39 protein-coding genes (2 of these 39 only partly in view) are annotated in these 57,671 nt (G+C 53.9%); 22 read left to right on the forward strand and 17 right to left on the reverse strand.

The window, feature by feature from the left end:
- From Pla22_RS06485 to Pla22_RS06495, 3 genes are all read left to right on the forward strand, one after another.
- Positions 1-62, forward strand: the 3' portion of a protein-coding gene (locus tag Pla22_RS06485; RefSeq protein ID WP_146513889.1) for a methyltransferase domain-containing protein. It extends 856 nt beyond the left edge of the window; only the last 62 of its 918 coding nucleotides appear in the window; the start codon falls outside the window, past its left edge; it ends in the stop codon at positions 60-62.
- Positions 59-622 carry a UDP-4-amino-4,6-dideoxy-N-acetyl-beta-L-altrosamine N-acetyltransferase gene (pseH, locus tag Pla22_RS06490; protein WP_146513890.1) on the forward strand — a complete coding sequence of 188 codons (564 nt, stop codon included), beginning with the start codon at positions 59-61 and terminating at the stop codon, positions 620-622. The genes Pla22_RS06485 and pseH overlap by 4 nt, the downstream gene beginning before the upstream one ends.
- Positions 623-726: 104 nt before the next feature.
- A complete protein-coding gene (locus tag Pla22_RS06495; protein WP_146513891.1) occupies positions 727-1,353 on the forward strand; it encodes a pseudaminic acid biosynthesis-associated methylase in 627 nt (208 codons plus the stop codon).
- 2 nt (positions 1,354-1,355) lie between these two features.
- Here the strand turns inward: Pla22_RS06495 and Pla22_RS06500 are convergent, their stop codons facing one another.
- The 3 genes from Pla22_RS06500 to Pla22_RS06510 all read right to left on the reverse strand — a co-directional run bounded on the left by Pla22_RS06500 (position 1,356) and on the right by Pla22_RS06510 (position 7,267).
- The gene (locus Pla22_RS06500) at positions 1,356-5,069 is read right to left on the reverse strand and encodes a DUF4347 domain-containing protein (protein ID WP_165440543.1); all 3,714 of its coding nucleotides are present in this window, start codon (positions 5,067-5,069) and stop codon (positions 1,356-1,358) included.
- A 237-nt stretch (positions 5,070-5,306) separates the two neighbouring features.
- Complete coding sequence (locus tag Pla22_RS06505) at positions 5,307-6,299, reverse strand: hypothetical protein (RefSeq protein ID WP_146513893.1); 993 nt, start codon at positions 6,297-6,299, stop codon at positions 5,307-5,309.
- 17 nt (positions 6,300-6,316) lie between these two features.
- Positions 6,317-7,267, reverse strand: a complete 951-nt coding sequence (locus Pla22_RS06510; protein ID WP_146513894.1) for a sulfotransferase domain-containing protein — start codon at positions 7,265-7,267, stop codon at positions 6,317-6,319.
- Between the two features lie 266 nt (positions 7,268-7,533).
- On the opposite strand from Pla22_RS06510, the gene Pla22_RS06515 reads away from it, so the two are divergent.
- Together Pla22_RS06515 and Pla22_RS06520 are read left to right on the forward strand one after the other, a co-directional pair.
- Complete coding sequence (locus Pla22_RS06515; protein WP_146513895.1) at positions 7,534-8,262, forward strand: TylF/MycF/NovP-related O-methyltransferase; 729 nt, start codon at positions 7,534-7,536, stop codon at positions 8,260-8,262.
- Positions 8,249-9,130: a class I SAM-dependent methyltransferase gene (locus Pla22_RS06520; RefSeq protein ID WP_165440544.1), complete on the forward strand. Its 882-nt coding sequence runs from the start codon at positions 8,249-8,251 to the stop codon at positions 9,128-9,130. The genes Pla22_RS06515 and Pla22_RS06520 overlap by 14 nt, the downstream gene beginning before the upstream one ends.
- Here Pla22_RS06520 and Pla22_RS06525 read toward each other — a convergent pair.
- Genes Pla22_RS06525 through Pla22_RS06535 form a run of 3 tightly spaced genes read right to left on the reverse strand, consistent with a single transcriptional unit; the run spans position 9,079 to position 12,237 of the window.
- On the reverse strand, positions 9,079-10,404 hold the full coding sequence (locus tag Pla22_RS06525) for a glycosyltransferase (protein ID WP_165440545.1): 1,326 nt from the start codon (positions 10,402-10,404) through the stop codon (positions 9,079-9,081). The two genes, Pla22_RS06520 and Pla22_RS06525, sit on opposite strands and share 52 nt — an antisense overlap.
- Before the next feature lie 40 nt (positions 10,405-10,444).
- A complete protein-coding gene (locus Pla22_RS06530; RefSeq protein WP_146513898.1) occupies positions 10,445-11,491 on the reverse strand; it encodes an alpha-1,2-fucosyltransferase in 1,047 nt (348 codons plus the stop codon).
- Positions 11,488-12,237 (reverse strand): FkbM family methyltransferase, encoded by a 750-nt coding sequence (locus tag Pla22_RS06535; protein ID WP_146513899.1) that lies wholly within the window; start codon positions 12,235-12,237, stop codon positions 11,488-11,490. The genes Pla22_RS06530 and Pla22_RS06535 overlap by 4 nt, the downstream gene beginning before the upstream one ends.
- Before the next feature lie 346 nt (positions 12,238-12,583).
- On the opposite strand from Pla22_RS06535, the gene Pla22_RS06540 reads away from it, so the two are divergent.
- Both Pla22_RS06540 and Pla22_RS25635 read left to right on the forward strand, forming a co-directional pair.
- Positions 12,584-13,165: a hypothetical protein gene (locus Pla22_RS06540; protein WP_165440546.1), complete on the forward strand. Its 582-nt coding sequence runs from the start codon at positions 12,584-12,586 to the stop codon at positions 13,163-13,165.
- Between the two features lie 488 nt (positions 13,166-13,653).
- On the forward strand, positions 13,654-14,379 hold the full coding sequence (locus Pla22_RS25635) for a hypothetical protein (RefSeq protein ID WP_242631837.1): 726 nt from the start codon (positions 13,654-13,656) through the stop codon (positions 14,377-14,379).
- A 177-nt stretch (positions 14,380-14,556) separates the two neighbouring features.
- Here Pla22_RS25635 and Pla22_RS06550 read toward each other — a convergent pair whose 3' ends face one another.
- Positions 14,557-15,771, reverse strand: a complete 1,215-nt coding sequence (locus tag Pla22_RS06550; RefSeq protein WP_146513901.1) for a hypothetical protein — start codon at positions 15,769-15,771, stop codon at positions 14,557-14,559.
- 198 nt (positions 15,772-15,969) lie between these two features.
- Between Pla22_RS06550 and Pla22_RS06555 the strand changes: the two genes are divergently transcribed.
- Positions 15,970-16,890: a WecB/TagA/CpsF family glycosyltransferase gene (locus tag Pla22_RS06555; RefSeq protein WP_207310308.1), complete on the forward strand. Its 921-nt coding sequence runs from the start codon at positions 15,970-15,972 to the stop codon at positions 16,888-16,890.
- A gap of 131 nt (positions 16,891-17,021) precedes the next feature.
- On the opposite strand, the gene lpdA is transcribed toward Pla22_RS06555, so the two are convergent.
- The 3 genes from lpdA to Pla22_RS06570 form a co-directional block, all read right to left on the reverse strand.
- Entirely contained in the window at positions 17,022-18,461 is a 1,440-nt protein-coding gene (gene lpdA, locus Pla22_RS06560) for a dihydrolipoyl dehydrogenase (protein WP_146513902.1), read from the reverse strand.
- A 177-nt stretch (positions 18,462-18,638) separates the two neighbouring features.
- Positions 18,639-19,247: a 30S ribosomal protein S4 gene (gene rpsD, locus Pla22_RS06565; RefSeq protein WP_146513903.1), complete on the reverse strand. Its 609-nt coding sequence runs from the start codon at positions 19,245-19,247 to the stop codon at positions 18,639-18,641.
- Between the two features lie 830 nt (positions 19,248-20,077).
- Positions 20,078-21,223 (reverse strand): fatty acid desaturase family protein, encoded by a 1,146-nt coding sequence (locus Pla22_RS06570; RefSeq protein WP_146513904.1) that lies wholly within the window; start codon positions 21,221-21,223, stop codon positions 20,078-20,080.
- Between the two features lie 161 nt (positions 21,224-21,384).
- Here Pla22_RS06570 and Pla22_RS06575 point away from each other — a divergent pair, with 161 nt between their 5' ends.
- From Pla22_RS06575 to Pla22_RS06610, 8 genes are all read left to right on the forward strand, one after another.
- Positions 21,385-22,686 carry a BaiN/RdsA family NAD(P)/FAD-dependent oxidoreductase gene (locus Pla22_RS06575; protein ID WP_146513905.1) on the forward strand — a complete coding sequence of 434 codons (1,302 nt, stop codon included), beginning with the start codon at positions 21,385-21,387 and terminating at the stop codon, positions 22,684-22,686.
- Positions 22,687-22,754: 68 nt separating this feature from the next.
- Complete coding sequence (locus Pla22_RS06580) at positions 22,755-24,542, forward strand: adenylate/guanylate cyclase domain-containing protein (RefSeq protein ID WP_146513906.1); 1,788 nt, start codon at positions 22,755-22,757, stop codon at positions 24,540-24,542.
- A gap of 35 nt (positions 24,543-24,577) precedes the next feature.
- A complete protein-coding gene (locus Pla22_RS06585; protein ID WP_146513907.1) occupies positions 24,578-25,219 on the forward strand; it encodes a hypothetical protein in 642 nt (213 codons plus the stop codon).
- Between the two features lie 288 nt (positions 25,220-25,507).
- The gene (locus tag Pla22_RS06590) at positions 25,508-27,571 is read left to right on the forward strand and encodes a hypothetical protein (RefSeq protein ID WP_146513908.1); all 2,064 of its coding nucleotides are present in this window, start codon (positions 25,508-25,510) and stop codon (positions 27,569-27,571) included.
- Positions 27,572-27,864: 293 nt separating this feature from the next.
- Complete coding sequence (locus tag Pla22_RS06595) at positions 27,865-28,968, forward strand: hypothetical protein (protein ID WP_146513909.1); 1,104 nt, start codon at positions 27,865-27,867, stop codon at positions 28,966-28,968.
- 57 nt (positions 28,969-29,025) lie between these two features.
- Positions 29,026-30,066 carry a cytochrome c family protein gene (locus tag Pla22_RS06600; protein WP_146513910.1) on the forward strand — a complete coding sequence of 347 codons (1,041 nt, stop codon included), beginning with the start codon at positions 29,026-29,028 and terminating at the stop codon, positions 30,064-30,066.
- A 116-nt stretch (positions 30,067-30,182) separates the two neighbouring features.
- Complete coding sequence (locus Pla22_RS06605) at positions 30,183-33,188, forward strand: secretin N-terminal domain-containing protein (RefSeq protein WP_242631838.1); 3,006 nt, start codon at positions 30,183-30,185, stop codon at positions 33,186-33,188.
- A 166-nt stretch (positions 33,189-33,354) separates the two neighbouring features.
- Positions 33,355-36,147: an MMPL family transporter gene (locus tag Pla22_RS06610; protein ID WP_146513911.1), complete on the forward strand. Its 2,793-nt coding sequence runs from the start codon at positions 33,355-33,357 to the stop codon at positions 36,145-36,147.
- Positions 36,148-36,173: 26 nt separating this feature from the next.
- Here Pla22_RS06610 and Pla22_RS06615 read toward each other — a convergent pair whose 3' ends face one another.
- Both Pla22_RS06615 and epmA read right to left on the reverse strand, forming a co-directional pair.
- Positions 36,174-36,665: a hemerythrin domain-containing protein gene (locus Pla22_RS06615; RefSeq protein WP_146513912.1), complete on the reverse strand. Its 492-nt coding sequence runs from the start codon at positions 36,663-36,665 to the stop codon at positions 36,174-36,176.
- 113 nt (positions 36,666-36,778) lie between these two features.
- Positions 36,779-37,786 carry an EF-P lysine aminoacylase EpmA gene (epmA, locus tag Pla22_RS06620; protein ID WP_146513913.1) on the reverse strand — a complete coding sequence of 336 codons (1,008 nt, stop codon included), beginning with the start codon at positions 37,784-37,786 and terminating at the stop codon, positions 36,779-36,781.
- Positions 37,787-37,846: 60 nt separating this feature from the next.
- Between epmA and Pla22_RS06625 the strand changes: the two genes are divergently transcribed.
- Together Pla22_RS06625 and Pla22_RS06630 are read left to right on the forward strand one after the other, a co-directional pair.
- A complete protein-coding gene (locus Pla22_RS06625) occupies positions 37,847-38,914 on the forward strand; it encodes a ThiF family adenylyltransferase (RefSeq protein ID WP_146513914.1) in 1,068 nt (355 codons plus the stop codon).
- 130 nt (positions 38,915-39,044) lie between these two features.
- The gene (locus tag Pla22_RS06630) at positions 39,045-40,301 is read left to right on the forward strand and encodes a LamG domain-containing protein (protein ID WP_242631839.1); all 1,257 of its coding nucleotides are present in this window, start codon (positions 39,045-39,047) and stop codon (positions 40,299-40,301) included.
- 172 nt (positions 40,302-40,473) lie between these two features.
- On the opposite strand, the gene Pla22_RS06635 is transcribed toward Pla22_RS06630, so the two are convergent.
- Genes Pla22_RS06635 through Pla22_RS06645 form a run of 3 tightly spaced genes read right to left on the reverse strand, consistent with a single transcriptional unit; the run spans position 40,474 to position 45,271 of the window.
- Positions 40,474-42,387, reverse strand: coding sequence for an IRE (iron responsive element) (locus tag Pla22_RS06635; protein WP_242631840.1), 1,914 nt, complete (start codon positions 42,385-42,387; stop codon positions 40,474-40,476).
- The gene (locus Pla22_RS06640; RefSeq protein WP_146513915.1) at positions 42,384-44,279 is read right to left on the reverse strand and encodes an ABC transporter permease; all 1,896 of its coding nucleotides are present in this window, start codon (positions 44,277-44,279) and stop codon (positions 42,384-42,386) included. The genes Pla22_RS06635 and Pla22_RS06640 overlap by 4 nt, the downstream gene beginning before the upstream one ends.
- Complete coding sequence (locus Pla22_RS06645; RefSeq protein WP_146515274.1) at positions 44,276-45,271, reverse strand: ABC transporter ATP-binding protein; 996 nt, start codon at positions 45,269-45,271, stop codon at positions 44,276-44,278. Before Pla22_RS06645 ends, Pla22_RS06640 begins: the two co-directional genes overlap by 4 nt.
- A gap of 394 nt (positions 45,272-45,665) precedes the next feature.
- Between Pla22_RS06645 and Pla22_RS06650 the strand changes: the two genes are divergently transcribed.
- Positions 45,666-47,153 (forward strand): bifunctional folylpolyglutamate synthase/dihydrofolate synthase, encoded by a 1,488-nt coding sequence (locus Pla22_RS06650; RefSeq protein WP_165440547.1) that lies wholly within the window; start codon positions 45,666-45,668, stop codon positions 47,151-47,153.
- Positions 47,154-47,166: 13 nt separating this feature from the next.
- Here Pla22_RS06650 and Pla22_RS25490 read toward each other — a convergent pair whose 3' ends face one another.
- Positions 47,167-47,661 (reverse strand): hypothetical protein, encoded by a 495-nt coding sequence (locus tag Pla22_RS25490; RefSeq protein ID WP_207310309.1) that lies wholly within the window; start codon positions 47,659-47,661, stop codon positions 47,167-47,169.
- A 184-nt stretch (positions 47,662-47,845) separates the two neighbouring features.
- On the opposite strand from Pla22_RS25490, the gene Pla22_RS06660 reads away from it, so the two are divergent.
- Positions 47,846-48,682, forward strand: coding sequence for a 4'-phosphopantetheinyl transferase family protein (locus tag Pla22_RS06660; RefSeq protein ID WP_242631841.1), 837 nt, complete (start codon positions 47,846-47,848; stop codon positions 48,680-48,682).
- Here Pla22_RS06660 and Pla22_RS06665 read toward each other — a convergent pair.
- Positions 48,679-50,838 (reverse strand): hypothetical protein, encoded by a 2,160-nt coding sequence (locus Pla22_RS06665; protein ID WP_146513917.1) that lies wholly within the window; start codon positions 50,836-50,838, stop codon positions 48,679-48,681. The genes Pla22_RS06660 and Pla22_RS06665 overlap by 4 nt on opposite strands.
- Before the next feature lie 355 nt (positions 50,839-51,193).
- Here Pla22_RS06665 and Pla22_RS06670 point away from each other — a divergent pair, with 355 nt between their 5' ends.
- Together Pla22_RS06670 and Pla22_RS06675 are read left to right on the forward strand one after the other, a co-directional pair.
- Positions 51,194-52,834, forward strand: a complete 1,641-nt coding sequence (locus Pla22_RS06670) for a BBP7 family outer membrane beta-barrel protein (RefSeq protein ID WP_165440548.1) — start codon at positions 51,194-51,196, stop codon at positions 52,832-52,834.
- A gap of 507 nt (positions 52,835-53,341) precedes the next feature.
- Positions 53,342-57,671 carry the 5' portion of an Ig-like domain-containing protein gene (locus Pla22_RS06675; RefSeq protein ID WP_146513919.1) on the forward strand. Its footprint extends 734 nt past the window's final position, so only the first 4,330 of its 5,064 coding nucleotides appear in the window; the start codon lies at positions 53,342-53,344; the stop codon falls past the right edge of the window.

Raw genomic sequence — 57,671 nt, forward strand, 5'->3', positions numbered from 1 at the left:
TCCCGTGTTTGCGATCCGAAAACGGCATCTTAGCTAGTCGCTATGAAGAGGTCGCGAAGTGAGTGGGCAACCTCGAGTAACAATCGTTCCGATCAACGAAGAAGAACACGCAAAGGTGTTGTTCGAGTGGCGCAAGTCCCCCGAGATTTCACGCTTCATGTACACTCGCGATCCGATCGTTTGGGATTCACACATCGCTTGGATACGGTCGTTGCCGCAAAACCAATCTCGCAAAGATTGCGTGATTCTGCTTGATGGGGTTCCCGCTGGAACGGTCAATCTAACCGAAATCGACAACACGCATCGACGTTGCAGCTTTGGAATGTATGTTGCTTTGCCGCTCGCACGGGTGCAAGGAGTCGGTGCCGCCGCGGAAGTGTTGGTGCTTGAGCTTGCGTTTGATGACTTAAAGATGCACAAAGTTTCCTGCGAAGTTTTTGCCAGCAACCCGGCCCCGGTCGCTATGCACCAACGCATGGGATTCAAGATTGAAGGTACCTTTCGCGACCACGTATTCGATGATGGTGACTGGATTGATGTTGTGCGAATGTCCGTACTTGAAAACGAATGGGCATCGAAAGCTGCCATGATGCGGGGCCTGCTTTCGCGATTGATTGGTTAGGTTCAGTGTCCTGTGGGAGGCGGTCTTTGTTCATGAGGTTGTCTCGTCAAAAGCTGCCGCGTTACACTTTCTTTATATTCTCTACTTCCCTTTGAGCGAACTCGATGAGCGAACACAAGACGGAACAAGAAGCCTTTTGGGCGGGCGATTTTGGCAATCAATACATCAGTCGGAACGAATCCGCCCAGTTTATCGCCAACAATACAGCCGTTTTTCGCGACATCATCTCACGCACTCATGGGGTGAAGTCGGTGATTGAGTTGGGGCCTAACGTGGGAATGAATTTGCATGCCTTAAGGCATTTGATTCCGGATGTCGATCTATCGGCGGTTGAGATCAATTCAAAGGCAGCCGAGCAATTGCGACAAACCGAGTCTTTGGATGTCACTGTCCATGAGACTTCGATTCTAGAATTTGAACCCACTCGTACTTACGATTTGACGTTCACCAAAGGTGTGTTGATTCACATCAACCCCGACGAAGTCAATCGGGTTTACGACCTGCTCTACCAAGCATCCCATCGGTATGTGCTTGTCGCAGAGTACTACAACCCAACACCGGTAGCGATTCCCTATCGAGGGCATGACGATCGATTGTTTAAGCGTGACTTCGCTGGCGACATGCTTGATCGTTTCAGCGATTTACAATTGATCGACTATAAGTTTGTGTACCGTCGCGATCCCAACTTTCCCCACGATGACGTTACGTGGTTCTTGATGGAAAAGCGTTAGGATTAGACAAACTGCCATTTGCCGACGGCGCCGGTGACAAGGTTGGCGTAGTAGACCGATCCATCGGGGCCTTGTTGGATATCAACGATCCACTGGGCACCGGTGGTGAACAATTGCTGGTCAGTCAGATTTCCTTGGTCATCAATGCGGAACAAGCGAACGGTCCCTTCGTACGCGTTGTTGTAAAAGAATGAGTCGTCGAAGTAATCACCCAGGTCACTGTCGTTGATGTATCCGCCCAATACGATTGCGTCACCGGCAGCACCGTGAGTGATCGCGACTACCGGAGGCGTGGCGTCAGCGGTGGCGTAGAAAGCTGCAGCTCCCGAGAGACCGCTGTACTGTGGCGTCGGAGTGTTCACGCCCTGACGACCTTCAAAATAGGGCCAGCCAAAGTTGGCTGCCGCACCGCCGGTGTTGATCTCTTCATAGCTGGTCCAGCCTGTGTCGCCGATCAATAGTTGACCAGAAGTCGGGTCAACGGTGATACGCCAAGGGTTTCTTGCACCAAGCTGATAGACTTTCGAAGCGTTGGCATTGGGGTCACCCGTGTAGAACGGATTGTCCCATAGGCCCTGCCCGGTGATGGGGTCAATCCGTAGGATCTTACCTGACAAACTGTTGACGTCTTGAACGCGAAGAGCGCGGCCGTCGACGCGAGTGTATCCCGCACCATCACCGATAGAAACGAATAGGTTTCCATCAAGTCCGAAGGCCAACGAGCCTACGGTGTGACTTTGTGAATCACTGTTGATGAAGTCTCGGATGTAGTTGCCGCTGGAATCTACGCCGCCCTGAGGCACGCTGTAGTTGACCGAGCTGTCAACAAAACCGTTGAAGTTGTTCCAGGTGCTGTTGGTGCCCAGCAGAATGGTTTCGCTACCTTGGACAATCGACGTGTAACCTGTCGACGCATCCAGAGTGACTCGCATCAAACGCCCAGCTCGATTGCCCGCACCGTCAGGCCCGGCGAGTCCGCTATAGTTGTAGACTTCGGGCGGATCGTAGGTGTAAAGCAAGTACAGGTATGGATTGTTTTCAAGGTCAGGGTGAATCTTGAAGTCGATCAATCCGCGGTCGTTGTAGTCGTTGACTTGTCCGGAGATGTCAATGACGGTCTGGACGGAACCGCCGTCGCGTTGAACCTTTACGACGCCAACCTTTTCAGCAATGTAGAAGTTTCGTCCATCGGGTGACCAATCCAACGCCAGCGGTTGATTAAGTCCGGTGATCACGTCTTGTTTGACAAGGGAACCATCTGGAAACTGAGGTCGAACAGGCGGATCGAAAGCAGGCGGATCGAGGCTGAATTGGAAGTTGCGAATGATGTGTTGGTTGGTGTCTCGGAAATTCGCGCCGGTAAATCCAACGTATGCCTGAGACCCAACAAAGTTGTCGAGTTCGATTGTTGTCACCAAGCTCGCATAGGTTGGCTTCGCTGGGCTATCGGAGATGAACACCGCAAGTTTGTCACTGTCGCCGTTGTAGTCCACCCATGCATAGTATTCACGAGAGTCATTGAGCGTGTACGGAGACGTGACGGTTGCGACGGGGTTCTGAACGGATCCGTTGGTCAACACCGAAATCTCGCGTGCAGCGGTGTCCCACGAATTGCGTTTGGTATCGAACTCAATCGCAATGCTGTTCTCGATCAACTCATATCCCAACCAATACGCATCGGGACCGATCGCATCCGAGCCTGCCGCTGAGTTCTGCAGTGTGAACGTTAGACCGGATGAACCGTTCACCCCAGCACCACCGCCGATGAAGAACTGAAACGAGGCTTGGAAGGACGTGTTATCGCCAATTGAAATGGGTGTCTCGTAGAAGACTGAACTCACTTGGCGTTGTCCAACACCAGTAAGGTTGAGGTTGCCGTTGGATGCCCATGCGACGCCGTTGAGGTTCAATCCGTCCGTGTTGGAAAAGTTCGCATAGTTTGGCAGTGGCGTATCGTCATCGATGATGGTGACGGTAGAAGTACGCGGAGCCAACAACGTCGTGCCAATAGGATTGTCAAGAATCACACTAAAGGTTTCGGTGCCTTCGCCAAAGGAATCATTGATCAGATTGATGGTGATCGTTCGGCTTTGTTGTCCATCGGCAAAGTTGAGGGTGCCGCTTTGTGCTACGTAATCTTGACCAGCGATGGCGGATTCATCGGATGTGTAGTACTGAACTGAAACGGCACCGTCACTGCCACCGATTCGATCGACTTGAATCGTGATCGAGTTAACGCTTTCGCTTGGATTCGATGGGCTCGGTTGAATGGAGAAGCGACCTGGGTTGTTGCCGGTGTTCCCGCCGTCATCAGCAAGGAATTGGAAGTAACCGTTGCTATGCAAGGTTTCGCTTTGACGGAAACCCGGCTGGACGCCATCGGAAGCTAGCCAAGTACCCGTCGAATAGGTCGTCGATGCTTCCGTTTGGTAGGTCTGGCCGTCAACGCGAATGTAGTCGACGTTCAGATTTCGGTCGAAACCACCGGGCGTGTAACTGTCGTTAATAAAGGCAACCCGCACGCGGTCGGCAGTGACATCACCACTAAACTGATAGGAGAATACCTGGCCACTTGTCGAAATGTTATTGAAAGTCTGAACCACGTTTTCATCGATCAACAACTGAGCCGATTCGCTGCCTGTTGTGCCAGAGAGGGCGATGTCAATCGTCGATCCATTGTTTCCGCCACCGGACGCGCCGGCTGAGGAGAATTGAAAGTAACCATTCGCGTTAAGGTATTCCGTTTGTAAGTTACCAGAGGTGATTCCTTGGCCTTCAATCCAAGATCCCTCTGAGAACACGGCTGGATTCTCGGCTTCGTAGGTCACTCCGTCGATCTCAATACGGTCGACTCGCAAGTTGCGGTCGATGCCGCTTGCGGGATCATACAGATCATTGACGAAGTTGATGCGAACGTCATCGGCTGATACGCCATCGATGTTTACGATGTAAGGATAGAACCGATCATTCTCGGCGTCGGTGCCTTGAACGAACCAAGTGTCAACGATTTGACCATTGACTTCTAATTCCATCAGTTCATCGGCGGTCGAACCTGCGGCGTAGATGGCGATGGGAAGATGACCTTGAAACCGATCAAGGGCGACCGAAGACAAGGTTCCTAGCGATTCAATTTGGCCGATGCGGTATTCCAGGTCCCAGTCGTTGCGATGGGTTTGATCTTCAGAAGCGGCAACATCAACGCCGGCGATCGCTGCAATCCGATTGACGAAGGATTGCCCCTTGGAAGTCGCTGCGACATCGCAACCGTAAATCAGCAAGTCGCCTCCCTCGGCGATGGCTCGTCCCCACAAAGCGAGTTGGCTTCGACGTGTTTCGATGTTGGCATCATCGAGTTGACTGTTGCCAAGCTGGATCGCGCCATCGCTTCCATGACTGATCAAATGAACTGATGCGAGGTTGCTTCGGGTGGATAGAACTGCGGTAATCTGCTCGACACCATCCTGCTTAGCGTCCAGAACGATCATCTCAGCATTGGCGGGGATGGCATCCGCAAAGGTCGCGAGATCGTCGACACCGCTATCGATGATGACCAGGGCCGACTTCGGCGCCGAAGCTTCATGATGATTCGACACGTCGCATGCGATGGAATTGTCTAACGCCGGTCCGGATGCGATAGCAACGCCAGCATCGGCAGCGAGCATTAACCGAGGTTCAAGTTCGGCGAGAAGCCATTGACGGCGGGAGCGGGAGGACAAGGAGCGACGGGGACGTGAGAACATCAATGCACCATGCGGAAAATCGGTGGAAAACGAACTCCGCAGTGTAATTCGTACACGTCAATGTGCAAATTTAACGTATCCGTTTCAACCGTTTTCGTCGGCTAGAAAAACCGGTTGTACGGCCTGTGCCAGTTGTGCTTGCGTTGCCCCGGAAACTTTCGTGAGCCGAAAGTGCTGGCCTGCCGAGGCGAATCGAATTCTCGCGATTACCGCTTAAGCGGCTCGGCGTGGAAGATTCTTGCGAATCACTTCAACGGATCGTGCCCGGAATCGATCCCAACGACCCCAGACCAGCAAGTTGGCTAGGTCTCTTGGATCTCGCTTGCACGCTAAGCCAATCACTTCGTTGGCCCAGTCTTGGCACGGTTGAGCATTCTGAGGCGTATGGTCGAGTTGAGGGTAGTGCTCGAGCAGCGACCGTTGGCGATAACGCTCGATGGCCATATCCACTAGATCGGGATGCTGCTGATAAAACGGTTCACCGGCTAAATCGCTTCGCTTCGCTAGGTGCTCGGGACCCGACAAACTTAAGCGGCATCCGCAGAAACCCGCGTACAGAAAGTGCGATCCAGGTGCGTTGGATGTCATGACTTCGAACTGAGACAGTAAACGACGCATCCGAGTTAACGCGTTTCGGTCATCGACGCCCGCACCAACGATGGTTTCGAACCCACGGCTGGCGAATGACTTTACCCAGAAGCCTCGGTCGGCACACTGTTGTGAGACGCAGATCAAAACATGGTCAAAGTGCTTCGCTTGTTGGGTGACGAAGTCTACATAATCCGCTTCGTTGACCGAATGTTCAGAGTGCTTGGTCACGTGCGCGGGCATTACCAACAAGCTTCCGGGAATCTTCGCGGTGATTTCCGGATCACTGTAGATCAAAGGTAACCCGACCGGGATCGCGTTGATCCCATGCCCATTGAGGTAGTACGCAATCACTTCGTTAGCGACCAAGATGGTTTGGTCGTGGGGGTGATTGCCAATGACCTGACGAATGTCCGTTACCGGGTCAATTACCCAGCCATGCTGCCACGCGGCGCGACTGCGGGGTGGTGTTCGAAGGCCAATTTTTTCGGCGATCAAATGGCTGAGCCCGTAGAAGTCCGCTTCGCTGCGAATGCGTATCGGTTCTCTTCGAGGTAGCGACGATTCGACCCGTTGCAACAGGCTCGCACTTTCCTCAACAACGTTTTTCGATTGCACTTCGGATTCCTTATTGATCAAGCTGCTTGGGAATCGCACGAGGTCTGCGTTGGCAGTTGGATCGACTTTTGAGATTGCGCCAAAGCTCGGTCAAAAAGTTCGTCAGTTCTTTTCTGGATCAAGCGAAGAGTGCTCGCGTTGAGTTCTTCCTCCCCGGCGCCACTGCTTCCACGTCGAAAGAACAGTTTCGATGTTGCGTCTTCCGATCCGCGTTCTTTGGCTTGCAGTTGTGAGAAAGAACGATGGTCGACGGCGGCATCTATGATTGACCTTGATACGGGATGGCCAAGCCATTGGAAGCACTCGCTGACGATTGGTGCTGCTTGTTCGAGCATTTGTTCGTAGTTCACCAAACGAACTTGTTCAGGATCGGTTCCGGCGACATCAACGTAGTCGGCAAGGAAATCAATCCAGCGATCTAAGTGGTCTAGGCAGAACGCATCGACGCCTCGGCGTGTTTTCTTTGCGTTGCTGGGATAGCGACAGTTGAAGTGATAGTACGAAACCAATGAATCTTGGGGACGTCGGAACAAGCAGAGATGCCGTGTCTTGTTGGTCGTTGGGTTGCTGTGGAACCAGCGACGGACTGCACGCAATGGTTCATGCGTTTTGATCAACACTCCGCATTGCTGGACGACGGGGCTGGTGTCCGAAACGAAACCGGCTCGTTCAACCACTTCGTGGCAATAGATGTCTGGGATAATCTGATCCGCGTTCACCTCGGACAAATCCAATTGGGATAGGTCAAGTGGCGACTCACTACGGTTAGTGAACGATTGAGCGGCCAACACGTCAGCCATGACTAATCGCATCCAGGTATTTCCCGAGCGAGGGAAAGAACTGACGAAGGTGATAGGGGTGCCGCCGGATTGAAGTCGATTCAATTCGCTCAGGTTCGAGGGGCGTATTTTGGTGCTTCGCCAGTTGTTCCGCCAGCGGTGAATTTCGCGTGTGATCTGGTCAAGCATGCGGTGGTCTACCTCAAGGATTCGCCCGCGATCATGTCCGTTTGTCGCGGCGAATCGACGATAGTTCAATTGACCTCGACAGATCAAGACGAAAGCAAAGTGTTGACACCGGTGAAGCACTTTCGATACATCTCCAGTCGTTGATACAACGTCATTGAAAATCGGAGTGAAACGCCGTGCTGCCTAGTTTGAAGAAATGGAAACGACAAAGACGCGCAGAACGTGCTAAGCGGAAAGCGGCCGATCCAAATTCTTATCCGCCCGACATGAACCGCGACTCGGTCGAAACGATCGTGTCGGTTCATCAATACACAATGACTTCCACCGAGCGACTAAACGGTCTTTGCGAAGCCGTGCGATACATCGGCGATTGTGGAGTTGAAGGCGACATCGTTGAGTGTGGTGTTTGGCGTGGTGGCAGCATGATGGCAATTGCTCAGATGTTGCAGAAGACTGGCGACACGAGTCGTAATTTGCACCTCTTTGACACGTTTGAAGGAATGAGCGAGCCCACTGATGCGGACGTGTCGATCGACGGTGAAACCGCTGTGAAACAGTTGGCTAACGAAGACAAGGACGATGGTACGTCGGTTTGGTGTGTGGCGTCTCTGGGGGATGTGCAGTCACACATGCAACAAGTGGCTTACCCACAAAACCAAATTCATTACCACGTTGGAAAAGTCGAAGAAACAATTCCGGAAGCAGCGCCAGCGAAGATAGCTTTGCTTCGTTTAGACACCGATTGGTATGAGTCGACCGCACACGAGATGGAACATTTGTTTCCGCGGTTGGTCGACGGAGGAGTATTGATTGTCGATGACTACGGCCATTGGCAGGGAGCTCGGCGAGCGATTGATGAGTACTTCATCAAGCACAATATTGGCATGATGTTGCACCGCTTAGATTACACCGGACGAATTGGCATTCATCACATGGGGGTCGCCCGTCATCGAATGACTCAAGCCCAAGGAGCGGCTCATCGTGACGCAGCCTAGCAGCGTAAACTTGCTGAACGTCGGTTGCGGCCGATGCTATCATCCCGCATGGACTAATATCGATCTGGTCGCAGCTACCCCCGAGGTTCGCGCTTACGATCTGCGACGTGGGTTGCCTTATGACGACAATTCGTTCGACGGTGTCTATCACTCGCACGTGCTTGAGCATCTGACGCCTGAATCGGCTGCTGGAATGCTGCGAGAATGTGGACGTGTGCTTCGGCCTGGTGGCGTGCTGCGAATCGTTGTGCCGGATTTAGAGGGCATTGCTCGAGAATACTTGCGAACGCTCGAAGACGCAGCCTTGGATTCCAATCCCATCAATCTAGCTAAGCATCGTTGGATGACATTGGAATTGATCGATCAAATGACTCGCCAACGCAGCGGTGGTTTGATGGGGCAAACGATCACTTCGCCTGAATCAACACCTCCGGACTTCATTCGTTCTCGTTTGGGGCACCAGGTAGACGGCAATACCAAGGTCAAGAATCGCAAAACACTTCGCATGCGAATTTCGCGGTTGTTGGGTGATGCTCGAAAGCAACTTGCTATGGCAGCGGTGACCTTGATCGAAGGATCCTTGGGCCGTGCCGCCTACCGAGAAGGCCGATTTCGCCAATCGGGCGAACTGCATCGTTGGATGTACGACCGTGTTTCGCTTTCTCACTTGCTCGAAGAACTAGGCTTTGAATCGCCGGTCGTTTGTCGGGCCGACGAAAGTCGAATGGCTGATTTTGACGCCTATCAGCTTGATCGAGATGGCGATTGCATTCGAAAGCCTGATTCTATGTTTGTCGAAGCCGTAAAGCCCGTTGCTCAAGCGGCCGCTCGGCCCAGTGGCTTCGCCGCACCCAGCAAGGTTGCATAGAGGTCAGCGTAGGCTTCGGCCTCACGAAGGTGCGAGTACTCAACTTGGATCATTTTGCGAGCCCTGTGGCCAAGACGTTCGCAGGCGGACGGATCCGACAATGAACGTCGCAACACCTCTCCAAGCTCGACAGCATCGCCCGTTTTCGCCAGCCATCCTGAGACGTTGGGTCGAACGTAGTCGGGAATCCCGCCAGCATCAAAACCGACAATCGGAGTTCCGCAAGCCATTGATTCGAGACCCGTCAGTGGCAAATTGTCTTCAAGTGACGGCAGCACAAAGATATCAGCAGCACTGAAGACCGTCCGTTGTTCCAAAGCCCCCGCGACGGGACCAACTGAATGAATCGGAGGCAGTGGCAGATCGGATTCGGGTAGCGTTCCCGAACCAAAGACCATTCCCACGACGTTGGGGATGTCAGCGATCATCGACAATGCCTGCAGCATTTCTTTGCCGCCTTTGCGGATGCTCTTGATGTCCATTGCGCCAAAGCAGACAACGGTTGCGTCCGACGCGATTCCCAAGCGTGCGCGGGCTTCGGATCGGTCCATGGGATAAAAAACTTTAGAATCAATTCCGTATGGAATATGCCGGAACGATCGAGCGTTCGCAAACATCGGGCTCGAACGAGCGGTTTCGATAAGCCACCGACTCGGCGCAACGATATTTAGATTGACGTTCGCAAGAGCGGCTAACTTCTCAGCGAATAGAACGCGGGACATGTCGTGACTGTTACGTTGGCTGAGTTGGTGGCAGTGACCACAACCCGATAGAAAGTGATCGCAGCCGGCCGAGAAATGGCAACCGCCGGTGAACGCATTCATATCGTGAAGCGTCCAGATCACTGGTTGATCAGCGTCAAGGGATCCGAAAAAACTGCGATAATCAATGAACTTCGCAATCCAGTGCAAATGCACGACGTCCTCGAAAACGCCTTGCTTTGCCGACGCAGGGTGATTGCTAGGTGGCCACGGAGTGAACGGCTTTCCTTTGGGCGATGTGAAGATCTCGTGCCCTGCCGAACGATCACGAACGGCTCGTTTGAACTTTTGGCGGTGGCGACGGAACCTAAATCTTGCGTTCAAGGTTTGGAGCAGTCCGCCTTTGCGCCAGCTTGTGGGGTGGTAGCTTGCTCCGTACTGCTCGGGATCCACTTGTTCGGGCGAGCAGAAGAAATGGCTGTTCACCCCGCTCTGAATCAAAGATTCGTGAAGTCGACGTGCTGCGGTTGCTGCGCCGCCACTTAAGTAGCTGTTGAGGTGGGTAACACGCATAGGATTGGACCTTAAGAACGGCTTGGATCGTTCGCCCGATTCAGGCGGCTTCAAGGGTTTGTTCATGAGTAAGACGAGGCCGATGAAGCAACTGATCGAACGACTCCTGCGCGGTGTGCATTCGGTGAAGCGGAACATCACCATAAAACGAAGCCCAGCCCGTGAACGAACTCGGTGGCCCAATCAATTGGTCACACTTGGCGAACGCATACATGTCTTCGACCATGTGGCCGGTGCCGAAGTGGACGTCTAAACCGCTAAAGTCATTGCGATGCAAATCAGAGTTTCCACACACCAAGAATGACACCGCTTGACCGCGAAGTTCGTTTTGAACCCGTCGCATAGCGGCTACATAATCCGCGACGCTGTAGTAGTACATGCCATCGCGAAACGTGGCGTAGTCACCTTGTCGAATGTGGATCCCGATGACGGTTTGGCTGTTACGTCGAATACCGGCCATCAAACTTTCGACATTAGATTCATGGGGCGGCGTGATGCGGAAGTGTTTGCGAATGATGTCAGCGTGCTTGGTCAACCATGGTCCAGCTAGAAAACGCCATCCGGCCACCAGGGTTGGGCGTTTGGATTGTGCCATTGCCGCGAAGCTGTCGCTGGTGAGGTCACATTCATCTTCGTCGACCAGCCGCACCACATGAAATGGAAACCGAGTCATGCGAAGGTGTGAGAGCGAACGCCCCGTCAAATACACCGCGCGGTACAACAACTCGCGAGACAGTGCGCTAGGCTCTGTGGTCGACGCATTGCCTTCTTTTCTAAACGTTGCTTCGTCGGACGCTCTTGAGGCCCGATAGTCGGCGATAGGGTACGTCATGCGAAAGCTGAGTACTTCGTAGTCATTCGCCGTGGGCAATGGAGGAATCGGTAAGCCTGACACCAATGATTGCGGATTCGGTTTAGGATCAAACCGGCACCAAAGATCATGTTCCGTCGAACAGAAGTACTTCGCGTACTTAGTGAACGACGGATTCACCAACGAAATGTTGTATTCCTGCGCAGCGGCGATCAGGTTGGCTGCCAGGACGAGCCGGTTGCCCAACTGACCGTAGTTGCGTGCGATAACAATCATGAAGCTTTTGCCAGGGCTAGGTCATTGGCAACCGATTGTCGAACGAATGTGCAATCCGCTTGCAGCATGACACCGGTAACGCGGTCCGAAAAGCCTGACTGAATTGAGGTGGGAACAAAGTCAAGTGACTCGGCCAACTGCAAGGACTCATCCCACAGCGGTGCGTTTTCATAAAGTGGTTGAGTTGAAAGTTCCATCTGCATGCCGATGATTTGATCCATGCAACGTTGAGCACCCGCAATGACTTGGTGTTCGAGTCCTTGAACATCAAGCTTCAAGAACAACCGTTCGTCTTCTTCGCAATAGCTGCTAACGATCTCATCAAGGCGTTTGACGTTGATCGTGATTGTGTCGACATAGCAAACATCCCCGGTTGAGCTTTCGAGTCGATCCGTCATCGGAAGCAGTGAACTACTCTGAGTATCGGTCGCGACGTTGAATTTCGCTGTCGTGGTTTCGGCTCCTAACGCGTACGAGGCAACTTGCCATCGGTCAAACCCAGAACTGTTGAGCCGGAGTTTTTCTAGGGCTGCTGGTAGCGGTTCGAAAGAGATGATGCGTCCTCTGAATCCACCGCGAAGCAACCTGCGAGCGTATTGTCCGTTGTTAGCGCCAACATCCAGAACCGTGTCTACTCCGTAGCGATGCAGCATGCTGACATGACTGCTGGGCTTACCGAAGCGGTTTGCCAACTGGAGGTAGGCGGTGCGAAACGGGATTTTCGCGGCGTATAGTGAGCGAGACATGGTCTGCCTGGATTTCAAAACCGTTGATGGGCCGTTGCGAAATGAACGCGTTGGGCATTTGCCAGCCTCGCTTTCATTTCAGAAAGTCCATAAGTACCCGCTAAGCGCCCGAAGCGACAATATCACTATCTCATTCGCAATAACGCGAGCGAAATCGGATGTTCAATCAGCTCGGGAAAGTCAGTCTTGACGCCCAAGAACTGGTTCTTCTAAACCATCCTTTGAGGTCGGGTGAGTGTTTCACTGGACACCATTTTAAAGCTCTAAACCCTCTGATTTTGCGATGAACTGTCGTTTAGGTTTACCCCAGCTTCCTGCTCTTCACCGTCACGTTGTTTCCGTATCGGTGAGCTGTTTCACCATGATCGCATTGGTCGGCTGCGGAGGTTCCGCATCGGATGTCCAGGTCGCTAGTTCCACCAACGGCACTGCTCCTGCTGCTGCGGCGGTTGCTAGCACACCTGTCGTACCGGCAACGGACGTCGTCAGCCAATTTCTCGATCTCGTTCGTCGTGGAGGTACAGATTCCGGTGCTTCGACTTTGTTGACCTCGAAAGCTCAGTCAGAGTTGCAACGGATCGGTCGAACGGTCCAGCCAATTGGATCGCCCGACGCTCGCTTCACGGTCACTCGCAGCGAAATGGTTCCGTCTGATCCAAACGCTGCGTTGGTACATAGCGTGTGGGCCGAACCAGGGCCCGAAGGCACGACAATTGAATCCCAGGTCGTTTGGGCTGTTCAAAAAGAAGCCAACCAATGGCGGATCTCTGGGCTGGCGATGGAATTTGAGGGTGAGCCGCAACCGATGATCGTCAACTTCGAAGATGGAAACCGCATGGCAGCTCTGCTGGCGGATGTAGAGGGCCCCAGTGAATCCTCGGCTGAACTGTCGCAGGCCGCCAGCAATCCAGAGCAAATTGATCGCTAGTCGATGTCTGGATTCTGCCACGCATCTTGGCGTGGCAGCCCTCATTCTGGAATTGCCTGAAACCGCTCTAGGGTAAATAAACTTCCGTAAACGGAAGGCGAATTGTTCAGGTAGCGTGGAATATCACTTCGCTGTGACCCTAACAATCACGACGGCGGCGATGCACCGGATATCGCGGCGACTAGGACGTCGCGCTTGCTCCACGCTGGAGCGGCAAAACTCGCATCCCGATGCTCGCAATTATGCGTAAACGACGTCTTGCTTGCATTGACATGTATTGCCTACGGGTTACTGTAACGTCGAAACCTCGCAAGCGTTATAAATTGCCTGGATTGCCTGTTTTGGCACGCCTGTAGCAGTGACGTTTGGGATTGCCCGGGTGGCGGCCAACGTGTTGTTGGCGGCTCGGCGAAAAGCCATGGATCAAGGCTTCAAGAACCAATGTGCGAATCGGATCGCACTTACACTCCGGATTTTGGGAGATATCTATGAATCGGACTGTGGTGAGCAGCATCGCGGCATTCGCACTGGTAGTGAGTGCATCGTTGGCGATGTCAAATACAGCAGAAGCAGGCGGCGGACTACTTTGCAAGATTCACGCCAAGAAGGTTTGCATGCTTAAGAACATTCACGCCAAAAAAGTGAGCTTCTTCAGCAACCTTGGCTGCAAGAGCAAGGGATCAGATTGCTGTGCACCGGAGCCATGTTGTGCTCCTGCACCAGAGCCATGTTGCGCACCGGCTCCTGAACCATGCTGTGCACCAGCACCCGAGCCATGTTGCGAAGTCGCTCCAGAACCTTGCTGCGAAGCACCCGTCGTTGAAGCTGCTCCTTGCTGTGGCGCTCCTGCCATCGAAGAAGCACCTTGCTGCGGTGGCGAAGTCAGCATGGACTATGCCGTTGAAGGCGTTGTCGAAGGTGGCGAAGTCGTAACCGAAGCAGCTTCGAGCGAAGGCTTCAACCTTGCTCCAGGCGAAGTGCTTGTTCCAGGCAGCCTGCAAACGGTTGGCGCAAGTGAAGCAGCACCTGCTGCTGAAGCGGCTGAAATTGCTGCACCTGCAGCCGAGCCTGTTGCACCTGTTGCCGCTCCTGAAGCTGATGCCGCTGCAGATGCTCCTGAAAGCAGCAGCGATGCAGCACCTGCACCTGCTGCAGAAGCAGTAGAAGAAGCCGCTCCTCCAGCACCAACTCCAGACGCATCGACCGATGCCTAGTCTGTAAAGACAACCCGTCTCTACGCTTCACAGCGTTTCGACAGATACAAGAACCACGCACGTCGTTTGATGTGCGTGGTTTTTTTGTGCGTCTAGTTTGATTGAAGCGTTTCGGTCGAAAACGGCGAGCTTTGATTGACTTCTGCGAATCCGGGAATCGTTATCAAGCGAAGATCCTCACGACTCGTCGATTGGCAATGGAGATTCCTTTAGCTCGTCGATAACGCTTGGACGCAGTCGAGCGACATCGTTAAAGTCTTCAACGTCATCGGGCTTCAAGTACAGGTGTTCGCTCCCGTCATTGTCCTCAACGAATAGCCATTCGTCCGCGGTGATAGCGTGATTGGCTCGGTCCGACGATGTGCGAACGACCTTGTCTTTGGTGCTTTGAGTCCACGCTTGGGCACCGCACCAAGATGCATCGTTGTTGCCTAAGCTGCGAAGGATGTTAGGCAAGGATCGGTCCGAGGTGACATGAGGCATCCGCACCGGCCCCACATCGCTGACCACCATTGGCAATCTCAAGTCATGGCTTCGCAGCGGTCCGACACGGTGGCCGATGTGTTGGTTTTGGCCAAGGCCGAACCCGCTGGTTCCGATCAGTAACACTCGAGGATCATCGCAAAGTAATGATTGAAGCATGACTTCGATCATCAAGTCGACTAGACGTACTTGGCATGCGTAGGTTCGCATCCACATCGTGATGGCGTCGGGGTGATAAGCGTCGCCCAGCCATCCGATACTTTGCGAATCAGAGGGAGCTTTTGTTAGATCTATCTTGGGAACCAAAGCACTTTCATTGATCAAAGGAAGTGAACCGAAATCCGGAGTATCCGCTAAGTCTTCCTCCTCCCAAGGTTCTAGAGCCGATTGCAATTCAACCTCGTCGATAGGATACAGCGATCGTGGTGCGTCCCAGCATCGGGTAAGAAAATCAGAGTGCAGCCACATCAGACTCCAATCGCCATCGGTTTCGATGTCCCGTTCGATGGCTGCAGCCATCAAGGAAGCCAGGTGAGTTTGTTCGATCTCCGTGGCCGCCATGCCGTTCTCTGACGCCTGCATTTGCACGACTGAGTCGAAACATGACGCGGCCGATGCCACAGCTTCGACATCCGTGATCAGCTCTGTTTCCCCAGCCAGTTTCCAGGGTTCCATCCACTGGCTAGCTATATCGCCAGATTGTCCATCAACTTGATCGTCACCAACGGTGAACAATCGTCGAAGCAACGAGTGCGGTTGATCATCGGAAGAGGTCCAGCGATCCCATACGCATCCGGTGGACGCGATTTGGTCGATCGAGGGAGTTTGATTCCACGAGGACCCGTAGCAACCCAACGAGGATGTGGTCAGAGCATCGAACGATAGGACGATCAGCGGTCGAGTTCGCAAGGATTCGTAAGTGGTAAGAGGCTCGAGGTCAGCAGGTTTTTGTCTGCGGCAGGCGGCAGAACCCGCGCAATCAGTGTCATCGATCGCGACCGGTGAGCAAGCGGACAGGCATGGGAAGCTCAACAGCCCAGTCCAGTTTATCCGTGTTCTAGGGTTAAGCGCAGTGGGTCCGTCTTCTCGTTTTTCGTTTCCAAGTTCATGTCGATCACGCCGTCCAACCCCAACCATGATTTTCCGGCCTTGGTTACGCCACCCGTGGTGGTTCCGCCCACGGTCGTCCTGCCCGTGTCAGCCGATACGAAAAACACGACGACTGCGGGCGCGCCGGCAACGAGGAAGCCATGGCAAGCTCCCTCGCGGACAATGGTTTGGGACGTGCCTTTCGATAACGTCACGCTTGAAGAAGCGGTTGAAAAAATTGGTGAATTGATTGAGCGAGACGCACCTAGCTACGTAATCACCGCAAATCTGAATTACGTGATGTTGCATCATCGCGATGCCGCGATGCCGGAGGTTACACGCGATGCCGATTTGATTCTCGCTGATGGTCAGCCAATCGTCTGGCGAAGTCGCATCGGTGAACATCCACTGCCCGAGCGAGTCGCTGGTAGCGAAATGATCTACACGCTTGCTGAGATGGCAGCCAAAAAGGGTTGGGGCATTTACTTCCTAGGTGGAATGCCCGGTGTGGGAGCAACGGCGGCAGAGAAATTGACCAAGCAGTTCCCGGGGCTCAAGGTCGCCGGCGTGGAATCACCTCCCTACCGTGAACTCAGCGAGTTAGAACGCGCAAGCCAAGCCGCTCGCATTCGTGAATCCGGCGCGAAACTTCTATTGGTTGCCTTTGGTCAACCCAAGGGCGAAAAGTGGATCCATGAAAACTACGCGAAGCTAGGCGTGCCCGTGAGCATTCAACTGGGGGCATCGTTCGACTTCATTGCCGGTACCGCAACACGAGCACCCCGGTGGTGTCAGAAGACTGGCATGGAATGGGGGTATCGCATGATGACGGACCCCAAGCGATTGATTCCTCGCTATTGGTCCAATGCCACGTTTCTACTGACGGCACTCATCGAAGATTGGAAACGTGCCGTGATCAAATGGGGCATGTGGGAATAGACGATTTCCAGCAGCAAGGCGTTGGGCAAACTCGCTTCAGTTTGCCAAAACGCTCACCAGACAGGATCCCAAATGGTGTCGACTGTCTGTTCGTTATTAGCGGCTTGCTAAAGTTTATGGCTGGGAAGTTCCTATACGGCCGCTGGTTTCTTCTTCGGCTTGTAGATCTCAGTAGCCGTACCAAAGTGGACTTCGCCCGCGTTCATCAACGTCTCGCTAAGCGTTGGGTGTGGGTGAATGCTGTCGGTGATGTCGTGTACTTCGCAGCCCATCTCGATCGCCAGCACCGCTTCAGCAATCAATTCGCCAGCCCCACTGCCGACAATACCGCAGCCTAAAACACGTTGGGTGTTGGGATCAACAAGCCACTTGGTAAGGCCATTTGTGATTCCCAAAGCTTGAGCCCGACCGCTGGCCGCCCATGGATAAACATTGACTTCAACTTCAATGCCATCGCGTTTGGCTTCTTCCTCGGTGAGTCCCGCCCAAGCGATTTCGGGATCGGTAAACACGACTGCGGGAATTGCAACTTTGTCAAAGGCGACGGCTTTTCCAGCAATCACTTCAGCAGCGATGCGTCCTTCATGGGTCGCTTTGTGAGCGAGCATAGGATCGCCCGCAACATCGCCAATGGCAAAGATGTGTGGGTCGGCAGTTCGTTGTTGATTGTCACATTCGACGAAGCCTCGTTCGTTGACAACGACGGACGTGTTTTCAAGACCTAGGCCACGCGTTACAGGGCGTCGACCAATGCTAACCAAGACGCGATCGAATTGTTCGTGACCGAATTTACCGGGGCCTTCAAAGGTCACTTCGATCTTGTCGCCTGTTTCGGACAACGAACCAACCTTCGTGTTCAGGAACACACGACCTTCGCACATCTGGTCGATCTTCTTCGCTAGCGGCTTGACCAGATCTCGATCCGCACCCGGAAGCAATCCTTCGGTCATTTCAACGACCGACACTTTGGAACCAAGATGGGCATAGACGCTTCCCATTTCCAAGCCAATGTAGCCACCACCAATGACCAGCAACGTTTCGGGAATGTCGACAAGCTTCAAAGCACCGGTGCTGTCCATGACGCGGTCGCTGCCGATGTCAAAGACAGGCGGCATCGCTGGGACGCTGCCGGTCGCCAGAATGCAGTGATCGAAAGTAAGTTGACCACCTTCGGGAATTGACTCGTGATCGCCTTCGAGTTTCAGTGTTGTCGAATTCACGAACGTTCCGCGAGCTTGAATCACGGTAACGTTTCGTCGCTTGGCAAGATTGCCTAGTCCGCCGGTCAAGTTGGAAATGACCTTGTCCTTGCGGGCTCGAACCTTATCGACATCAATTGCGGGCTTGCCCTCGTACACCACACCCCAGTCGGCTCGTAGTTCATCAACTTCGGCGATGACCTTCGCGACATGCAGCAGTGCTTTGGAAGGGATACATCCACGAAGCAAGCAGGTGCCACCGAGAGTAGGTGAGGCTTCAACAATGGTGACTTCAAGGCCTTCGTCAGCCGCCAAGAAGGCAGCCGCATAACCACCGGGACCACCACCGAGAACAACAACAGGAGCATGCATGATTTATGACTTCGACCAAACTAGGAAGATGATGACAGGGGGCTGCGAATGAGTCACAGGCCTACAAAAAATCCGCACGGACGAAAGCGTCCATGCGGATTGTTGAGCTTTCGCAGTCTCATTGTAGGCGGCAGGCATTTTTTTGAATTGCCCGAGCCCGGAATGGATGGAAAGAAATTAGCGTGACAGGAATTCGACGACGCTGTTGGCGTCCACGGGCAGACTGATGTCGCTTGCGCCCGGAAGTCCCAGAACAGTTGCCTTCAAGTTTTCGCTATCGAAAGTCACCCAATCGAGTGCGTCGGGCGAAGCATTGGCGATCACGCCGCGGTACAGATTCTTAAGATTTTCGCGACCACGAACTTCGATAATATCGCCAGGACGAAGGATGTAGCTGGGCTTGGTAACCTTCGCGCCGTTGACGTGAAAGTGACCGTGGACAATGCCCTGACGTGCTTGGGGACGAGTCTTGGTGAACCCGACGCGGCGGACAACGTTGTCGAGGCGGCGCTCGCACATCAGAAGCAGCAATTCACCGGTGTTGCCCGGCTTATGCCCTACGGAATCGAAATAACGGCGAAGTTGACGTTCACCGAGGCCGTAGTAGTGCTTGATCTTTTGCTTTTCCATCAACGCAAGACCGTAGTTACTTGGTCTGCGTCCCCGCACGTGCATGCCTGGCGGTTGCGGACGACGGTCGAGAGCCCGAGCGGCTCCGGATGTTTCGTAAATTAAGACGCCTAGACGTCGGTTAACACGTGCTTTTGGGCCGGTATAGCGAGCCATAAAACAGTTCCTTTCCGCACCACGATATCGTCGCGGCACTTACATTGAGGGGAGGGGCGGTTGCCAAACGATTGGCAGTCCAACCCGAGCGATCCAGTGCCGTATCAGGCCAGCAAGCCACAATGGCGTTGCCGTTGGTCACCCATGGATTTCTTGGGGGCCGCACAGTGTGGCGACTGGTCTTGAGTTGGGCAAGGGGAAAGGGGCCCAAACATGCGTTTTTTGCGAGGGTTTTACGGCTGATGCGTCGGTTTTGAGGGGCTCGCCAGCCTCCGAGGACGAGCTCCCTGTAAAACGCTGTTTCTGAGTCGCCAACCTTGTGGTTTTTGTCTGCGGATTCGTGTTCCTTGCCGACGTTGAATACCCAAGGATGAATGCCGCGGCGGCGGAACGCGCAGGATTGGTAGTGTACGTTTGCTTTCCTGGTCCGCCGCCGGCTGGTCCGCCGCCGATTTGCGACGAGATTGGAAACAGCCATCGGTGAACACAGCCATCGGTGAACACGGCCATCGGTGAACACGGCCATCGGTGAACACTGGGGCCAATCTGGACAAACCCCAAGATGTTCCGAACCTTGGCGGACTCGAAATCGGTAGTTCATGCCGACGGTTCACTCGCCCGCTAGGCACTACGTCTTTGCTAGGTTGTCTTTGCTGGGTTTCCGTTAGCCAACTCACGATACGGGGCTCATCGCTAATGCCTCGGGCTGAACTAGCCCCCAGTCCTCGCTTCGTTCCCTGGGATTCTGGTTGCGCAAAAATCGCGACCAGAAGAGAGATAGGTAACGAAGTTGAGAAGAACAGTGCAGCGAATTTGCGTTTTGCCTCGCATCACCTCGATTTGGCGACCGACAGACGAGCCCACAGATCGCGGAATGACTGGGAGGACTCAGATGCTTTGGCCCTTCGCCATAGTGAAGCTATTTCACTGGTCAAGCTCGGTGCGATCGTGTCGTGGTACGGTGAGTCCGCTGGCAGGCCCGCGACTAAGCGGCGGTGAGCCCTCCCCAAATCGTGATAGGGCAATCGCGGGAATAAATGGTGCAAGGCGTGGTAGCGAGTTCCAATCGGACCCCAAAGTTCGCTGAACCAAGGTGCGTGTGGATAGTTCACGCTATCGAGCATTTGATCTTGGAAGCTCATTTCCCCGTGCTCATTTGTCCAACGATGCGCACCTAGTGTGCGAAGTTCGTTCAAGACCAAGAGGCCTACTCCCACGGAATAGGCCACGACCCAAAGCGGATTGAACCATTCCCCGGTCCGGAAGTAATAGCGCGTCGCAAAGACAACGCACCATGCAAAGACAAGCACTTCTTGCAGCACCACGATTCGCATGACGTCTTTCTTTTCCACATCAGTCCGCTCGTAAAACGGATCGACCAACATCGTCGAAGCGTGCTTGTGAACCCACTTTCGGGCCCCCGGAATCAGCCAACAGATAGGACTGATGATTGCGAAACGAGCAAATCCCAGGATCGGAATCAAAATAGCCTGGGCGATGAACCCAACGATCATCCAGCGACCGTTGTGACTTAGCGCCAAGTATTCGCCATCGTGTTCGGTGCCATAGTGTTTACGGCGGTGGTGATCGACGTGCGGGTAGTACAGGAATGACGGAACAAACATGAAAATTCCGCATAGAGCATTCCAAGCGATCCGGAATCCCTTGAATTGATCCTTGGGCAAATGCACCAGTTCGTGAATGAACATCAACGCCCGCATGTAAGCCAGGATCGTTACCACGTAAGCCAGCGCCGCACCGGCAATCGCCCAAGAAGAATTGGGGTATTGTCGTGGCAGGCCCAGGATTAGAAAAAACGCTACGTGGCCGGTGATGATTGAGGCAAGAAAGTCCGTCCAGTAAATCCACGCCTTGGGTTGCCCAAGTCCTTCGATCAGACTGCGGGCCTGGTGAAACGAGAACGATGTTTCGGCAATCGCGGTTTTCGGCGTCGTTTCCGGGGACGTCACGGGCATTGTTTAGCCTCTCATGGTGGAACTCGTAGTCAATCCTTAGATCGTTTGTATCGATTGATCCCGTTGGCAAATATCGTACCTCAAGTCAAGAATCTTTCACCTGTTTCTCCTGCTCCTCCCAGACATTCCATTCCATTAAATCCCGAGCGTTTGACACCATCATGACAGCTAATGTCAAACAAATCGTCGTTATTGGTGCAGGAGCAGCGGGGATGGTCGCCGCAACGCAGGCCGCGCTGCGAGGCGCCCGCGTGATCTTGTTGGAGAAAAATTCAAAGACAGGCGTCAAAATTCTGATGTCCGGCGGCACCCGCTGCAACATCACGCACAACACCGACGCTCGCGGCATCACCGAGGCATTCGGGAAAGCCAAGCGATTCCTGCAGCCCAGTGTGGGCCGGTTCAGTCCGACCGATGTGGTGAAAATGTTCAATGATGCCGGCGTGGGCACGAAGGTCGAATCGACCGGCAAGATCTTTCCCGTTTCGAATCGGGCGGTTCAAGTCCGTGACGCACTACATCAATTGGCGATTGATTCAGGCGTTGAGCTCCGATTGCGGACCTCCGTGAAGGACGTTAAGCGTCATCAAGCCGACGGCAAGAACCAATGGTCCGTCGTTACAGAAAACCAGACTGCTGACTCGATCACAACCGAGTCTTTAACCGCCGACGCAGTCATCATCACGGCGGGCGGAAGGAGTTGGCCGGGTTGTGGAACTACCGGCGATGCTTACGCATGGTTAACGCAACTGGGGCATACCATTGTGCGCACTCGTCCTGCCTTGGTTCCATTGGTTGGTGGCACGGCGTGGATGCGGTCGCTTTCGGGAATCACGCTTGAAGACTGCGTTGCTACGGTACGCCAGAAAAACGAACAAGGTGAAGTAAAGACCGGACGCAAAGCTGTGCTGACCTCGCGACGTGCATCGATGTTGTTGACGCACTTTGGGTTATCGGGCCCGGCTGCCATGGACGTCAGCGGAGTGATGACCGAGGCTCGGTCCATGAACAACGTGCACTTGGAAATAGACGTGGTGCCAGAGATCGACGAAGCAAGTCTGAACCATTGCTTTGCCGCCAGTAACCCAGACTCGGCCAAGCGAAACGTGTCAACGATCATTAGCCGAATGTTGCCGCAACGCATGGCGGACTGCATCGTGCAGAGCATCGGTACCGATTGCACGGTGGCACAGTTGCCCGCGACGATGCGGCGCGACTTGATCACTCAGCTTAAGCGTATGCCGGTTTCGATCACGGGAACCAAGGGGTTCGAAAAGGCAGAAGTGACAGCCGGTGGCGTGGCGTTAAGCGAAGTCGACCCCAAGACGATGCAAAGCCGATTGCATCCTGGTTTGTTCATCGCTGGCGAAGTGTTGGACGTGGATGGTTGGATCGGCGGTTACAATTTTCAGTCTGCATTCAGCACGGGGCACCTCGCAGGAAGCATTGCTGCGGAGAACTAATATCGTGGTCGCTAGTGCTACACTGATGAACGTGCAAACCCTTTCTTTCTTCACCGGGACCACCTACGTTGCCTGACTTGATTGCCCAAGGCCCCCAAAGCGATGATCGCTGGCGGCGCGAAGTTCCCAGTTCAACCTCTGGCAATGAAATCACCTTGGGGCGTACGGGCGCCGATTGGAACGTTCCTTGGGATGCGATGGTTTCGCGCAACCACGCTCGGCTGATTCCTTTAGCCGATGATCGTCTGCAAGTTCGGCGAATGCCGACTGCTCGCAATGCCGTCTTTCATCGTGGCAAGCAGTCCACTCAGTTTGTGGTGGTGCCCGGCGATCATTTTGTAATTGGTCAGACGACGTTCACGCTTGTCAATCGACCAGGCGCATCAGAGTCGTCATCGGGGAGCGAATTTACTGAGCATGCCTACGATCATGTGGATCTTAAGAAACGACACTTTCGTGATGCTGCTTCACGGATCGAGATGCTGGGACGGTTGCCCGACTTGATCACTAGTAGCCTTAGCGATGAAGAGCTGCTCGTCCGGGTGACGGGCGTGCTTCTGCAGGCGACTCCCAATGCATCTGCGGTAGCGGTCGTTGCGGTTGCCGAGCAAAACAATCCAACGGAACAAGCCGATACCGAGTTGGAACCCGCTATTGAGATTTTGCACTACGACAGTCGCACGGTTGGACGCGATGGACCGACCGTCAGTGCAAGATTGGTTCGTAGCACGATTCGGAAACGCGAAAGCATGCTGCACCTTTGGTCGGGCAGTCGTGCAAACTCAGCGGCATTCACGGCCAGCGAGGAAGCGGACTGGGCGTTCTGTGTACCGCTTCGCAGCGATGCCTGCGCGGGATGGGCACTGTATGTGACCGGTGGGTTGATCGCCGATGCGAAGCAGGATTTGGAACGGTCGCTGCAGGCGGCACCCGAAAATTTGCAGGACGATGTAAAGTTTACCGAGTTAGTCGCGACAACGATTTCGAATTTGCGGCAAAGCCGACGGCTGCAGCGGAGGCAATCCGAGTTGCGGCACTTCTTCGCGCCGATCGTCTTGGAAGCTTTGGCGACTCAGGGAGCGGATGAAGTTCTCGCTCCGCGCGAGGCGGACCTGTCGGTGCTGTTTTGTGACCTGAGAGGTTTTTCACGGCAAAGTGAACAGGGATCATCCGACCTGCTAGGGTTGCTCGCCCGGGTGAGTGATGCGTTGGGAGTCATGACACGCCATATCTTGGACTGTCGCGGTGTGATCGGGGATTTTCACGGAGACGCAGCGATGGGTTTTTGGGGATGGCCGTTGCAGCAAGAAGACGCTGCGGTCCGTGCAGTCGACGCGGCTTCGCGAATTCGCGATGACTATCGAGCGGGCACCAAAGTCGGTGGCTTTAGGTGCGGCATTGGAATCGCGACGGGGCGTGCCGTTGCGGGACGCATCGGCACGGTTGATCAAGTCAAAGTGACTGCCTTCGGCCCCGTTGTGAACTTGGCAAGTCGGCTGGAAGCCCTAACGAAACGTTTCGGCGTCGAGGTGATTCTGGACGAGGCGACTTACTCGATCGTTTCTGCGTCGCCAAATTCATCTTTCTTTTTGCGTCGATTGGGGAAGGTCGTCCCCGCTGGTTTTTCGCAAGCAGCGAACATGTATGAGTTGATGCTGCCGGGCGGATTGACGGCGGAACAAGTCAAACAGCATCAGCAAGCACTTGAATGGTTCGAAGCGGGCCAGTGGAGTGAGGCAGAGCGTTTATTGACTCAATTGCCAAGTGCTGATCGTCCTAGCGAATTGTTGTTGGCAATGATTCGAAAATACAATGGGCAACCACCTTCGTCCTGGGACAAGGTTGTGATCGAATAGTAACCGGCAGTGTGCCCTCTAATGCATTTCTCATTGTGAACCACGAAATCACCACGACAGAACATCCCAACGTTCAGCGTCTGAGTCTGCATCCGATGATATGGGTGTTGATGGGGCTCACGGTACTGTTGGTGGTACGAAGGGCGATCGACGACCAAAGCCAACCTGAGTCGTTGAACTATTCGAGCGACAACCGATTGATGGTGATTCGCTCAACCACGGGCGTGCATCGCTTTGATGATCTTGGGATTAACGTGGAAATTCCGCCCGGCTGGGCATTCCTTTCTGTTAAAGATGACGTGGTGGCTAACCCGCTCACGTTTGCCAATAGCTCGGCTCAAGTGGTTGTTCAGGTACAACCCTGGAGCGAAGCACTTGAGAAATTTGAACCCTCATCGGCACCTCCGGATGCCGCTAAGGGTGACTCTCGTGATGGTAATTCTCGGGAACCATCGGTCGTCTGGTTAGATTTGGAATTGCAAGGACCACCGACGCGGCTTCGATCAGGCGAATTAAAACGCGACGTGCTACCCAAACGTCGCGCTCAGCAATGGCGATTCGGTCACTGGTCATGCGGATCTCGCGATCTGCTCGTGATGGTCTGGGACCTTCGACCCCAGGAAACGCCGCCCGAGACCGTGATGCAGTTGTTGTATTCGCTGACGCCAAAGTCCTAGTTGGCAAGCGTGAACGCTAGCATCACGATGTCTCTTTCCCTTTGAAAATCGGCATCAAGAAGTCTTGTCGAAGGGGACTGCACTCCTTCGGTGAGACCACTAGAATGACCGAGATGACGCAGCCTGCAAAGGTTGCGTATCCTGCCCAGACGTACTGTCTGCCTCGCAACGCAGCAAACTGTCACGCAACCTAAAGAGTGCGAAACCACCGCTATGAACTCACCCAAGAGCCCTTCCTGCTACTCAGTTCTCCGCTGTTTTACGCTATGGACGGCAGTTGTGTTTCTCGTGACGTCACGGACCACCACCGTCGTGGACGCCCAATGGCCTGCGGTCGAGGTTACGGGGCCTAGTTACGCATCAAGCGATTATGTGACGGATGGTTATGTGACGGATGGCTATGTGACCAACGCAATCGTCACGCAAAGTCAGTTGGGTAGCGTTCAGTGGGAAGGGTCACAATACAGGGACGTGCCACAGTGGGCCGAATCGGATCGTGAGCAACTGGCAGTGTATTTTGAGGAAGCAGCCGATCGCTTGGAGGACGAACGACTCCCGAGTGCTTCCGCTGGCAGACAAGCATTCCTGCGAGATTTGGCAGCCGCCGAAACGTTCCTGAAAAACAACACCTCGGTGCAGAACTACCAGCGCTGGATGCAGTACCTCGATGTGGAGCCGCTTGTTAGCGCGCTTGAAGAGCCCAAAGCCCTGACAAGCAGTCGTGGATCACGCTTGATCGGTCGTGAAGCCGTCGACCTCCGCTATCGCCTCATCGGGGTCGCACCCGGGTTAGAGCTGACGGTTTTGAAGCAATTGCGAGATTCGACCGAGTCGTTGATCGATGCGATGCGCTTTCGGGACGGCGAAGCATCCGTCAGGGCAATTTCAAAGCAGCTTGAGAGCTTTGCCGATGAAGTTCGTGAAATGGAATCGAACCCGAGTGCGGACGACGTCGCCAAGCTTGGTCAGATGATGGCTTTGTTGGGTTCCGCCAATCAGACACCCGACTTGGTCTCGGCAGTGAAGTCTCGTTTTCGTTCACCGAATATTGGCATCATCGTTTCTGAACAAGTCGTGCAGTCGGCCATCAACCGCGGAGTCAACGAGTGCCGTCCGGTGCGTGATTGCATCTTAGGAACTAGCATCGTTGGAAACGCCACGCTCGGTGGAGTGGTGACGGCGGACGTTTTACCTGCGGTTGGTTCCGCTCGTGTTCAGGTTGCACTCAACGCGACCGTGACTAGCCGGAATGTGGGATACAACGGTCCGGTCAAACTGCACACCGTAGGGACCGGTCAAGTCGCGGTGACTCGCATGCTGCACATTAGCGAGCTCGGCGTACAGGCTGAGCCAGCGATATCACAGGCATCCTTGCAAACACAGATTGTTTCGATTGATGCCAAACTTCGTTTGATTCGCCGGATCGCTAAGAAGAAGGCCGCAGAGCAGAAACCCGCCGCCGAACGCATTGCGACGGAAAAACTACGTCAGCAAGTCGGTTCCCAATTTGCCCAGCAAACCGACGAAGCTTCGTCAATTTCACCGCCAGATTTCATGGGCAAGTTGCGGCCCTACCTTGATCGACTCGATTTGCAGGAACCGACTCGGTTGATCGGGTCGACCGATCAATCCATCTATGTCGACGCAACACTTGCTCGCGACGATCAACTCAGTGCACCGGCAATGTTCTCGAGCTTGGCAACACGTCCCACCATTGGTCAGTACTACGATGTGGCTTTGCAAATTCACGAGACCGCAATCGACAACGTGATCTCTCCCGTGCTCGCGGGGAGAACGATGACCGAATCCGAGTTGAACCGATTGCTCGGTCGCCAACCCGAACCTTCTTCGGCCAACGTGATCGTTTCCGACACCGAGCAGGAAGACGAAGCGGAAAACGAAGGCAATGAGAATGACGAAGAGGATGATGATGAGCCGTTTGAAATCGACTTTGCGCGACTTCGCCCCGTAATCTTTGAAGCTCGAAACCAGCGAGTCAAACTTGGAATTCGCGGAACTCGATTCTCTTCAGGTGATCGAGAATTGAAGCAGGCAATGGAAATCACGACGACTTACATTCCAGTGCAGTTGTCGGATGGTACTTCGATGTTGCTGCGAGATGGGGAAGTCGACGTGGACTTCCCCGGCCGCCGCAAGACCCTTAGCGTGTCGCAGACGGGCGTCAAAACGACGATCCAGAAGAAGTTTGCTGATGTCTTCCCCGAAACTCTGCTGCATCGTGACCTTCAGGTTCCACCGACTGTGAAGTTACAGGCGATTGCAGGACGCAGTTTTCGGCCGAAGTCCATCGACGCTCGCGACGGTTGGTTCACCGTGACGGTGGTGCAGTGAGTCAGCGATCTTAATCGACTAGTCGTGTCAACGTCGGATCTATCATCGACGCATTGGTTGGATATGCGACGACGGCGGCTTGACTGGCATGACCGAGTCGATAGGGTCGAGCGTGAATCGGTTACCTGGCCCCTACAACCGTCATTATCGAGAAAGCTAGCCCATCAGTGCGTCTGGGGTGGCCGTATTGATTAACAAAAAGCCATCTGCCAACGGGCCAAATGCCTCACACTGGCCATCTGTGACCTAGGTTTCAGGAGTAGCACCATGCGTTGTACTCCTTGGAACTGATCATGTCTGCCCAGCCCTATGGCCCCCGCTATCTCATGCGATGGGATTTCTGCCGCAATCAAATGAGCGATCGGCAGTGGGTGCGCACCTCTCATCGGCTTTCTGAATTGCCGTCGTTCTCCGATGCGGGGCTCGCCGATTTGATCAACGGATATCCCGAAAATTCTATTAGCGTTGAATCGACGGCTCACAATCCATCGCATCCAAGCGAACGACAGCTCGGGCAACTCGGTGGGCTCAGCGGCCAACAAGTGATTGCCCTACTCCCTCGCGGTAAGTTCTCGGTTGTTCTACGGAACTTGCACCGTCATTCGGTCGCGATCGGTCACATCACCAATCGCTTGATTGGCGAAATGATGGAATGCAGCCGATTGCTACGTATTCGATCGTTTGCCGCCGACTTGCATTTGAATTCAGCGGGTAGCCAATCGTATCTACGCGGGGATGTTCGACCGAGCGTGCAGTGGGGCATTCGCGGAGAGCAAACGATATTGCGTTATCCGGATTTCCCCGCGATCACCGACCAAGCGGTTGTTGAACGAGTGGTAAACAAGGACTGGGACAAAGCCTATCGAACGCCGCTGTACCACGAACCCATGATGGAACAGCACTGCAAACGCGAACCTTTAGGGGCCGACTCGTTGGTCATCATTCCGCAGTATTCGCCGCATCGCGTGATTCAGGGCAATACTCTTGGCGCTACGTTAGTCATGCGTTTCGAAACCGACCAATCTCGCATGAACAACCAAGTTCAAATCGCCAACGACTGGCTTCGCAAACGACTCGGTCGAGAAGTCTCCGATCGTACCGATGGATGGTTGGCAGCGGCGAAGCGAGTCATTGCCAATCGGCTAATGAAGGAGTCGGGAAGTAGGCAAAACAACCCTAGGCCGGCTTCATTTCGCTTGAACGAGAACGCGGAAGGGGGAATGGAATCGTTGACCGAACCGGCGTTGAAAGTTCCTTCATCGGCTCAACCTGCCGTCGCTGTAACGATGCCGACCGAACTGAACGCCACCCCCATGCCATTGGTATTAACCGACCTGATGGAATCCAGCCCAGCGAGTGGCTTCCCAACGCATTCAACGAACCTTCCTTCGGTTTGAAGTTCGTTCATCCAGACAATTCTCACGACTAAATCACTCCCTATCAACATCTTCATCATGCACTACTCACGTTCCATGATCAGCCGCATTTGCGTTCTCGTTTTGTTCCTAGCCTGCCCTGCATCGGCAGTGTTGGCTGTATCACCATCGGCATCAACGGCGCCCATGTCCAAGATTGCGGAACCGGTTGATCCGCACCTAGTGCTTGGCAACGAAGCATGTGTGAAGTGTCACGCTCCCGAGATTCAAGTTTGGAAACAAACACCACACGCTCGGACCTTCGACGAATTGCATCGTCGTCCTGAAGCCAAGCAGATTGCCGCCAAGTTGGGGCTAAGCTCGATCAAGCATGAAGGTCGTTGCGTAGCGTGCCACTACACTCAGCAAGCCGATCCGGTCGGTAACCCTCACGTGATTGCTGGTGTGTCATGCGAGTCATGTCACGGAGCCGCGAAGTCGTGGGTCGACTTGCACCATGACTACGGTGGCGAAGGAATCACGCGATTGGCGGAAACACCCGCTCATCGTCAAGAACGAATTGCCAAGAGTGTAGCCGCAGGCATGCGAAATCCTGCGAACGTGTATGCCGTCGCACAAAGCTGCTTGCGTTGTCACACCACGGCCGATGAAGAACTTGTCAATGTTGGCGGACACTCAGCCGGCAGTTTGGATTTTGAATTTGTTTCGTGGAGCCAGGGCACCATTCGTCACAACTTCATCCAAAGCGATGGCAACGTGAATCAGCCAAGTTCGCCAGAACGACTCCGTGTGATGTTTGTTGCTGGAATGATCGCTGAATTGGAAGCCAGTTATCGGGCAACCGCAGTCGCGACCCAAAAAGCTACCTACGGTGTGACATCCGCTCGTCGGGCCGATCGCAGCGTGAAGCGTTTGCAGAGCGTGGCTGCCAAAGTCGATTCGCCAATCCTTGATCAGATCGTGAAAATCGCTGACGCGGCCACTTTAAAGTTGAACAATGAAGCGGAACTGGTCGCTGTCGCTGACCAAGTAGCCGTGTTGGGTTATCGCTTTGCTGAAATCACCGACGGACGTTCACTGTCGGTCCTGGATGGATTCATCCCAAAAACCAGTAAATAGCGTACTGGGCATCACCCAGCGACCGGCGTAGCGAACGCCAAAGCGAATGCAAAATCAATTTGTGTCGCCTGAGCCAAGCATTCATACTAGAGATTCTCGTCTAAACCGAAATTCTCTTGTTTGATCGCGGTGCCAAGTTGTTTTTCTCTCGCATCTCATTGCTTTGCCTTTTGTTCTCACTCGTGAGCGTGTTCGGTAGCGCTCAAGAGATCAAGGTGATTGGACCTGATGGAAAACCAATCGTCGTGCAGGCCACACCGGGTCGGCCAATGCCTGGTCCACCGGGGCAACCCGGTAAGCCCGGCGAACCAAGTACGGGTGAGTCGGCAGACAAAGACAAGGATTCTAAGAAAGACGGTGCCAACGAGAACGATTCGCCTGAGCCCAAAGTGATTCGCCGCGACAGCACGCTTGACGAGAAGGCGGATCCAGATGAGTTCAAAGCAAAGGTTGGCACCGATGGAAAGATTGCGTTTGAGTTTCGCAATCAACCTTGGGTCGATCTGGTGCAGTGGCTCGCAGAAATTTCTGAACTGCCTCTCGATTGGCTTGAGCTTCCCGGTGATCGCGTGAACCTAAGGTCTCCCGGCCGCTACACCGTCGAAGAAACTCGCGATCTTTTTAATCGTTACCTGCTCGCTCGGGGCTATACGCTGCTGGAGATCGATGGTGGCTTAACGGTGGCGAAGACTGCAACGATCAACCCCGCGATCGTACCACGAGTTGCACCGGACGACCTAGGGAAACTACCGTCGCATAGTTTTGTCCGGACCTCATTAGATGTGGGATGGCTGTCCGCTGAAAAACTGTCTGCCGAACTAGGGCCGATGATCAGCAGCAACGGAAAATTGACGGCGCTGACGACTACCAACCGGATCGAAGCGATGGATGCGGCTGTCAATTTGCGGCAGATTGCGAACCTGTTGGCACAAGAGCGGGATGCAACCTCGCAAGAAGCCTTGGCTCCCGAGTTTGTACTTCGTCACTTGCCTGCTGAAGATGCCAAGAGAATGCTGGAACAGTTTCTTGGTGTGGAGAAGAAAGAGGCTGCTCCGATGACGCCGCAGCAGATGCGACAGATGCAGCAAATGCAACAGCAGAATGGTGGCGCGCCGCCCGCGGAAAAGAAAACCGACGAGGTGTCAATCGTTGCCAATACGCGACAGAACTCAATCTTGATTCGTGCTCCTGCCGATCGCGTGGCGATCGCGCGTGAATTCCTAAAACGTATCGACGTGCCGGGCAGCGGAATGGCAAACTTGATGGACGTTACGGCGCGAGTTCAGGTGTTCCGACTGGCGTCGCTCGATCCTGAAAAGCTGATCGAAATTGTTTCGGAGATGAACGTCCTTGAACCCAGCACCAGAATTCGAACCGACAAAGACAACAACGCCATTATCGTTTCAGGTTCAATCGCTGATCGATACATCATCAATTCGATGATTGAAAGGCTTGATGGAAGTGGTCGCAGTTTTGAAGTGCTGCCGCTACGCCGACTCGATGCGGTCGAAGTCGCTGAATCGATTTCCTTCTTAATGGGACAGAAAGAGGAAGAAGAAAAATCAAGCGGACGCCGGTCGTACTACATGAGCTACTACAACCAAAGCGAAGAAGAAAGTAAGGAACAAGATGAGTTTCGCGTGGCAGCGAACACTCGCTTAAAGCAAATTCTGCTTTGGGCCAACGACCAAGAGATGGACCAAGTGCGGTCGTTGCTCATCAAACTCGGCGAACTTCCGCCGCCCGGTGGTAGCGGGCAAACTATCCGCGTACTCGATGCGTCGGCGACACCTGAAACGCTGGAGTACCTCCAACGCCTGCGTCGACAGTGGAATCGACTCTCGCCGAATCCGTTGGAACTCCCGGATGAAGACGAGTTTACCGAACCGAATGAACGCGTTGAGAGCGAGGAAGTGGATGACGAGGGAACCGATGGCGTTGAGGATGCGGGAGAGCTATTGGACGAAGATGATGATGCGAAACCGGTTGGCGAAGCGAATGAAGGGAACGTGGCGGGCAAGACGCAGGATCGCAATCTTACGTTTACGCAGTTTGCAAATGGTCCCAATGACAATGCTGGTGAAGACATCCAAAGCATGAGCGACTTCGAACGCAAATTCGGCAAGCAAAAGGATTCCAAGCCGAAGTCCGAGTCACCACGGTCGCCAGAACCCATTCGGATCGAACTCGATCCGCAGGGTAACTTGATCCTAAGCAGTTCCGATACCGCGGCGCTCGACCAACTTGAAAACTTGATGCTCCAGGTCAAACCACCCAAACGCCCCTACGTCGTCTTCCATATCGAACACGCGTCGGCAACCTGGATGAAAATCAATCTTGAAGATTACTTCAAAGACCTCGAGGAAGAAGAAGACTCCAACGCGGACTCATTCTTCCGTTGGTATTGGGGAGGCGACGACGAAAAAGACGAAAGCCCCAAAGGTTTAGGCAAAGGAGTGAAGCTGCGTTTCGTGGATGATCTGGATACCAATACTTTGGTGGTCAACGGAGCCAATAGCGAGCAGTTGCAAACGATCAAAGAACTGATTGAGTTGTGGGATGTTCCCGAGCCGGTAAACAAACGCAAGACTCGTTTTACTAAGTTGGTTGAGATCAAATACGGCAAAGCCGAGAAGATCGCCGAAACGGTCAAGGAAGCCTATCGAGATTTGCTTTCGAGTAATGATAAGACGTTTGTTGGCGGTGGCGGCGCCGGTGGTGGCCGTCCCGGTGGGAAGGGGAACGATGTAGCAAAGAGTCGTGGTGGAAGCGGCACTGGGCTTGAGGATTCGCAAAGCGGCAGTGAAGGCGGTGGAGCTGACTTTTCGTTCAAGGGTAAGCTTTCACTGGGCATCGATTCGGTCGGTAACACTCTTTTGGTAAGTGCTGAAGGGGAACCGTTGCTGGATCTCGTGGCGAACATGATCGGTCAATTGGACGATGCTTCACGTCCTCAAGGCGACGTGAAGATCGTAAAACTTTCAGGAGACATCAACAGCGACTCGCTAGAGAACGCTTTGAAAGCTCTGAAAGGCGGTTCGAGCGCGGGTGGCAGTGCCAGCGGTGGATCTAACAACGGCAGCGACGATGGTCGCAACCGTCGCGGTAGAGGGAACGATTGAGACGTCCTTTAGTCAGTTTTGCCACCGGACTGGCCTTCGTTGTTTATCTCGGCCAAAGCGACGTGCGATCCACGATGGGACAGGCGAGGCGTTCGTGCTAGAGTATGGCGTCGTCGTAAGTGTCGTTGTTTGTTCCATCTCGTTTGCCCCTTGAAATCTCTGCACGATGCCGCGTCCGCTTTCGAAACGCTGGGCTTCGTGGGTAGTTCGCTACTCGTGGTGGATCATTGGCGCTTGGATCATCCTGGCGATCACGTTACGGGTGGCTGCTCCGCGATGGGAAGATGTCGCATTAGACGGTGATTTCGATTATTTGCCGGTCAAGATGAGCAGCGTTGCGGGCGGCCGATTGCTCGATGAAGCGTTTCCGGGTGAACGCAGTCGCAGCCAGATCGTATTGGTGCTCTCTCGCGATCCCGGTGAAAACGAGAAGCTTCGCAAGACTGATGCGATCGTCGGGTTGGATCTACTGCGACGTCTGTATCATAAATTGGGCGAAGTAAGTTGGCAGCGCGCTATCAAGCTGGGGTACGAAGGTGGCCCGGATGACAATACGCAACCCTGGTCTCCATGGATCAAGCTAACTCGCGAGGCATTCGACACCGCGATCGAATCCGATGACGCGTTTTATGAACGGATTGCTAATAACGTTCCTGAAACGGCACCCACGCTTGAAGAACCTCGACTAGCGATTGCTTATTGGGATCGAGGCAAGCTCATTGAATCGCTTGGCGGCCAGGACGATTTGGTAGAGCGAGACTTTGAAGCGGCGTTGATTTTGAAGTCCAGGATTCCGAAATTAGCTTTGCCCATCGGCGAACGAGATTTGACATCGTGGCAGTCATTGCTGGACGTCCTATCGTGGCAAGATCCCGTGATTGGATCACGACTCAAAAAGAGCGGTGCAAGGCTGGCCGTCATGCAGTTGTCATCCGAGCTTGCAGCGACCGGCAACATCGCAACGGTCGAAGCGGTTGACCAAATGATCAAGGATGTCGTCCGTTACAGCGGTGACTTTACCGAACCAGGCTTGAAATTGGAGCTAACCGGATCAGCAGCGATTGGTGGCGAGACGTTGATCGCTGCTCGCGACGCGATTCGTTACACCGAATCGATCACGGTGGCCATGATCTTGCTAATTTTGGCCTTCGTTTATCGGGCACCGCTATTGATCTTTGTGCCGATGATCTCAATTGCGATCGCGGTGATAGTATCGACGTCTCTAATCGCACTGTTGACGGACTGGTCAGCCCGGGGAGTCGTTCCTGGCTTAGATTTGCGCGTGTTCACGACCAGTCGAATCTTTATCGTCGTGATTCTTTTCGGCGCCGGAACCGACTTCTGTTTGTTTTTGATTTCCCGGCTGCGTGAAGAGGTATCGAACCAGCAGCTAAAACGAGATTGGTCGCTGGCTTGTGAAGATGGGCTCTCGGGTGTGATGAGTGCCTTGATCGGCAGTGCGATGACAACCGTTGTCGGATTAGGAATGTTGTGGATCGCCAGCTTCGGTAAGTTTCATTACACCGGTCCGGTAATCGCGTTGTGTTTGTTGGTCGGTCTTTGCGTTTGCATTAGTCTGACACCGGCCCTTTTGCGGGTGATTGGTCCCGCTTCGTTTTGGCCGTCCACGATTGTTTTGAAGTCAGATACCGTGACGGTTTCTATCGGCGATACAAGCGGTGACGCGGGTTCCAGTAGCTTGTGGAGTATGATCGCGCTGCAGATCACTCGGCGTCCATTCCTAGGATTGTTTTTAGGCCTTGGAATCCTTGCATTCCCAGCAGTTTACGGTTTCCGCCAGGAATCCGCCGTAACTTATGACCTGAGCAGCCAGTTAAGTCACGCAGCCAAGAGTCGATCGGGTTTGCGATCCCTGTCCAGCCATTTTGCAATTGGCGAGATCAATCCGGTGACATTGTTGCTGGTGCACGACCATGACGTGGCTCGTGAGGACTTTGATAAGCAAATCAAACGATTGACCAAACAAATCTACGCACAGGAAGGCGTGCTAACGGTTCGCAATGCGGACGATCCATTGGGTGATTTTTCGCCCGATCGCGAGATGGGTTTGCTAAGCGGGGATGCGTGGAAGCGGCGAGCGCTACGCAATCACCGGGCCGCACAGCGTCACTTCTTTTCCTCGATCGACAAGTACGAGAATCGACTCGCTCGAATCGATATTGTGATGGACGGCGATCCATTCTCCCTTGAAACATCTCGACGCGTGAGCAACCTAGGGAAGTTCTTGTCGGCTCAGGCGAGTGACCCGAACGCCGATTTTTCAAAAGCAACTGTGCTGTTGACCGGGACGACTCCCTCGATCATCGACTTGCGCACCGTAACGCTCAAGGACAACCGTCGGATCAAAGTCGCGGTGGTGATCGCAGTATTCATCGTGTTGCTGTTGGTGATTCGGCGCTGGTTGCTTTGCACCTATCTCATCGTGACTGTGCTGATTAGTTACTACGCCACGCTGGGTTTGACCGTGCTATTCTTTCGTTACGCATACGGAGGTGACTTCGTTGGTCTTGACTGGAAGTTGCCGTTGTTCCTGTTCGTCATCTTGGTGGCGATTGGTCAGGACTACAACGTTTACCTTGTCACCCGGATTGTTGAAGAAGAACGGCGGTTGGGCTGGATCGCCGCGTTGCGCCGTGCCGTTTCAAGAACGGGAGGAATCATCACCGCTTGCGGTTTGGTAATGGCAGCGACTTTCTTCAGCATGACCTCATCGGCGTGGCTGCCGGCGGTCGCACATCTGTTCGGCTTTGAGGCGTCGGGAGGCGGAATCGCTTTGCGAGGCATCGTCGAACTTGGTTTTGCCTTAGGGCTGGGCGTGCTGATCGATACGTTCTACGTCCGAACGATTCTAGTGCCAAGCTTTGTTGCAGCAATTGGGACGTTCCGCCATCGTCAATCCAAAGCAGCGAGATTGTCCGATGAATCAAGTGGTGACTAGTCAATGAGGTTAGAACATCACTAGTTCTAGTCACCGACGCCCAAGTCGTCATCAAGAGCATTCAGGATAAGGTCTAGCTCGGCTTCCTCGTGAGTTTCGAACTTGTTTCGAAAGTCAGCGAATCGGTTGAGCAGCTTCGTAATTTTTTCTTTTTGGTCGGACGAAACTTCCGACGATGCTTCGGCGATGGCGCGGCAGGTTTCAAAGAGAACGGTGTGCTCACTTCGAAGCACTTCCGCTTGCACGCTAAGTTGCGGTTCTGTCTCGATGGCTTCGTCGAAGTAGCCGTAAGCTTCTTCTAACGAAAAATGAAACGCGAGTTGGTCTCGCAGTTCGCCGAGTAAGCCTATCAGCTCCATCCAGTGGTTCGACGCGGTCTCGGGGTGCGAAACCATAGGAGAGATTCGGTCCATCAATAATTTCAGCTCGCGGTTATCATCCTTGATGTCCTTCATGAACGCCGCGTTGACGGACAGGCTTCGTGACGCGATAGCTTTTTTATCTTCAGCAACGGACATCAGGTTCTCCTTAGTGATAGGCCTCTCCCCATTGTATTCGTTGCCAGAGTGTCGGGTGGTGACTTTCGGCGCATGCTTCGTCGGTTTTTTTAGCCACCTGCGGTTTAATCCAGCTAGGCACGTTCAATGGTGATGGGAATCACCGCTGAAATATCTGGTACCACGCCATCACGAATCGCTGAACGCACCAACATCACCCGGTCGACTCCCATCGCGACTCCCGCCGATGGCGGGAGACCGTCGCGCATCGCTTGCAAAAGATTTTTAGGAAGCGGAAGGGACGAACGGCCGTCCGCAATACGTTGCTGATTTACTTTCTCGCAGCGCTCGAGGAGTATGCTGTCGTCGAGCAACTCGTCATATCCATTGGCAATTTCAATGCCACGGCAAAACAGTTCGAACCTTGCGGCGCATTGTGGGTCGTCATCGGATGGCTTTGCCAGTGCCGCTTGGGTAAGTGGGTAGTTCTTTAACACCACCGGACGCTGTTTGCCCAAGTGAGGCTGGACCCTTTCCGAAAGCAACACATCCAGCAGTGCATCACGGTCTTGACCAAGTTTTGCCACAAGTGAGCTGTCAATTCGGTCGACAAGCGATTGAAGTTGTTCGATGGGGCAATCGAGCGGGTCGAGCGACAAGTGCAATTGAAACGCTTCACGATAGTTCAGAACGTCGCACTCTTTGGCGTCAAAGATTTCCTTGGCAAGTTCTCTGAGCGTATCAACGCCGCCGGCCAAATTTGCACCCACTTCGTACCATTCCAACATGGTGAATTCCACGTTGTGTTGGCCACCGGCTTCTCCGCCACGAAACACCGGACCGAGCGAGTAAATCGAACCTGACCCTCTCCCCAGCATCCGTTTCATTGCTAGTTCAGGTGACGTTTGCAGATAGTACTGCTGAACACGACGACTCGATGCCGTTGCGATCTGATTTGCGGGAATAGTGATCGGGTCGATGAACGGATCTGCGATGCATTCGCTCATCAAACAAGGGGGTTGGACTTCAATGAATCCGCGATGATCCAGGAAGTGACGCAAAATTCGCAGCAATTCGGCCCGCGGTCGCAAATGCGACATGTCAGGGTAGTTGTTGTTTTCGGCTGTGTTTTTGGAAGTCATGGCCTAATCCAGAGAGGCTTGGCAGTTGTCATTTCTTTGCGGTTCGCTCATTATCACAAGATGCCTGATTCTTCACCGAACCGCTATGCGCGTCAGATCCGATTTTCACCCATCGGTGAATCTGGTCAAAAAAAACTTGCTGAATCTTCCGTTGCCGTGGTCGGTTGTGGAGCCTTGGGGACCGTTGCCGCCGAGATTTTGGCACGCGCCGGAGTGGGCCATTTGCGGCTAATTGATCGGGACGTGGTGGAGTGGACAAATTTGCAACGGCAATCGTTGTTCGTCGAGCACGACGCGAATGTTGGAAATGCAAAAGCTGATGCCGCAGCCCAACAACTCGGGCGGATCAATAGCACGATTGACGTAAGGCCGATCGTGTCGGATGTTCACGCCGCGAATATTCGCACGCACCTTGCAGGCGTTGATTTGGTGATTGATGCGACGGATAACTTTCACGTTCGGTTCCTGATCAATGACTGGTCTCTTGATTGTCAAATCCCGTGGGTCCATGGTGGCTGCGTCGGTGCGAGCGGCCAAGTCCGCCTGTTTGATGGCTCTGGTTCACCGTGTTTTCGTTGCCTTGTTCCGATGCCTCCGCCACCTGAGGCGATTCAAACTTGTGACACCTCAGGCGTCGTCGGCTCCGCGACCCATTTGATCGCAAGTTTGCAAGCGACTGAAGCTATCAAGTGGCTCAGTGGCAACCGAGACAGTATTCGCACCAACGTCATTTCCATTGACCTTTGGAACAATCGCATTCGAGAAATTGAAATCGCTCCGTCGCTATCGAAGGTTTGTCGCGCTTGCGGCCAGGGCAAACGAGAGTTTCTTGACGGGACGCTTGGTTCGATGGATGGCGGTGCAACCGTACTATGCGGACGCAACGCCGTGCAGCTTGATGCCACTTCTGATACACCCCCCTCTCTCTCTAAAACAGCGGATCGTTGGCGAGAATTTGCATCGGTCCAGGTAACTCCCTTCTTTATCCGAGTAGACTTACGGGACCAGCATGATGTTTCAGCCGCAGGCAAGGTGCTAACGCTCTTTCGAGACGGCCGTATCGTTGTTGATGGAACGGAAGATCCCTCGATTGCCAGAATGCTTCGGGATCGTTTCGTAGGCGGCTGATGTCGTACTTCTTTGCAGTCCTATCTGAAGTCTTAAACATTCCCGCCTGCAGTTCCCAACATTCCCATCTCACGCTCCCAACGTCCTCGTCCCAACGTCCTCTTTTCTATCCTCCTCTCATCAATTAGCTATGAAGTTCAAACGAGCAGCCCTCAGCGCCGTCACCGGTTTTGTTTTCTTTCTGCCAAACCAGCACGCCGTTGGCGAAGTTCCTGAGGCGACAGGCGGGAAATCACGCCCCGCCATCAACAGCAATGCGGTCAAAAGTCGATTTGATTTTGTTGAAATCTTCGACAGTGAATTCGATGAACCAAATGTGCTGGATCCCAAACAGGGGTTATGGCGACGAGAGGACATGGGCAGAAGCAACAACGCAGGCCAACACCGGCATGGCGAAGGACGGCGTCACGCGGCCTGGTACGACGGCTACCAAGACAAGACTGCCGCGATCTCGGACGGCGTTTTAGTGCAGCGAGGATTCGTCGCTGATAGTGATATCGAGGGCTTTGAAAGTCGGGACGCTGGTGATCAACCTCGCAACTTTGAATACACCGATCCCGATCCGCGCGATGCCCCGAAAGGTGCCGTCAACTTTGCTGATTTTGAATTACACACGTCGTGGATCGACACATTTGCTTTGAAGCATTCCGAGGGGAAACAGGTTGCGGTAGAGCGAACCGACGAGTTATTGCCCAAGGATAAGTATTGGGGACAGCCAGGTAAGACGGATACGCAATCACCCAACATCACATTTTCGCCGGGAACCTATTTTGAAATTGAGGTGAACTTCGAGGGCATGGAAGCGCTCTCGCATCGACATTCGTTCTGGTTGATGCCGGCCGGTGAGCAGCAGTTTGCCTACGATGACAACCCGGCTAACGGTTTGGAGATTGACATCTACGAACACGAAATGGTGGTCGAGAAAGATCAAGCACCCACTAGTGGACGTAACCCCAACGAGATCTTGTTGATGAAGTGCATCGGTGGGCGAACCAAGCCTCAAAGCACTCAAAACGAGCTGCGTGATGATAAGAATACCGCAATTCACGTACCCGACATTAACGTCGGATGGCACAAGGTTGGATTGCTTTGGACCAAGGACACGCTCATTTGGTTCGTCGATGGCGAAGCCGTGGTCCGTGACCGCCAGCTCGTGCCCCAGGTTGAGATGTTTATCGTTCTCAGTCGCGAGGCCAACACGGGAGCCAATCACAGCAGTGCACCCCACGAACTGAACGTCGATGGTGAACGCGTGCCCCACGATGCGGGCTTGTTTGGACGCAACGTCGCTACTCCGGCCAACCGTGAATTGATCAAGCAAGGACGTGACGAAGTGAAGGTGCGTTACGTTCGTGCTTGGCGGATTGACGAAGTTGCCAAGAAATAGAAGCAGCCATCAACAAAGTTGCGTTGAAGTTGGCTGCGCTAGAGTTGGTTGCGCTAGAGTTGGCTGCATCAGGGCGGCTGCGTTGAAATGCAACGGTAAGCCGTCGTCTGAACGACATTTCGTTCGTCGTTCAGACGCTCGGGTGTAACCGCCTGCCTGTCACAGCGATAGGTTACTCGCTCGCCGGAATGGCTTCGGCGGCATCTTCCAGCGTGACTGGTTCTGAATCTTCGGTCTCTTCCGCTTGTTGAGATTCCTCAGTCGTGTCAGCGTCCGCATCCTCAGGTTCCGCGTTTGCGGATTCTTCAGGACTGCTTGATTGGGAGCTCGCCATTTCAGCGTCAGATTCTTCCGAGGCGGGTTCCTCTTCGGGATCAGACACTGAATCTTTCTCAGGTTCACCCGGCGAAGCCTTTTCGTCGGATTCGTTATCCTGTGAGTTCGCTTCTTCTAGCTCTCGCTCAAGCTGCTTTTCTTCTTCCTGAAGTTCCTGCTTGCGTTCTTTCATCTTCGCGATCGCCTTCTCGCGAACTTCGATGTAGGTAAGTGAATCGACGCGACCGTCTCGTCCCATCAATTCAACAAATTCACGCAATGGGAAGTCCTCGGGGATTTCCTCGGAATCGATCGCGATCATGTAACGTCGGATTGATTCGAAAAGATCTTCCGCCGTGTCGTCGATCGTTAGGATCGGATAGTCGTCGAAGATCTCTTCCCAAATCGCGAATGCCTCTTCGTACAGTTCGATCGCTTTGTCTAGTTCGGCTTCTTGGTTGGCTTGCTCAGCTTCGTAGGTCAATCGTCGTGCGCGGACCGTTCGTTCTTCTTGCTCAGCCGCTGCAAGGGCCTTCCAGTACGCATAGTTAATTTGTTCTCGGTACCCTTTCGTTTTGCGGTAACGAGCATCGAGGTTTGACAGTTCTTCAGCCAACTGAACGGCTCGCAACCGAACGTCGGGGTCTGAATTCTTCGCTATGTCGGTCAAGTTCAAGCCAAAGAAAATGTCGACCGTGTCAGCGATTTTCTGTTCTTCTTCAGTGCGTTCAGAGCGTCGCTTCAATAGCATCTCTTGAACCTCTTTGGTGTGCACTTGAATGTAGGGTTTGAGGCCCTCTTCATACGCATCGCCGACAAGGTCACGGAATTTGTCTAAGGTTTCATCGCGGCGATTAGCAATGTCTTCCAAGCGATCGAGCTTAATCGTGAATGCCGCGGTGGTGGGGATACTGCGGTTTCCGAACTTCGACCAGTCCTCGGCTGCCATTAGCCAAGCATTCTGAGCTCGGTCGTCCAAGATGCCTTCAAGCTCGATTGCTTCGGCATGCTTGAATCGCCACTTCGGTCCCGTTTCGTAGAAGTTAAGTGGTGTTTGGCGGTTGATGCTGACGCCTGAATCGACCAAGTCATAGCCGTAGTTCAGCCACAGGCGACCAACCAACCAATTATCCGGTGTTCCCAATGGTCCGCGAGCTTCGGGGCTGTCGACGGCGATGTTTTCATTCATCAATGATTCATGAAGCACCTCGTCTTCCGAGAACAGACGACGGAATTGTCGTTTCTCGTCCGCCATCCCCATCTTGGCTCCATAGAACCAACCGGTGTACCAAATCAATCGGGGAGCTTCGCGGTTCTGACGCACACCCCGTGTCAGGAACTCGGTGCCTTCTCGGACCATCTCGTAGCGTTGGCGATAGTCATCGAATTCGATCGACACGTTGTAGGCAAGGTTGTGAGCTTGGTGTTCCCAAACCTTTTCAAAGTGTGGTTGCAGCAAAGCGATGTTGTTAAGCGTCGCCTTCAAGCGATCCCATTCGTGCAACACGCGATATTCGTGCGCGCGATTCCACAGCAAGGTTGCGGCAACACCTCGAAGTCCAAGCGTTGCCAGTTTCATGGTCTCGCTAGCTGGGCTGATTTCGCCCAGGTCGCTTTCGGCCATGTTGTACTTATGGCGAAGCTGGGAAAGTTGTCCGCCATCGTTCGCACCTCCGCTCGACGGTTGGCCGAGCTTGTACAGCGGCAACAGCATGGCCAGCAGGACCACGATGTAAATGATTTTGCGACGAAAAGTTGTCGACCGATTCATGCCGCCATCTCACGGGTTTTCAGGAAGAAGTAACTAACCATAAAAGCCAGCAAACAGTAGCCGAACGTGGCTGCACCATGTCGAAGAAGCAAAGCTCCGAAAATGTCGAAGCCGCTGGCTGCGTACTCCGCGGTGCCGAGCATCTTGGGCAAGTTGGGCAACGCGGTTGCGATTGCATCCAAGGTGTAAACGATGCCTGCGTCGAGTCCTTTGACAACGGTGGAGGCCGTATTGTCCAGGTCCAACTCGGTCGTCATCGCGTCCTGCTTCAGCAGTCGGATAAGCGATTCGATAGGCCCACCCCCGCGTGAAATGTTCGAGTCGATGTAGTGGCGAGTGTCATAAACCTGCTCGGCCATCAAACCCAACAGCACGCAGACCGCCGTTGCAACCATCGCGACTGGGCCACTAAGGAACGTACTGAACATCACACCGAATGCGATGACCATCGTCATTTGAAGCCAAATCGATATGTAAGCCTTGGTCAGGTTCCAGCCGAACGAGTTTTCAGCGGGACGCAAATACACACCACTGCGAGTCATCCCCAAGTACTGGGCCTCGTCGATACAGCGAAGCACGATTGTGATTCGCCCTTCTTCATCAACGAGATCCTCAAACACATTGAGCACACGAGTTTCGTTTCCATCGGTGCCTTCTAAGGTCAACGGCAGAGTCTTTTCATCGACGGCGTATTCATTGACAACGAAAGCGATAGGGTTTGTTTCAATCGCCTTGGTTGGATGCTTCATGGTGATCGAACCACGAATACCCGTTTCAATGTCCCCTTTGTAGGAACGGTAAGCTCGAATCGAGAGATCGACGGGGATGCCATCACGATAGCGGTTCGGCGTGATTCCACTGAACGTGTAGTGAACCGAACCGAGGGTTCCGCCTTCGACGTAACCGTGTTGAATCTTTCTCGCACCCTTGCTAACGCCAACCAGACGGGAGATGCCCGCACTGCCATATCCACCGGCAAGTTGCTCGGCACCCACATCGATGCCAGCTTCGCGTTCTTCGCCTTCGCGTCCATAGAAAGTGATGTCGCCGTAGACGGGCACGCGAGCACGAAGTGCGCCCACGGGGGCTCCGATCACGAATTCACCATCATCGGTGCGAGTGACAACGTGACGATGCCCGCGAACGTTATTGGTCAAACCGCGTCCATCGGATTCAGGTTCGATGGTAAACGTGTGCTTGTGATTATTGATGTAGTCCGTTTCGCCTACGAACGTGCCGTTATCGAGTTCACGAACCTCAGTCACTTCCGAATGAGTGTGGCGAAGTCCGCGGGTCACGAACAGATAGCTCGAAAGTCCCATCGGAATCAAAATCAACGTGCCGACACCCACAAAACCAAGCATGCGTCCGAGCACAATTTCGGTCGAACGAACCGGCTTGGTAACGATCGAATAAATCGTCTTGCTCTTGATTTCCGCAGGCAGCGAAAATGCACTGATAAACAGCGCCAGTGCCAACACAAGGTAGTTCGTTGCCGTCAGCACGAAGCTAATGTAAAGCCGAGCGGGATCATCGCTATCAGGGTTCAGGTACCAGCCGGCCATCAAAAGGACGACCAGGAACAGGCCCACAACGAACAACACTTTGCGTCGAATGGCTTCTTTGAAGGCCAAACGGGCTAAGGCCATGATGCGGCGAACGGATGTGCCGGGCAGGTCATAAACCACCAAGTCACGTACCACGCGAGCGACCGCATAGAATCCTTCAACGGGTCCGTAGCGGACGGCTGAAATGATGTAGCCAATGATCAAGCCAAGCACGATGGCCAAGATGATCAAGACCACGCCCTGTAGCGCGGCACTCTCAAGGAACGCGCCCGGACGGATTAGCCACTCATAAAACGACCAGAAATCGTCAGGTTGCAGGGTCATTGCTTGCCCTCACCACCTTGGTCGTTACCCGATGTTTCGTCCGTCGCCGACGAAGAAACCCGACGAGCACCTGGGCGGGCTTCGCTTTCACGCACAATGTTCAAGAACAAGTCTTCCATCGTTGCCGTTGGGTTGTCCATCGACTCGAGCTTGCCGCCGTGGCGTTGAATCACGTCAGCGATCTCTTGCTTGGCAGCATCAGAGAGTCCCGTGGCGTGGACCTCGGTCACGTCTTGAACCTTCAGCAAGTCCGAAACCTTGCCAAGTTCTTTCAGTTCGCCTTGATGCAGAATCGCCACTCGGTCGCAAACGTCTTGCACGTCGGCCAGTTGGTGGCTGCACAACAGGATCGTTTTGCCTTGGTCACGAAGAGCCAGAATCAAATCTTTCATCTCGCGAGTACCGATGGGGTCCAACCCGGTCGTCGGTTCGTCAAGAAGAATCAAATCAGGGTCGTTGATCAGGGCCTGGGCCAAGCCGACACGACGGGTCATCCCTTTGCTGTATTCGCGAAGCTGGCGATGCTTGGCACCCGTGAGCCCGACTAACCGAATCAGTTCATCAACGCGTCTCTTGCGATCGGCCGACGACATATCGAACAGCCGGCCGTAAAAGTCGAGCGTTTCCTCGGCGGTTAAGAACTTGTAGAGGTACGATTCCTCGGGCAGATAGCCAATTCGCTCGTTCTTGCTTGTTTCGCTGGCATCCTTGTCGAACACCAACACTCTCCCGCTGGTGGGGAACAAGAGTCCCAGGATCAACTTAATCGTGGTCGACTTTCCACTACCGTTAGGCCCCAGCAGACCAAAGATTTCGCCCTGTTTGACCTCAATGTCGAGCGATTTGAGCGCGTTGACCTTCTTGCGACCCCAAAAGTCGCGGTAGATCTTGCTCAAGTTGCGTGTTTCAATAATCACGCCTGAACCAGCATCCGCGGCACGGTCGGAGGCGGGTTTCTCAGGCGTGGCGACAGCCGTTGCTTCGGTATCCACAGGCAAGAAGTTCCGTGAAGAGAAAGATGAATAGGAATGTTGAGGCAATTCTTCGATGCAGACGATACGGCCCGTCTGGGCGGACGGTTCGTTCACTCATTAGAATTCGCCTCGAGCGTCCGATTGGCAGTTCCGAATCACGATGGAGCCGCCTGGGCTACAGTACGATGGATCTGCCGAGGATTCTCCGGTCTGGCTGTTGATTGACAAGTCTCGCAAGGTCGATTTGGCGTCACTTCGTCCATGAAATTGCGATTTATCACCACCTTTTTAGTTTCGACGACGTTTGACTCAGCCTCCCCTCCCCTCTGACGCTCGACCCGATCCTCATCTCAATCGGTCCGGCAGCGACCTTCGGAAAAACTCTGAAACTGCCGAGCCTTTGAACGAGTTGGTGTCCCGGGATTCAGCCAAACCCGAAGAAGTCGACGAGGACCGTTATCAGCGTGCTCTGCAATTTCTATACGACCGCATCAATTACGAGAAACTGGTCGACGGCGCATCTCGATTTCCGTTTCGATTAAAACGCATCGCTGACTTGATTGATCGCTTGGGATTGAGCCATTTCCTCGATCCGACTTGCGTAACCTCGGTAAGCGGGGCGATTGGGTCGGCCGTTCCAGTCACGCCACCGGGCCGGGTGACGGAGAGAGTGATTGACTCCATTCCCCTGATCCACATTGCGGGAACCAAGGGCAAGGGATCGACCGCAACCATGGTTTCCGCCGCATTGACCGCTGCGGGCATCCGGACTGGAACTTACACATCACCGCACCTGCATTCTCTCGAAGAACGGTTTCGAGTGGATGGGAAGCCGTGTTCTGCACGTGAATTGATTGAGTTGGTCGAATGCGTTCGCGAAGCGGCGGAACAGATGGCCAACGAATCAGTAGGCTCACCCACGTTTTTTGAACTGACCACGGCAATCTCGTTGTTGCACTTTCACCGTAGCGATTGCCAAGTCGTCGTCATCGAGGTCGGCTTGGGGGGGCGGCTAGATTGCACCAATGTGTGCCGACCTACGGTCTCGGTGATCACGTCGATCGGGCTCGATCATCAACATGTCCTCGGCGATACAAAAGAAGCCATCGCCGCAGAGAAAGCTGGGATCATCAAGGATGGCGTTCCCGTGATCAGTGGCGTGACGGAATCCGGTCCTGCTGAAGTGATCGAACGAATCTCACGTGAGCATTCTGCGCCGCTATATCAGCTTGGCCGCGACTTCGCCGTGACCGATGAACGCTGCGACGATTGGGGGTCCATCGTCAACTTTGATGGTCGTGATTGCTTTGAAGATTTGAATCAAGCGCAGCTTTCGCTCGAAGGGACCCACCAAGCTCGCAACGCATCTCTGGCCATCGCTGTCTTACAGACCTTTCAACGTCAAACTTCGATCGAGGTTCCTCAGGATGCCATTCGCACAGCGATGATGCGTTTGCGTTGCGATGGGCGATTAGATCGGTATCGGTTGCCTCGCGAAGTCACCGTCATCGTGGACGCCGCCCACAACGAAGATTCCGTCACTGCGCTTTGCCAAGCCGTCCAGAGGCGTCAATACAAAAAGCCGATCGCATTCGTTTTTGGCACCAGCGTCGATAAGTCGGCCGAACCTATGCTGCGACTCATCGGGGACCTTGCCAACTCGATCACGTTGACCCAGTTCAGTGGGAATCCAAGGTTTTGCCCAGTGGAATCCTTGCAGAAGAGAATGCCGGATGGCTATTCGGGTGAGTTGTTCATTCAGCCAGACGCCATGCAAGCGTGTCGAACGGCACTGGATAAAGTTCCCGATGCAGGCACGTTGATTGTTTGCGGTTCGTTCTTTTTGGCCGCTGAAGTGCGAGGCTATTTCGAGTCGCTTCAGATCTCGCCGAAACGTTAAGCGAAGAATTTGGTTAGCTCGACGACAGTGTGCCGAGCATGAGTTCGACGTCGCCAATGGGGAGACCGGTTTTCGTCGCGATCTCTTGCGAGCTATGTCCTTCACGTGACAACGCAGCGATTGTCTCTCGCCGGGCAATCGGTTCAGCAAGGTTCAATTGTTCGATGTGGGTGCCCGTCAATTCGGATGCTTTGGCAATCCGTTCGTCGAGTTGGTGGACCAAGACCTGGACGATTCCGATTCGCGAATCGAGTTCGGCTTTGAGCTCTCGTTGCAGATCGAACATCGCACCCTGCCACCGTTGAACGTCGACCGGGGCATTGGCTAGAGGAATAGCCGGGTCTTTGTGCTCACGTAGTTTCTTAAGCTCTTTGCTGGCGATGCGGTTATCCTCGTTGACTCGCTTCCGCGTTTTTAACTGACGTCTTGCCAGAACCCAGCCCAACATCAAGAAGCCCGCCACCATCCAAAGCTGCGCCTTCTGCATGTCGGCAAACAAAGTCAGCATGATGAGTCTCCTGTTCGGTGAAGGGAAATGAAGCGAAACTAACGGAACACCGCAATTCACCCTTTCGACATCTCGTTGCACCATAATCAAATGGTTGCCAAAAAAAGCGTATTAGCCGAAAATCAACGCTTGCGATGCTTTCCTCGGTTTTAACGACTCTATCGTTCGCAACGGATTCCCACTCTTGATTCGCATTCGTATTTGGCACGCCACCAGTTCACCCACCGAGGCCGGTTTGGTCGAACGGGCCTGTGAGTCGTACCTAAATGCAGACGAACGTGTGCGAGCCGACCGATTTCGTCAGCCGACCAGTCGCAACCAGCATGTCATTGGTCGAGGCATGGCACGACGTTTAATCGGTGAGCATGCCGGTATCGATCCAACACAGATACGTTTTGATCTTGAGCCCTACGGCAAACCTTTCGTTTGTGATCCGCCACAGGCTGTCCGGCCGTTCAATGTTGCTCACACGCACGGTCTCGTCCTCTGCGGACTCTTCGATACAAGCAGGATCGAAGAGGGGGCCGCAAAAGTCGATTCCCTCGATGTCGGCTCTGGCTACTTCGGTTCTGACCATGTCGGCTCTGACCATGTTAGCTCTGACCATGTAACGGACAGAATTAAGTTGGGCGTCGATGTTGAGGGGCTCGATCGACGGACCGATCCGGCGATCGCCGAGCGTTTTTTTTCGCAACCCGAGATTCGGTACCTGCAAACGCAACAAAGCGATCAATCGCGTCGAGTGGCGTTCTTGAGGATCTGGACGCTAAAGGAATCTTTCATCAAGGCGATCGGAACAGGCATGGCAACACCGCTCGCTGATTTTGCGTTTGAACACATCGATTCGGACCAACCCAGGATCCGTATGCTGAGTGACAAACTTGATCAGGGTGAAACTTGGCAGTTTCGTGTATTCGAGCCGCGACCGGGATACATCGCAGCGGCCGCCGTAACTATGGGTGAAAAAACTGCGGTACCGAACATGCTACTACACAGCTTTGATGAGTTGGTTGATTGCTAGTCAGTGTCGGTTTCGTTGGGGTCATGGCCACACATCAGTATCGTTTGCTCCCCGTCTGGCCACTGGGTCCAAACTCGAAATTGCATTTTGGCTTCTGACTCGACGCTTGCGATCAATGATTGCAACTCGGCGACGCGATCGGCAATCTCGCGGACTTGTTCGGCCAACCCATCATTGCGTTTCTGCTTGATGCGGATGATCTGCTTGCCTCTTGGACCGGCAATGCTATAGACATTGGAAAGTCGTTGAGCTTCACGACTGACCAAACCTGCCTGCATCGTCAATTGATTTGCGAATTGGTCCAGTAGTGGGCGTGAGACCGGTTGCCAAGCTTGGGAGGAATCCAGCCTTGCGGCATAGCGAATACGACACGTGGCCTTGCGTCCGAACTTGAACTCCAACCGCATCGCCAAGCTAACGCTCTCGCCATCAACGGGAACTAGCATCACCGAACCTTGGGCCTTGCGGATTTTGTCAGGTTCGATCATTTCGACCCAAGATTCCTCAACCTGTTCGGGCAGATCCAAACTCACCGACAAACGACTCACTCGCTGCAGGATTGGTGTCTTTAGATCCCACGTTGGTCGAACATCCATCTCGTCCAACGTGATCGACCATGCGTCGGCGTGAAGCATGGGACGTAAATAAATCTTCTCACCTAACTCTGTTTCAATCCGCCCGTTTTGCAATTGGCCCGAAAGCGGTGATTGCCGTCCGTCTTCCAACCATCGAAACGACAAGCCCTGGGATGTTGATTTCAATTCAGCGAGCGGCACGTCTTTTTTGGTGTCGTTGATCGTCCAAGTCTTTTCACCGACGGCGGCCACTTCAAGAGCGACATCGGTAGGGAATCCCAACGCCTTCACCGCCGATACAGTCTCGCTAATCAACGACCGTTCGTCTTGAGTGTCATTCGAATCGGGTAGTCGAGCGTATTGAATGGTCGCTCGTTGCGCAGGACTATCCTGAGTCTTCTGAGGCAACTCTTCGGGTTCAGAGAGTTCTGATTCGTCGTTGTCGCCACTCAAATTAAGTGATGTAGGAACATCGATGGAAAGATCGGAATCGCTCTCTTGCGACATTTCGGATGAACTATCCAAAGTGCTCGCCATGGGAACATGTTCCTGTTGAGGATCAGTAGCTAGAGGATCAGTGGCTTGAGGATCAGCGGCATCGGACGCATCGTCAGGCAACATTGGCATGAACTGATCGAGCGAGAACGAAGACTCTTCGCGGGCTGCGGTTTCCATATCCTTAAACTCGGCATCGCTGATCGATTCAAGCGTCTCGAGCTCGTTGGCGTCGAATGACTCGATTGCCAAGTCCAGCTCGCCACCGAAACCTTGGTATTGGTTTCGACTCTGGTTTTGACCACCACCGTTGGGGCTTGTGGAAGGAAAGCTGGATCCTGACGACGATAAGACGCCAGAATTGCTGGAAGCTACCGAGAAGGGGTTAGAGGGCGGCAACGTTCCTTGATCACTGACTTCGACAACTTCACCGCCACTTTGGGCAAACAAAATCCAGCCGACGGCACCGATGCAACCAGCCAAGCCGGCGGCGATTAACACGTTTTGCAGGCGGGTTGATTGAGGCTTTGCGTTATTCAGCGAGACGCTGCCATCGTCATTTTTACGGTCGTGTTTCGCGTCGACGCTTTTCCTGAAATTGACAGACCGCGGTGTCACGTCGTTCAGCCGCGCGTTGTCCTCGATGGGGATCTCGCCGGGTTGCTCAAAAGACGCACCTCGGATGCTTTGCTCGAACGTCGCGACGGCTTGTTCTATGGTCAGCTCGTCGGAAGTGGCTGTGGCAGCGGGTTCGCGAAGCCAGTGAAGTTGTCCCGATTCGGAGAATCCCAGGTCTGCGAGTGATACGCGAGCGGGAACTAATCCAATGGAGGTTAGCAGTTCACGGTACTGATCTCGCCATGCATCAGCGATGTCGGGGGGAGGACTGCCGAGGCGATCGAGCAGCGACTCGAGGCTCTCGCTCATTTGAGTTTCATGCAGTGCGTTTGTCGGCACGGAATCGCTTTGCGGAGCAAGCAATTTGGCGGATTGCTCGTTGAGCAATAACGAGCTGGCTTGTTCCAACGAGATTTCTCCCGCTTGAATGCGTTGCAACGTTTCTTCGATGGTTTGGCGATCGAGCACTGGATTTGCTAGGCGAGGCGCACAAGTCGATGGGGTAAGGAAGCCGCGGGAGAGGTCAATTTAGCGGTTTTCGGCATCCACGTGTACTTAATTTCAGTTCTGCGATTCGTCTGCCCGCAAAGTTTTCCTACGCCGATCCAGTGGAATAACCAAACCTTGGGGTCGGATCGTGCCGATAAGTCCGCTTGAAGCGGTTGTTCTTGCGGTCGCGGAGGTGCGGATTTTGTCTTTTCCGAAGACGGTTCACGCCAACATCGAACGCGAGAAACAGCCACGTGAAGGAGCCCGACCAGACCGGCCCACCAGCCAGGCGGAATAGTCCGCGGAGACGTTTGCGATGCAACGAATGACTCAAATGAATAAACTTCCACTATGGATTGCCGCACTCGCGTCAGTCGTCGCTTTCCACGCCGGCAATGTCACGGCTGAACCTCCAAGGGCTCAGATCGCAGACATAGACTTTGAAGCCAGCGGATTCGTGATCCCAGCGGGGGCTTCCGAGTTCACGCATGGACTCGTCAGTAATCCAGTTCAGCAGGCTGGCATGACCATGCCGCAATCGTATGGGGTCGGACAAACGACACCGATTCCTACGGCGATGTATCCCCAAGGTAACATTGCCCAGGTTGGCTACTTCAGTTCTTCTTGTGACGACGGCGGTTGCGATACCGGCGGCTGCGATAGCGGTTGTGGCTGTGGCGCAAGTCACGGTCCCTTGTTCAGTGGACAGTGGCTCGGCTGTAACGGACCCATTCAAGACTGTGAACCGATCCTTAGTGGCGGTTTGATCGGCAAAATGAATGGTAGTTGCAGAATGGGTGGTCCCTGTGGATCATGCGGCGGCGCGTGTGGCGGATCTGGCTGCCAAGCGGCGGCTGGTGGAGCTGGGCTTTCTGGCCTCCGGCACATGTGTCTGTTTTGCCGCGGTGATGGTTGCTCGGCGTGTCAGTTGGCAAACCCCGCAGCCTTCACAAGCATCTTCACCTTCTTGAAGCCATACTCCGAAGGTGGCAAGTGCCAACAACGTTGGTATGACATCTCAGCCGAAGCATTGGTCTTGGGACACAATTCCCCAGGCAGCAACTTGGGCGTTGTCACCACGCGTGATTCTCAGGCCAACGCGGTTCCCGTGCTCTTTGGTGGAGCAGGAACTGACGCAGACCTTGAAGCTGGTGTGCGATTGTCGGGGGCTCTGATCTTCGGCCCAGGCGGCAGCTTCGAAGGAACTTACATGGGTGGCCATGAGTGGACCGACTCGAGAACCGTTACTGATCCGGGTGCCAACCTGTACTCGTTCGTCAGCAACTTTGGTGATGATCCTCCAGGAATTGGCTATGACGACACAGACCGATCCGTTTCTCAAACGATCGCTTCAAGCAGCAAGTTCCATAGTGGCGAACTGAATTACCGTCGCCGCACGATGGGCCCCTACTGCCGCTTTCAAGGCTCTTGGTTGGCTGGCCTTCGCTACCTGCGTTTCGACAACGGATTGCGATACTCCGCCGTGGGCGACACCACCAACGCAACGACCGGACTGCTGCGATACTTTGAATCTGATGGAATGGCCAAGAACGATTTCTTCGGTGCTCAGCTAGGCTTTGACCTTTGGTACCACGTGATTCCGGGGATTAGCCTAGGAGTCGAGGCCAAGGGAGCTTGGGGACAAAACGACTACGAAACGTCCAGCATCTACCGATCCAACTCACTTGCCAATCAAGCAACCGCCGGTCAATTGACGCTGACCGACAAGGATCGTGACATCACAACCATGGCCGAGTTGCAGTTCGCAATGTCGTACCGGTTGTCTCACTCGTGGGCATTCCGATCGTCTTACTATCTGATTGCCATGGACGATGTTGCGACCACGACGCTTGATCGCGACACCATCATCGCCGTTGTCGACAACGACCCGGCAACTCAAACGTCGGGGACGTCGGTCACATTCGACTCACTCGTCTTGAATGGTTTCTCATTGGGTGCCGAGTACACCTGGTAATGACCTAACCAACCGCAAAAGTTGCCGTTGATCGGCAGTGCACTTGCGTTCACATGAAGTCGAATCCCCGCTCCCACGCCTCTTATCGAGGACGTTGGAGCGGGGATTTTCGTTGGTTTACGACGGTTTACGCGATTTGATTGGTTGGATGGGAACTTTGGGCCATTACCTTGCATCGGAACCAATGCGTTTCGTTGACACCCTTAGAGCCCCAATTAGAATCGCACTCGCCTCTTTCCCAACCGCGCCATCTTTCCTCCTCGGCTTCGCCGGTTTGAAAATGGTGTGGTGAAATGGCGAACGACTGGGACCGATTTGGCCGATGGTAGGAAATAGCCCTATTTGCCATTTGTTCCCAATTGTCGCATTTCGCCAACTAGTGGACCTGCTGGCACGACGAAACGGCGACCTTATCCCCATCCAGCACAACTCAGCCCAAATCGGCAATCTCTGTTTAGTCTCGGTCAAGGCGACAGATGTTATTGCTTAGTTTGGTAGAGACATTCGATGACAAAACGAACTGAATCGAACGCACAACGATCCCTTCGCAAACCAACCGAGCGATCGCATAAGCGACGGTTGATGATGGAAGATCTCGAGAGTCGTCAATTGATGGCGGTGCTCACCGACGTTCCTGATCAGCCCGCGTCTAGCAACCTTCCGGTGTACAGCACGCCGCGAAACGTTGGCAGCGTGATTGCGTTCAACTACGTCGAAGTTGAAAACCAAGCAACGCTTGGTTCAAACGACTTTCGTTCAACCGCCGAGTTCATTCCATTTGGCACTGGATCTGGTAAGCAGGACACAGTCGACATTTCCGGTCGCAGTCCGGTAACCAATGTCTCGACCAACAATAGTGGTTTTCAAACGGATTTTGATACCTATAGCTTTGATCTCGTGGCCGGCGACATCATTGATATCGCAACGTCTGGGGCCGCAGGCGAGTTTGCTATTCAAGGACCTTACGGTCCAACAGGTTTGCCACTGCCTGGCCAACCGGCTTTGACCACATCGTTTGCAAGTAGCAACTTGGTGGGCGGTTTGTCCTCGCCATTGCAAACGACCGGAAACGCGTCAGGTACGTTCGTGACGCCTCAAGACGGTCGGTATTTCTTGACCGTTGCAGCGGCAACTCAAACAACGTCGTATACCGTTGGACTGCGTGCCTATCGTCCGACGACCGAATCGTTGGCCTATGGCGATGCACAAATCTTGTATCTCGATTGGGAAGGTGGCTTCGTTGACAACAATCTCTTCCTTGACCCGACAACAGTAGGACTGCCCAACTTTGGGATCACGATTGTTCCTACGATCGAAGAGTCGCTCGGTGTTCTCGGCTTAGAAGCTGGTGACGTCGCAACGGCAAACGCAGTCGCCACTGGCGTCTACGATGAAGTGGTCGAAATCTTTGAAGAACTGACCAACAACTCAGCCAACGGAGACTTTGAGGTCACTGGAAACGCGGGTGAGTACGCGATTCGGATCCTTAACAGTCGCGACGCGGCGCATCGTCAGTGGTACGAACTCAATGCGAATGACCCACGCATCACCCGTATGATCATTGGTGGAACGGGAGCCGATACAGGACTGGTCGGTGCCCTGGGGCAAGTGGATTTTGTGGACGTCGGAAACTTTGACCTGTCGCAAACGGCGCTGTTTGCGTTGGATGGATTTGTTGCAGCTACTGCTGGCACTGTGATCTCCCCCGCCTCTAGCCGACTTGATTTGACCACTCAATTCCTGGCATCCGTGGCTGCTCACGAAGCGGCGCACATGTTCGGTATGATTCATACCAACAACACCAACACGACTCTGAGCTTGGGTGACACCGGTGGTGGTCTGACGGACGCGTTTGCCCAAGGTTTGGGCAACGACGGGATCTTTGGAACGTTAGACGACGTTCAGCCGATCTTCCGCAATGATTTTTATGCTGATCCAACCATTCGTGCCGGGTTCAGTCGAATTCGCGAAACTCTCACTCATGTGCTCTCCACTGGTACCACAGGTGGTACCAATGTTGCGGGAACGGTTTTCGGTGACTTGAATCGTGACGGACGAAACGTCGGCGAAACAGGAATCCCAGGCATCACTGTCTTCATCGACCGCGATGGCGATGGAGTGTTTGACGATAACGAGGTATCCACGCTCACTAATTCGACGGGTGGTTTCACATTGCCTGTGACTGCGGCGGGTGCGACGATCGCTATCGTCACGCCGGATGGCACTTCGGCAACGACAGCAACTTCCGTTACGGTTTCGGGAACGAACCCACAACCGATTAGCTTTGGCTTAAGCCAAAGTGGTACCGGTTCGACCAACTTGGGAACCGTCTACGTTGATTCCAACGGAAACGACGTGGCTGATACCGGCGAAGGAGTAGCTGACGTCTTTGTGTTTGCTGACCTTGATGGGGATGGGCGACCTGACCTTGGTGAACCCAATACGCGAACCAACGCCGACGGTACCTACAACCTGAATTTCCAAGGCACTGGAAGCTTCGATATCCGTTTGATCGTGCCTGCCGGATACGGTTTTGACACACCAAGCGACGGAATCAATACCGTCGTCTTTGACGGAACCAGTGTTTCCGGCACGGGCGATTTCATCCTTCGAGCTTCTCGCGACTTTGGTGATGCGCTGGAATCTTACGGAACTCTGCTTGCCGACAATGGGGCCAGTCACGGGATTGTCGAAGGACTTTCGATCGGCACACTTCCTGATCGCGAAACCAATGGTCAACCTTCAGCCGATGCTTCGGGCGACGATACCGCGGGCACGGACGATGAAGATGGCGTTCGACTACTGACACCGTTGGGCCCTGGAAACCTGGGCACTTTCGAAGTGATCGTGAATAACACCACCGGACGACCTGCGTACTTGCAAGGGTTCATGGACTTCAATGCCGATGGTGACTTCAGTGATGCCGGCGAGCAGTTTGCCGTTAACGTCAGTGTCGCATCGAGCACGTCTTCGCAAACCGTCTCGGTGCCAATTTCCGTTCCTGCCAACGCGGCGATCGGTTCCACCTTCGCTCGGTTCCGTCTGAGCCAAACCACGGGTGTCGGCGCAACCGGATTTGCTGAAACCGGTGAAGTAGAAGATTACACGTTCCCGATTTTGACCGCTGCTGAAATCGCAAACGACGATGAAGTCAGTGTCTCACGCAATACATTGTCCAATCGCCTGGATATCCTTGCTAACGATTTCGATACGACGGAAAACCCGCTTCGTATCGAAAGCATTGACCGGACGAACCTGCGAGGTGTGGTTGTGATCGCATCCGATGGCAAGTCAATTGACTACACTCCGCCGAATGGTTTCGTCGGACGTGACAGTTTCACCTACACCGTTGTCGACTCCTTCGGGACACGCTCGACCGCAGAAGTGTTTGTCACCGTGACGTTCCAATCGAATGTTCCGATCGCAGTGGACGATTCCTTCGAGGTGCCTGAGGGCAGCGTGAATCGAGCACTGAACGTCCTCGACAACGACGTCGCCAGCACTCAGGGCGGACTGATCATCACGAGCGTGACTCCGGGATCTGCCGGCGCGAATATTCAAATCATTGGTGGCGGACAATCACTTCGCTACACGCCGGTTCCTGGATTTAACGGTACCGAACAGTTCACCTACAGCATCCAAGATACAGCGGGCCAAATTAGCACTGCCGAGGTCACCGTCAACTTGTTGCCCGGCACACGGGCTGACGACATCGTCGATTTCCAAATCGGTGTCTTCGATCCGGTGAACATCAACACTCCACTTACCAACGTACGAGTGGGCGATGAATTCTTAGTTCGTGTTACTGTGGAAGATCTTCGCCAGTTGGCGGCACCCGAGGGAGTCGCGTCGGCGTTCTTAGACTTGCTCTACACCGATGCCTTGGTGGCGGTTTCCAACACGGGCCTCAATCCATCATTCCCATTCGATATCACGTTTGGACCACTGTTCTCGGGAAGTGAGAACTTCCTGCAACGTGCGAATGCCGACACACCCGGACTGCTCGACGAAGTGGGCGGTGTCCAGCCAATCACTGATCAAACCGAGCACACCGGGCCCGTGGAATTGTTCACGCTTCGAATGGTCGCATTGTCACCGGGCGTTGCCCAGTTTATTGGTGACCCAGCGGACGCCGACGTCAGCGAGACCGTGATCCTGGCATCGGATGATGCTCTGCTGGTCAACGAACAACGCTACGGACGAGCTGAATTGATCATCTTGCCCGCATCGGACAACTTCACTTCGGCAATCGACGATTCGTTCCCCGACGGACGAGACTCCGATGGAAACCTGATCGTTAACAGTGCCGTCAATCGCAATCGGTTGGACGTATTGGGCAACGATAATCTCGGTCCTACCGGTACGATTCGCGAGTTTGGTTTGGTAACCAACCCGTCATTCGGCACCGTGATCATCGAAGACAACGGCACGCCGGATAACCTTAACGATGACTACTTCAGCTACCGTGCCAACGGAAACGCGAATGGTCTTGAACGTTTCACTTATCTGATCGTGACGGAAGACGACGTCCGCAGCACTGCCGAAGTCACCATACCGCTGGGTAATGTGAACAATAACGCGGTCGTTGCCATTGATTTCGCACTGGTGAACGAAGCTGGCACACCCATCACTAGCGTGTCCGTTGGCGATACCTTTGGTGTTCAGGTCAACGTTGAGGACTTGCGAACGTTTGGATCGACCTTTGTGTTCGCGGGTTACCTCGATGTGCTTTACAGCTCTGGGCTGATCATGCCTGTGCCGGGGGATTCGGGAAGCGAATTCAATTTCGATGTCGACTTCGGAGCCGGTTACGTTGCTGACGCTGGCGTCGGAACTG

This window comes from Rubripirellula amarantea, from assembly GCF_007859865.1.
Taxonomy (GTDB): Bacteria; Planctomycetota; Planctomycetia; order Pirellulales; family Pirellulaceae; genus Rubripirellula; species Rubripirellula amarantea.

What these genes read in the sequence shown, in the direction of transcription:
- Pla22_RS06630 (WP_242631839.1), top strand. Translation starts at nt 39,045, where the DNA reads ATGAAGTTCAAACGAGCAGCCCTCAGCGCCGTCACCGGTTTTGTTTTC.
- Pla22_RS06610 (WP_146513911.1), top strand. Translation starts at nt 33,355, where the DNA reads ATGCCGCGTCCGCTTTCGAAACGCTGGGCTTCGTGGGTAGTTCGCTAC.
- Pla22_RS06570 (WP_146513904.1), bottom strand. Translation starts at nt 21,223, where the DNA reads ATGCCCGTGACGTCCCCGGAAACGACGCCGAAAACCGCGATTGCCGAA.
- Pla22_RS06600 (WP_146513910.1), top strand. Translation starts at nt 29,026, where the DNA reads ATGCACTACTCACGTTCCATGATCAGCCGCATTTGCGTTCTCGTTTTG.
- Pla22_RS06595 (WP_146513909.1), top strand. Translation starts at nt 27,865, where the DNA reads ATGTCTGCCCAGCCCTATGGCCCCCGCTATCTCATGCGATGGGATTTC.
- Pla22_RS06635 (WP_242631840.1), bottom strand. Translation starts at nt 42,387, where the DNA reads ATGAATCGGTCGACAACTTTTCGTCGCAAAATCATTTACATCGTGGTC.
- Pla22_RS06525 (WP_165440545.1), bottom strand. Translation starts at nt 10,404, where the DNA reads ATGCGTGTTACCCACCTCAACAGCTACTTAAGTGGCGGCGCAGCAACC.
- rpsD (WP_146513903.1), bottom strand. Translation starts at nt 19,247, where the DNA reads ATGGCTCGCTATACCGGCCCAAAAGCACGTGTTAACCGACGTCTAGGC.
- Pla22_RS06640 (WP_146513915.1), bottom strand. Translation starts at nt 44,279, where the DNA reads ATGACCCTGCAACCTGACGATTTCTGGTCGTTTTATGAGTGGCTAATC.
- Pla22_RS06555 (WP_207310308.1), top strand. Translation starts at nt 15,970, where the DNA reads ATGTCGATCACGCCGTCCAACCCCAACCATGATTTTCCGGCCTTGGTT.
- Pla22_RS06625 (WP_146513914.1), top strand. Translation starts at nt 37,847, where the DNA reads ATGCCTGATTCTTCACCGAACCGCTATGCGCGTCAGATCCGATTTTCA.
- Pla22_RS06510 (WP_146513894.1), bottom strand. Translation starts at nt 7,267, where the DNA reads ATGCTTGACCAGATCACACGCGAAATTCACCGCTGGCGGAACAACTGG.
- Pla22_RS06535 (WP_146513899.1), bottom strand. Translation starts at nt 12,237, where the DNA reads ATGTCTCGCTCACTATACGCCGCGAAAATCCCGTTTCGCACCGCCTAC.
- Pla22_RS06615 (WP_146513912.1), bottom strand. Translation starts at nt 36,665, where the DNA reads ATGTCCGTTGCTGAAGATAAAAAAGCTATCGCGTCACGAAGCCTGTCC.
- Pla22_RS06495 (WP_146513891.1), top strand. Translation starts at nt 727, where the DNA reads ATGAGCGAACACAAGACGGAACAAGAAGCCTTTTGGGCGGGCGATTTT.
- Pla22_RS06515 (WP_146513895.1), top strand. Translation starts at nt 7,534, where the DNA reads ATGAACCGCGACTCGGTCGAAACGATCGTGTCGGTTCATCAATACACA.
- Pla22_RS06575 (WP_146513905.1), top strand. Translation starts at nt 21,385, where the DNA reads ATGACAGCTAATGTCAAACAAATCGTCGTTATTGGTGCAGGAGCAGCG.
- epmA (WP_146513913.1), bottom strand. Translation starts at nt 37,786, where the DNA reads ATGACTTCCAAAAACACAGCCGAAAACAACAACTACCCTGACATGTCG.
- Pla22_RS25635 (WP_242631837.1), top strand. Translation starts at nt 13,654, where the DNA reads ATGAATCGGACTGTGGTGAGCAGCATCGCGGCATTCGCACTGGTAGTG.
- Pla22_RS25490 (WP_207310309.1), bottom strand. Translation starts at nt 47,661, where the DNA reads ATGCTGACTTTGTTTGCCGACATGCAGAAGGCGCAGCTTTGGATGGTG.
- lpdA (WP_146513902.1), bottom strand. Translation starts at nt 18,461, where the DNA reads ATGCATGCTCCTGTTGTTGTTCTCGGTGGTGGTCCCGGTGGTTATGCG.
- Pla22_RS06530 (WP_146513898.1), bottom strand. Translation starts at nt 11,491, where the DNA reads ATGATTGTTATCGCACGCAACTACGGTCAGTTGGGCAACCGGCTCGTC.
- Pla22_RS06670 (WP_165440548.1), top strand. Translation starts at nt 51,194, where the DNA reads ATGAATAAACTTCCACTATGGATTGCCGCACTCGCGTCAGTCGTCGCT.